The sequence below is a fragment of the Streptomyces sp. NPDC030183 genome (assembly GCF_055573455.1).
This window is the reverse complement of the sequence record NZ_JBVIBK010000001.1, coordinates 65,234-122,904: the sequence shown is the minus strand read 5'-3', so window position 1 is coordinate 122,904 and position 57,671 is coordinate 65,234. Positions and strand designations below refer to the sequence as shown.

The 57,671-nt window shown below is 71.3% G+C and carries 43 protein-coding genes and 2 tRNA genes (1 of these 45 cut by a window edge); 37 read left to right on the top strand and 8 right to left on the bottom strand.

Going from position 1 to position 57,671, the window contains the following annotated elements; all coding sequences use genetic code 11:
- From mrdA to ACZ4Z2_RS00485, 5 genes are all read left to right on the top strand, one after another.
- Positions 1-692, top strand: the final stretch of a protein-coding gene (gene mrdA / locus ACZ4Z2_RS00505) for a penicillin-binding protein 2 (RefSeq protein WP_468070860.1). It extends 1,678 nt beyond the left edge of the window; 692 of the gene's 2,370 nt are visible here — the last part of the coding sequence; its start codon lies off the left edge, out of view; it ends in the stop codon at positions 690-692.
- Complete coding sequence (gene rodA / locus ACZ4Z2_RS00500; RefSeq protein ID WP_468070858.1) at positions 689-1,885, top strand: rod shape-determining protein RodA; 1,197 nt, start codon at positions 689-691, stop codon at positions 1,883-1,885. The genes mrdA and rodA overlap by 4 nt, the downstream gene beginning before the upstream one ends.
- 98 nt (positions 1,886-1,983) lie before the next feature.
- Positions 1,984-3,534: a CYTH and CHAD domain-containing protein gene (locus tag ACZ4Z2_RS00495; RefSeq protein ID WP_468070856.1), complete on the top strand. Its 1,551-nt coding sequence runs from the start codon at positions 1,984-1,986 to the stop codon at positions 3,532-3,534.
- A 96-nt stretch (positions 3,535-3,630) separates the two neighbouring features.
- Positions 3,631-5,589 carry a TIGR03960 family B12-binding radical SAM protein gene (locus tag ACZ4Z2_RS00490; RefSeq protein WP_468070854.1) on the top strand — a complete coding sequence of 653 codons (1,959 nt, stop codon included), beginning with the start codon at positions 3,631-3,633 and terminating at the stop codon, positions 5,587-5,589.
- A gap of 220 nt (positions 5,590-5,809) precedes the next feature.
- On the top strand, positions 5,810-6,628 hold the full coding sequence (locus ACZ4Z2_RS00485) for a S1 RNA-binding domain-containing protein (RefSeq protein WP_468070852.1): 819 nt from the start codon (positions 5,810-5,812) through the stop codon (positions 6,626-6,628).
- A gap of 204 nt (positions 6,629-6,832) precedes the next feature.
- On the opposite strand, the gene ACZ4Z2_RS00480 is transcribed toward ACZ4Z2_RS00485, so the two are convergent.
- On the bottom strand, positions 6,833-7,627 hold the full coding sequence (locus tag ACZ4Z2_RS00480) for a hypothetical protein (RefSeq protein ID WP_468070850.1): 795 nt from the start codon (positions 7,625-7,627) through the stop codon (positions 6,833-6,835).
- 194 nt (positions 7,628-7,821) lie between these two features.
- Between ACZ4Z2_RS00480 and ACZ4Z2_RS00475 the strand changes: the two genes are divergently transcribed.
- The 8 genes from ACZ4Z2_RS00475 to obgE all read left to right on the top strand — a co-directional run bounded on the left by ACZ4Z2_RS00475 (position 7,822) and on the right by obgE (position 19,771).
- Complete coding sequence (locus ACZ4Z2_RS00475; protein WP_468070848.1) at positions 7,822-9,030, top strand: glycosyltransferase; 1,209 nt, start codon at positions 7,822-7,824, stop codon at positions 9,028-9,030.
- 98 nt (positions 9,031-9,128) lie between these two features.
- Positions 9,129-10,412 (top strand): hypothetical protein, encoded by a 1,284-nt coding sequence (locus tag ACZ4Z2_RS00470; RefSeq protein ID WP_468070846.1) that lies wholly within the window; start codon positions 9,129-9,131, stop codon positions 10,410-10,412.
- A 48-nt stretch (positions 10,413-10,460) separates the two neighbouring features.
- A complete protein-coding gene (locus tag ACZ4Z2_RS00465) occupies positions 10,461-11,258 on the top strand; it encodes a TIGR03936 family radical SAM-associated protein (protein WP_468070844.1) in 798 nt (265 codons plus the stop codon).
- A 245-nt stretch (positions 11,259-11,503) separates the two neighbouring features.
- On the top strand, positions 11,504-15,751 hold the full coding sequence (locus tag ACZ4Z2_RS00460; protein WP_468070842.1) for an Rne/Rng family ribonuclease: 4,248 nt from the start codon (positions 11,504-11,506) through the stop codon (positions 15,749-15,751).
- 303 nt (positions 15,752-16,054) lie between these two features.
- Positions 16,055-17,401, top strand: coding sequence for a phospholipase D-like domain-containing protein (locus ACZ4Z2_RS00455; RefSeq protein ID WP_468070840.1), 1,347 nt, complete (start codon positions 16,055-16,057; stop codon positions 17,399-17,401).
- A gap of 203 nt (positions 17,402-17,604) precedes the next feature.
- Positions 17,605-17,925: a 50S ribosomal protein L21 gene (rplU, locus tag ACZ4Z2_RS00450; protein WP_003990208.1), complete on the top strand. Its 321-nt coding sequence runs from the start codon at positions 17,605-17,607 to the stop codon at positions 17,923-17,925.
- 14 nt (positions 17,926-17,939) lie between these two features.
- Positions 17,940-18,194 carry a 50S ribosomal protein L27 gene (gene rpmA / locus ACZ4Z2_RS00445; RefSeq protein WP_055515300.1) on the top strand — a complete coding sequence of 85 codons (255 nt, stop codon included), beginning with the start codon at positions 17,940-17,942 and terminating at the stop codon, positions 18,192-18,194.
- Positions 18,195-18,334: 140 nt separating this feature from the next.
- Positions 18,335-19,771: a GTPase ObgE gene (gene obgE / locus ACZ4Z2_RS00440; RefSeq protein ID WP_468070838.1), complete on the top strand. Its 1,437-nt coding sequence runs from the start codon at positions 18,335-18,337 to the stop codon at positions 19,769-19,771.
- A 331-nt stretch (positions 19,772-20,102) separates the two neighbouring features.
- Here obgE and ACZ4Z2_RS00435 read toward each other — a convergent pair whose 3' ends face one another.
- Complete coding sequence (locus ACZ4Z2_RS00435) at positions 20,103-22,184, bottom strand: hypothetical protein (protein ID WP_468070836.1); 2,082 nt, start codon at positions 22,182-22,184, stop codon at positions 20,103-20,105.
- Between the two features lie 368 nt (positions 22,185-22,552).
- On the opposite strand from ACZ4Z2_RS00435, the gene proB reads away from it, so the two are divergent.
- From proB to ACZ4Z2_RS00410, 5 genes are all read left to right on the top strand, one after another.
- On the top strand, positions 22,553-23,734 hold the full coding sequence (gene proB, locus ACZ4Z2_RS00430) for a glutamate 5-kinase (RefSeq protein WP_468070834.1): 1,182 nt from the start codon (positions 22,553-22,555) through the stop codon (positions 23,732-23,734).
- Positions 23,735-23,895: 161 nt separating this feature from the next.
- Positions 23,896-24,357, top strand: a complete 462-nt coding sequence (locus ACZ4Z2_RS00425; RefSeq protein WP_468071642.1) for a hypothetical protein — start codon at positions 23,896-23,898, stop codon at positions 24,355-24,357.
- Positions 24,358-24,498: 141 nt separating this feature from the next.
- On the top strand, positions 24,499-25,785 hold the full coding sequence (locus ACZ4Z2_RS00420) for a glutamate-5-semialdehyde dehydrogenase (protein WP_468070832.1): 1,287 nt from the start codon (positions 24,499-24,501) through the stop codon (positions 25,783-25,785).
- Between the two features lie 158 nt (positions 25,786-25,943).
- Positions 25,944-26,522 carry an SCO2584 family spore wall biosynthesis protein gene (locus tag ACZ4Z2_RS00415; protein ID WP_468070830.1) on the top strand — a complete coding sequence of 193 codons (579 nt, stop codon included), beginning with the start codon at positions 25,944-25,946 and terminating at the stop codon, positions 26,520-26,522.
- Between the two features lie 101 nt (positions 26,523-26,623).
- Entirely contained in the window at positions 26,624-27,694 is a 1,071-nt protein-coding gene (locus ACZ4Z2_RS00410; protein WP_468070828.1) for an SCO2583 family membrane protein, read from the top strand.
- Positions 27,695-27,784: 90 nt separating this feature from the next.
- Here the strand turns inward: ACZ4Z2_RS00410 and ACZ4Z2_RS00405 are convergent, their stop codons facing one another.
- Positions 27,785-28,927, bottom strand: coding sequence for a M48 family metallopeptidase (locus tag ACZ4Z2_RS00405; RefSeq protein WP_468070826.1), 1,143 nt, complete (start codon positions 28,925-28,927; stop codon positions 27,785-27,787).
- 98 nt (positions 28,928-29,025) lie between these two features.
- Here ACZ4Z2_RS00405 and ACZ4Z2_RS00400 point away from each other — a divergent pair, with 98 nt between their 5' ends.
- The 9 genes from ACZ4Z2_RS00400 (at position 29,026) to ACZ4Z2_RS00360 (ending at position 34,491) form a co-directional block, all read left to right on the top strand.
- On the top strand, positions 29,026-29,196 hold the full coding sequence (locus ACZ4Z2_RS00400) for a hypothetical protein (protein ID WP_468070824.1): 171 nt from the start codon (positions 29,026-29,028) through the stop codon (positions 29,194-29,196).
- Positions 29,197-29,319: 123 nt separating this feature from the next.
- Entirely contained in the window at positions 29,320-29,487 is a 168-nt protein-coding gene (locus ACZ4Z2_RS00395; protein ID WP_099964502.1) for a hypothetical protein, read from the top strand.
- Between the two features lie 58 nt (positions 29,488-29,545).
- Positions 29,546-30,301 carry a nicotinate-nucleotide adenylyltransferase gene (gene nadD, locus ACZ4Z2_RS00390; RefSeq protein WP_468070822.1) on the top strand — a complete coding sequence of 252 codons (756 nt, stop codon included), beginning with the start codon at positions 29,546-29,548 and terminating at the stop codon, positions 30,299-30,301.
- A 16-nt stretch (positions 30,302-30,317) separates the two neighbouring features.
- Complete coding sequence (locus ACZ4Z2_RS00385; protein WP_468070820.1) at positions 30,318-32,144, top strand: LCP family protein; 1,827 nt, start codon at positions 30,318-30,320, stop codon at positions 32,142-32,144.
- 163 nt (positions 32,145-32,307) lie between these two features.
- Positions 32,308-32,754: a ribosome silencing factor gene (gene rsfS / locus ACZ4Z2_RS00380; protein WP_055540605.1), complete on the top strand. Its 447-nt coding sequence runs from the start codon at positions 32,308-32,310 to the stop codon at positions 32,752-32,754.
- Entirely contained in the window at positions 32,751-33,419 is a 669-nt protein-coding gene (locus ACZ4Z2_RS00375) for a histidine phosphatase family protein (protein WP_468070817.1), read from the top strand. Before rsfS ends, ACZ4Z2_RS00375 begins: the two co-directional genes overlap by 4 nt.
- A 131-nt stretch (positions 33,420-33,550) precedes the next feature.
- Positions 33,551-33,623: transfer RNA gene (locus ACZ4Z2_RS00370), tRNA-Ala, on the top strand.
- A gap of 397 nt (positions 33,624-34,020) precedes the next feature.
- Positions 34,021-34,254, top strand: a complete 234-nt coding sequence (locus ACZ4Z2_RS00365; RefSeq protein WP_005479297.1) for a hypothetical protein — start codon at positions 34,021-34,023, stop codon at positions 34,252-34,254.
- A 164-nt stretch (positions 34,255-34,418) separates the two neighbouring features.
- Positions 34,419-34,491: transfer RNA gene (locus tag ACZ4Z2_RS00360), tRNA-Ala, on the top strand.
- A gap of 143 nt (positions 34,492-34,634) precedes the next feature.
- Here the strand turns inward: ACZ4Z2_RS00360 and ACZ4Z2_RS00355 are convergent.
- Positions 34,635-36,251 (bottom strand): NADH-ubiquinone oxidoreductase-F iron-sulfur binding region domain-containing protein, encoded by a 1,617-nt coding sequence (locus ACZ4Z2_RS00355; protein WP_468070815.1) that lies wholly within the window; start codon positions 36,249-36,251, stop codon positions 34,635-34,637.
- Positions 36,248-37,513: a cytochrome b/b6 domain-containing protein gene (locus ACZ4Z2_RS00350; RefSeq protein WP_468071640.1), complete on the bottom strand. Its 1,266-nt coding sequence runs from the start codon at positions 37,511-37,513 to the stop codon at positions 36,248-36,250. Before ACZ4Z2_RS00350 ends, ACZ4Z2_RS00355 begins: the two co-directional genes overlap by 4 nt.
- A gap of 531 nt (positions 37,514-38,044) precedes the next feature.
- On the opposite strand from ACZ4Z2_RS00350, the gene leuS reads away from it, so the two are divergent.
- From leuS to holA, 8 genes are all read left to right on the top strand, one after another.
- Positions 38,045-40,918: a leucine--tRNA ligase gene (gene leuS / locus ACZ4Z2_RS00345; RefSeq protein WP_468070814.1), complete on the top strand. Its 2,874-nt coding sequence runs from the start codon at positions 38,045-38,047 to the stop codon at positions 40,916-40,918.
- Positions 40,919-41,184: 266 nt separating this feature from the next.
- Positions 41,185-41,934, top strand: a complete 750-nt coding sequence (locus ACZ4Z2_RS00340) for a hypothetical protein (protein WP_468070812.1) — start codon at positions 41,185-41,187, stop codon at positions 41,932-41,934.
- 87 nt (positions 41,935-42,021) lie between these two features.
- The gene (locus ACZ4Z2_RS00335; RefSeq protein ID WP_468070810.1) at positions 42,022-42,867 is read left to right on the top strand and encodes a DegV family protein; all 846 of its coding nucleotides are present in this window, start codon (positions 42,022-42,024) and stop codon (positions 42,865-42,867) included.
- Between the two features lie 111 nt (positions 42,868-42,978).
- Positions 42,979-44,208: a ComEA family DNA-binding protein gene (locus ACZ4Z2_RS00330; RefSeq protein ID WP_468070808.1), complete on the top strand. Its 1,230-nt coding sequence runs from the start codon at positions 42,979-42,981 to the stop codon at positions 44,206-44,208.
- 80 nt (positions 44,209-44,288) lie between these two features.
- Positions 44,289-46,937 (top strand): ComEC/Rec2 family competence protein, encoded by a 2,649-nt coding sequence (locus ACZ4Z2_RS00325; protein ID WP_468071638.1) that lies wholly within the window; start codon positions 44,289-44,291, stop codon positions 46,935-46,937.
- A 4-nt stretch (positions 46,938-46,941) separates the two neighbouring features.
- Complete coding sequence (locus ACZ4Z2_RS00320) at positions 46,942-47,751, top strand: arylamine N-acetyltransferase family protein (protein WP_468070806.1); 810 nt, start codon at positions 46,942-46,944, stop codon at positions 47,749-47,751.
- 61 nt (positions 47,752-47,812) lie between these two features.
- On the top strand, positions 47,813-48,058 hold the full coding sequence (locus ACZ4Z2_RS00315) for a hypothetical protein (RefSeq protein WP_468070804.1): 246 nt from the start codon (positions 47,813-47,815) through the stop codon (positions 48,056-48,058).
- Positions 48,059-48,187: 129 nt separating this feature from the next.
- Entirely contained in the window at positions 48,188-49,174 is a 987-nt protein-coding gene (gene holA / locus ACZ4Z2_RS00310) for a DNA polymerase III subunit delta (protein WP_468070802.1), read from the top strand.
- A gap of 211 nt (positions 49,175-49,385) precedes the next feature.
- On the opposite strand, the gene rpsT is transcribed toward holA, so the two are convergent.
- Entirely contained in the window at positions 49,386-49,652 is a 267-nt protein-coding gene (gene rpsT, locus ACZ4Z2_RS00305; protein ID WP_383887445.1) for a 30S ribosomal protein S20, read from the bottom strand.
- A 278-nt stretch (positions 49,653-49,930) separates the two neighbouring features.
- Between rpsT and lepA the strand changes: the two genes are divergently transcribed.
- Together lepA and ACZ4Z2_RS00295 are read left to right on the top strand one after the other, a co-directional pair.
- A complete protein-coding gene (gene lepA / locus ACZ4Z2_RS00300) occupies positions 49,931-51,799 on the top strand; it encodes a translation elongation factor 4 (protein ID WP_468070799.1) in 1,869 nt (622 codons plus the stop codon).
- A 303-nt stretch (positions 51,800-52,102) separates the two neighbouring features.
- A complete protein-coding gene (locus tag ACZ4Z2_RS00295) occupies positions 52,103-53,980 on the top strand; it encodes an AMP-dependent synthetase/ligase (protein WP_468070797.1) in 1,878 nt (625 codons plus the stop codon).
- 5 nt (positions 53,981-53,985) lie between these two features.
- Here the strand turns inward: ACZ4Z2_RS00295 and ACZ4Z2_RS00290 are convergent, their stop codons facing one another.
- Positions 53,986-54,558: a response regulator gene (locus tag ACZ4Z2_RS00290; RefSeq protein WP_468070795.1), complete on the bottom strand. Its 573-nt coding sequence runs from the start codon at positions 54,556-54,558 to the stop codon at positions 53,986-53,988.
- A partial coding sequence (locus ACZ4Z2_RS00285; RefSeq protein WP_468070793.1) for a HAMP domain-containing protein occupies positions 54,555-57,671 on the bottom strand: 3,117 nt, incomplete at its 5' end. The genes ACZ4Z2_RS00285 and ACZ4Z2_RS00290, both read right to left, overlap by 4 nt.

The window sequence follows — 57,671 nt, the reverse complement described above, 5'->3', positions numbered from 1 at the left end:
TGCGGGAGATCGCGCCCAAGTCGCACGGCAAGCTCCCCATGTCGAAGCAGACCCGCGACGAGATAGACGCAGCTCTCGAAGGAGTCGCCACCCGCGGTACGGCGGCCTGGCGCTTCCAGGGCTGGCCGCAGGACAAGATCCCGATGCACGCCAAGACCGGTACCGCCGAGGTCTACGGCAAGCAGACGACCTCGTGGTTCACGACGTACACCAAGGACTACGCGATCGTCATGACGATCTCCCAGGGTGGTACGGGCTCCGGCGCCTCGGCGCCCGCCGTGCGCAAGCTCTACAACGCGCTCTACGGCGTCTCCGAGGACGGCAAGATCGACAAGCGGAAGGCACTGCTGCCGACCCCGCAGAAGAAGCTGCCGAAGATCGAGTCCGACGGCTCGATCGACGCCCCGAAGCTGGACACGTACCCGCCGAAGAAGACCGAGGAGGAGCAGGCCGCCGACGACGCCCAGACGGTGGCCGCGGGGCCGGGCGCCCTCCCGGTCTCCTACACGGCCGGGCCCGTCGGAACCGCCCCGGTCACGGCGGCGGTGGTCACCGAGCCGGGCACCCGGCCGGTGGCGCCCGACGAACCGGCGGCGATCGTCAGCACCCGGGGCGGTGGCAACCGGGCGGCACGACGGCGTACCGGCCCCCGCACCCCCGGCGGAGCGCTCACGCGGAGGACGTCCCGATGACTGGCAACAGCTTCTCCGTCTCCGGGTACGGCCCCGAACGCTCCGGCTGGACCCGGCTGTTCGCCCGTGACTCGCTCGCCCGCCGGCTCGACTGGCCGATACTGCTCTCGGCCATCGCGCTCTCCCTGATCGGCGCGGCCCTCGTCTACTCGGCGACCCGCAACCGCACCGAGCTCAACCAGGGCGACCCGTACTACTTCCTGCTCCGGCACCTGCTCAACACCGGCATCGGCTTCGCCCTGATGATCGGCACGGTCTGGCTCGGCCACCGCACGCTGCGCACGGCCGTACCTATCCTCTACGGCATCTCGGTCCTGCTCATCCTGCTGGTGCTGACCCCGCTCGGCGCCACCATCAACGGCGCCCACGCGTGGATCGTCATCGGCGGCGGCTTCTCGCTCCAGCCCTCCGAGTTCGTGAAGATCACGATCATCCTGGGGATGGCGATGCTGCTGGCGGCGCGGGTCGACGCGGGCGACAAACCGCACCCGGACCACCGCACCGTCCTCCAGGCCCTCGGGCTCGCCGCCGTCCCGATACTGATCGTGCTGCTCATGCCGGACCTCGGCTCGGTCATGGTCATGGTGGTCATCGTGCTCGGGGTGCTGCTCACCTCCGGTGCCTCCAACCGGTGGATCTTCGGTCTCATCGGCACCGGCGCGATCGGCGCGATCGCCGTCTGGCAGCTCGGGGTGCTCGACGAGTACCAGATCAACCGGTTCGCGGCGTTCGCCAACCCCGAGCTGGACCCGGCGGGCGTCGGCTACAACACCAACCAGGCCCGGATCGCCATCGGCTCCGGCGGACTGCTCGGCACGGGGCTGTTCAAGGGGTCGCAGACCACCGGTCAGTTCGTGCCGGAGCAGCAGACCGACTTCGTCTTCACGGTGGCGGGGGAGGAGCTGGGCTTCGTCGGAGCCGGGCTGATCATCCTGCTGCTGGGAGTCGTCCTGTGGCGCGCCTGCCGGATCGCCCGCGAGACGACCGAGCTGTACGGCACGATCGTGGCCGGCGGCATCATCGCCTGGTTCGCCTTCCAGGCGTTCGAGAACATCGGGATGACCCTCGGCATCATGCCGGTCGCCGGTCTGCCCCTGCCGTTCGTGTCGTACGGCGGTTCGTCGATGTTCGCGGTGTGGGTGGCGGTGGGGCTGCTGCAGTCGATCCGAGTGGAGCGCCCCTTGTCGGCGTAGCCACGCGCCGGCGACAACCCTTGTGGACGGCGGCCCACGTGCTCCTTCAGGACGCGTGTGGGCTGCCCTTCTGCCGCAGGTCCGACTAGATTCGGTTCATGGCGGACACCAAGCGCGAGATCGAGCGGAAGTACGAGTCCGACGAGAGCGGCCTGCCGGATCTGACGGGTGTGCCCGGGGTCGCGACGGTCATCGACAAGGGTGTGGCGGAGCTGGATGCCGTCTACTACGACACCCCCGACGAACGTCTCGCCGCCGCCTCGATCACCCTGCGGCGCCGTACCGGGGGCGACGACGCCGGCTGGCATCTGAAGTTCCCCGTCTCCTCGGGGGTGCGGGACGAGATCCGCGCCCCGCTGTCCGAGACACTGCCCCGCGACCTCGCGGGGCTCGTGCGTTCCCGGGTCAGGGACGCGGAGCTGGTACCGCTGGTCCGGCTCCGGTCCACCCGGGACGTCAGCGAGCTGCTCGACGCGGACGGTGCGCTGCTCGCCGAGGTCAGTGTCGACGCCGTGCACGCCGAGCGGCTCACCGGCGGCGACCGCACCGCGCAGTGGTCCGAGATCGAGGTGGAGCTCGCCGACGACGGCGACCCGGCGTTCCTCGACAAGGTCGAGAAGAAGCTGCGCAAGGCGGGCGTACGGCCGTCCGCGTCCCCGTCGAAGCTGGCGAGGGCCCTCCGGGAGACAGCGGCCCCCGAGAAGGGCAAGGCCGAGAAGGGCAAGCAAGGGAAGAAGGCGAAGAAGGGCAAGAAGGGCGGGGGCGGCGCGGGGGAGCCCGGGGGCGCCGCCGGGCACGTCCTCGCGTACGCCCGGACGCAGCGGGACGCGATCGTCGAGCTGGACCCGGCCGTCCGCCGCGGCGTCTTCGACTCCGTGCACAGCATGCGCGTGGCCACCCGCCGGCTGCGGAGCACCTTCAAGTCGTACGGGAAGGTGCTGGACCGCACCGTCACCGATCCGATCGGTGAGGAGCTGAAGTGGCTGGCGGGGGAGCTGGGCATCGGCCGGGACCACGAGGTGCTGGCGGAGCGGGTGACCGACGCCCTCGCCGAACTCCCCGAGGGCCTGGTCGTCGGTCCGGTGCGTACCCGGGTGCGGACCTGGGTGGAGGAGGGCAGCAGCGGCTCCCGGCGCGCGCTGATCGCCGCGCTGGACGGCGAGCGGTATCTGGCGCTCCTGCGGACCCTGGACGCCGTGATCGCCGAGCCACCGCTGCTGGAGGACGCCGGGGGCGATCCGGAGAAGGTGCTCGGCAAGGCGGTGGAACGGGCCTTCGGCAAGGTGTCGGACCTGGTGGAGGAGGCCCTGGCCCAGCCGTCCGGCGCCGAGCGGGACCACACCATGCACGAGGCCCGCAAGAAGGGAAAGCGCGCCCGGTACGCGGCCGAGGCGGCGACCGGGCTCCTCGGCGCCCCCGCCAAGCAGCTCGTGCGGGACATGAAGGCCATCCAGTCCCTCCTCGGTGACCACCAGGACAGCGTGATGGCCCGCAAGGTCCTGCGGGACATGGCGTTCCAGGCCGACCAGGCGGGCGAGAGCTCCTTCACGTACGGAGTGCTGTACGGCAGGGAGGAGCGCAGGGCGGAGCTGGCGGAGGCGGAGCTGCCGGAGGCGTGGCGGGCCGTCACGGCCGACGGGACCTCCTGAGGGCCCGGGCGCGGAGAACGCCGGCGTACGAGGGGTGGCTCCGGGGGCGTTACGCTAGATGGTCACCCCTGTCAGCTCACGAAGGTAATCCCCGCGATGTCTGTCGAGTCGGTCTTCCCACAGCTAGAGGCCCTGCTCCCGCATGTGCAGAAGCCGATCCAGTACGTGGGCGGCGAGCTCAATTCCACCGTCAAGGAGTGGGACGCCTGCGACGTGCGCTGGGCGCTCATGTACCCGGACGCGTACGAGGTCGGTCTGCCCAACCAGGGCGTCATGATCCTTTACGAGGTACTCAACGAGCGCGAGGGCGTCCTGGCCGAGCGCACCTACAGCGTGTGGCCCGACCTCGAACAGCTGATGCGCGACCACGGGGTGCCGCAGTTCACGGTGGACAGCCACCGCCCGGTGAAGGCGTTCGACGTGTTCGGCCTGTCCTTCTCCACAGAGCTGGGCTACACCAACATGCTGACCGCCCTGGACCTCGCCGGGATCCCCCTGGAGTCCAAGGACCGCACCCTCGACGACCCGATCGTCCTGGCCGGCGGCCACGCGGCCTTCAACCCGGAGCCGATCGCGGACTTCATCGACGCCGCGATCATCGGCGACGGCGAGCAGGCCGTCCTCGACATGACCGAGATCATCCGGGCCTGGAAGGCCGAGGGACGCCCCGGCGGCCGCGAGGAGGTCCTGTTCCGCCTCGCACGGACGGGCTCGGTGTACATCCCGGCGTTCTACGACGTCGAGTACCTCCCCGACGGCCGTATCGCCCGCGTGGTGCCGAACCGGTCGGGTGTGCCGTGGCGGGTGTCCAAGCACACGGTCATGGACCTGGACGAGTGGCCGTACCCGAAGCAGCCGCTCGTGCCGCTGGCCGAGACCGTCCACGAGCGCATGTCCGTGGAGATCTTCCGCGGCTGCACCCGCGGCTGCCGCTTCTGCCAGGCCGGCATGATCACCCGCCCGGTGCGTGAGCGTTCCATCACAGGCATCGGCGAGATGGTCGAGAAGGGCCTTAAGGCGACCGGCTTCGAGGAGGTCGGCCTGCTCTCCCTCTCCTCGGCGGACCACAGCGAGATCGGCGACATCGCGAAGGGCCTGGCGGACCGGTACGAGGAGGACAAGATCGGTCTGTCGCTCCCGTCGACCCGCGTGGACGCCTTCAACGTCGACCTCGCGAACGAACTGACGCGCAACGGCCGCAGGTCGGGCCTGACGTTCGCGCCCGAGGGCGGCTCCGAGCGCATGCGCAAGGTCATCAACAAGATGGTCTCGGAAGAGGACCTGATCAGGACCGTCGCCACGGCCTACGGCAACGGCTGGCGCCAGGTGAAGCTGTACTTCATGTGCGGCCTGCCGACGGAGACCGACGAGGACGTCCTCCAGATCGCCGACATGGCGATGAACGTGATCGCCAAGGGCCGCGAGGTCTCGCGGTCGAACGACATCCGCTGCACGGTGTCGATCGGCGGCTTCGTCCCCAAGCCCCACACCCCCTTCCAGTGGGCGCCGCAGCTCTCCGCCGAGGAGACGGACGCCCGTCTGGAGAAGCTCCGCGACAAGATCCGCGGCGACAAGAAGTACGGCCGCTCCATCGGCTTCCGCTACCACGACGGCAAGCCGGGCATCGTCGAGGGCCTGCTCTCGCGCGGTGACCGCCGCGTGGGCGCCGTCATCCGCGCCGTCTACGAGGACGGCGGCCGCTTCGACGGCTGGCGCGAGCACTTCTCCTACGACCGCTGGATGAGCTGCGCCGACAAGGCCCTCGCCGACTTCGGCGTGGACGTCGACTGGTACACCACCCGCGAGCGCACCTACGAGGAGGTCCTGCCCTGGGACCACCTCGACTCCGGTCTCGACAAGGACTGGCTGTGGGAGGACTGGCAGGACGCCCTCGACGAGACCGAGGTCGAGGACTGCCGCTGGACACCGTGCTTCGACTGCGGTGTGTGCCCGCAATTCGATACATGGCCACAACTGAGCGAGAGCGGCAAGAAGCTGCTGCCGTTGACGGTCAAGAAGGATGCTGCGACCAGCGGACACGGGCACGGGCACTGAGGTGAGTGAGGCGCTGCGGCGGATCGCTGAGGCTGTGGCAGATGCCACGGAGGATGAGGTGGCCGCAGTGCTCGGCTCTCTCGGGGTTATGAAGCCGCGGCGGGCTGTTCCGAACCTACCGAGGACGCCTCTGCCGGGGCCTGGAGGCCGTCCGGGTATCCAGTCCGAGGTGGAGTGGGTCTGACCGGTCCCTGTGGCTTCTCGTGAGAACCTGGGCGGCATGGGGGAGGCGGCGACCGATCAGGCTGTCATGAGGTTTCTGGCAGGGCTCCGGGTCGGTGATCTGTGCTCGGGGACGGTCGTGGCTGGCGCTCGGTCAGAGGCGTCGGTGATACTGGACGGCTTCGCAGCGCGCCCGCTCGGCGTGGTGGTGGAGACGTTGGACTTCTCGTGGCGTCGACGCCAGGCCGAAGGAGAGATGGGCGGGCAACGGATCACCGCTGAGGTGATTGCCGTGGATCTGGACCGGGGGCGGGTTCGGCTGTCGATGGCGGCCACTGAGTACCCGGAGCTGTGGACGTTCCTCAGGCGGCTTCGGCGTGGTGAGATCTTGGCCGGCGCGGTGGCGGCGATCGAGCGGTTCGGCGTGTTCGTGGCGCTGGACGAGGGCCCTGACCATCCGGTCTTTCCAGGCGTCGGCTTCATCACGTATCCAGAGCTGTCCTGGCGGCGCTTCGAGGCGGCGTCTGAGGTCGTTGAGGTCGGACAACGCGTGTCGTGCGAGTTCTTGCAGTTCGACACGTGGAACGGGGAGGCGCGGCTGTCCCTGCGAGCGCTGCGACCGGACCCCTTCGCGGTGTTCGCCGCTGACCTCGCGGTCGGCCAGCCCCTGTGTGGGCGGGTGACGAAGCTGGTCCCGTTCGGCGTCTTCGTCGAGGTGGAGGACGGGGTCGAGGGCCTGGTCCCGCTGCCCGAACTCGGTGTGGAGCCTGTGAGCGGCCCGGAAGGCATCGTGGAGATCGGCGACGAGGTCTCGGTCGTCGTCACGGATGTTGATCGAGAGCGACGCAGGCTGAGCCTGTCCCTGCGGCGCGCCTGAGAGCCTTTGCTGCGGGCCGTGCCCCCAGATGGACACCCACATCCAGATCGGCCCCACCGGCAAGAAGCTGTTGCCGCTGACCGTGAAGAAGTCCGTCCCGGCCGGCTGACCGACCCGGGCTGATGGCAGCGCGCGAGACCCCCGGCCGGTGCGGCCGGGGGTCTCGCGTGTGGTGTCGTGTGGTGCGAGGGAGCGGAGGGGCCGTCAGGGGACGACGGTTCCGCCGTTGACGGCGTTGGGAGCCGGACGTCTGTTCATCTCCACCCAGTCGTTGCCCGTCGGTGTGCCGCACTGCAGGATGGCGGGGTTCGGGCCGTTGGCGTCGAACGTGCAGGTGATCTCGTAGACCCGGCCGGTCGTGGTGATGAGGCCGAACTGGATGCCCCCGGACGTCGGATGTTCGCCGACGGAGGCGGCGCACGGAACCCCCGGCGCTCCCCCTGAGGGATAACCGTCGTGGGTGCTGAGGTCGGTCCACAGCATGGGGTTGGCGTCGCTGCCGGTGAGGTCGCGGATGCCGGCGTAGTACCGCCCGTCGGCCGTCAGTGCCGCCCGGTACTCGACGTTGCCCTGGGGGTGGTAGGCGTCGATGTCGATACAGGGGCCGGTGGCGCCGGTGGGCCCTGTGGGACCCGTCGGGCCGGTCGCGCCGCCCGGGTCGCCCTTGGGACCGGTCGCGCCGGTGGGGCCCGTCGGTCCCGTGGGGCCCGTGGCGCCGGTCGCGCCCTTCGGCCCGGTGGGGCCCTTGCAGAGGTCCTTGCCGCGGTCGGTCGGCGCGGCGCGGTGGTGCGGCTTGGGCTTGTGGTGGGGGCGCGTCTTGCACTTGTCACCGGCGTCGATGACGGGGGCCACCTGCGGACGCTCGGCCATGCCGCGGGCCGCGGCGGTCGCGGGGCTCACGACGCCCGCGCCCATGACCAGGGCGAGCGAGGCCACCATCCCGGCCTTCTTGAAACGGTCGCGGGCCAGCGGCCCGAGCGTCCTGGCGTCAGGACTCATCTGCGTGCTCCTCCTCGGCGTCGGTCCGGGAGCCGTCCCGGACTCGGTGCGAGCCTCATGGGAGCGCGGCGGATACGCGGGCGCGGTGAGGCCGAACGCCTCCGTTTATCAATAAATGTGATTAATTCGTGCGTCTGATGGGTCGTCTCGCGTGGGGGCCCGCCGGTCCCGGCGCCGTGTGCCACGTTGACGCCGTGACGAGGACGACCAAACCCGCGAAGGCGACGAAGTCGCCGGGCACGACGAGAGCGGAGCGCGGGCAGAGCCTCTGCCTCTGCATGATCGTCAAGAACGAGGCGCAGGTGATCGAACGGTGCCTGGGCTCCGTCCGCCACCTCATCGACACCTGGGTCATCTCCGACACTGGCTCGACCGACGGCACCCAGGACCTGATCCGCAGCACCCTGGCCGGTATCCCCGGCGAACTCGTCGAGGACACCTGGGTCGACTTCGGCCACAACCGCACCCGCAACATCCAGCACGCCCGGGGCAGGGCCGACTACCTGCTGACCCTCGACGCCGACCACGTACTGCGCCAGGACGCCCCCCTGCCCCGGCTGACGGCGGGGTCGTACATGCTGCGCTACGACACCGCCACCCAGCACCGCTTCAAGCATCTGATGCGGGGGGACTGGCTCTGGCGCTACGAGGGCGTCACCCACGAGTACCCGTGCACCGACGAGGACGACGTCCAGGAGAACCTCGACGCGCTGGTCATCGAGGATCACGCCGACGGCGGGTGCCGCGCCGACAAGTTCGAGCGCGACGCCCGGCTGCTCCGCCGCGAACTCGCGCGCGACCCCGCCAACCCGCGCACCGTCTTCTACCTGGCCAACACCGAACGCGACCTGGGACACGCCCGGGAGGCGATCGAGCTGTACGAGCGGCGCGCCGCGATGGGCGGCTGGCCCGAGGAGGTCTACTGCTCCCTCCTGGAGGCCGGCATCCTCCGCGCCGAGAGGACGGACGACTGGCCGGGAGCCATGGACGCCTTCTCCCGCGCCTGGGAGGTCCGGCCCGCGCGGCTCGAAGCCTGCTACGAACTGGCCTCCCGTCTGCGGGTCCAGGGCCGCCACCGCACGGCCCACGCCCTCCTCGTCGACGTGGTCGGCAGACCCGCCCCGGACGACCTGCTCTTCACCAGGCCCTGGGTGTACCGGTGGGGACTGCTCTTCGAGTTCTCCATCACCGCCCACTGGGTGGGGGAGCACGCCGCCGCGCTGCGGGCGTGCGACAGACTGCTGGCGATGCGGGACCTGCCCGAACACATCCGCCGCCAGGTCGAGTTCAACCGGCAGTTCTCCGTGCAACACGCCGTCGCCCTGCCCCGCCTGGCCGGCGCGACACGCCGCCCCAAGTCCAAGGCGGGCAAGGCGGCGAGGTCCTCCGGGCGGAAACGCTGAGCGCCTCCGCCGGAGTGGGCGGCCGGCGGTCCCGGCCGGTGGCGAAGTCGAGGGGGCGGGGCTGCATCCGGACAGGTCGCTGAGGCGTCTTCGTCGTCATGGACCTGGAGAAACGGCCCGCACCCCGGCCCGCCGAACCGGCGCGCCGGACGACCTCGCAGCGGACGCCCGCGCCTCAGCCGCCCGCGCCTCAGCCGCCCGAGGGCTGCCTCACCGCCGCGATCCGGATTCCTGTACGGATCGTCGTGCTCGTGTTGGTCCTTCCGGTGCGGATGGCGTGGGACGCGCTGGTCGTCGCGGGCCGGTTCCTGAACGACACCGTGCTGCGGCCCGTGGGGCGGGCCCTGCTGTGGGTCGCCGAGGCCGTCCTCGTGTGGCCGTGGGTGGCGCTGTGGCGCTACGTCGTCGTGCCGGTCGCCACGGCCCTCGGCCGGCTCGGACACTGGCTGGTGGTCCTGCCGCTGGTCTGGCTCTACCGGTACGTCCTGTCCCCGACCGGCCGCGCCGTCGCCTGGGCGGCGGCCGGCCTCCGGACCGGGCTCGTGCGGCTGTACGGGTGGTCCCTGGTGCCGCTCGGTCGGGGTCTCGCCTGGCTGGCCAGGGGGCTCTGGCGCGGGATCGCCGCCGCGGGGCTCGGCGGGTTCGCGGTCCTCGCCTGGCTGGCGCGGTACCTCATCGTCGTACCGGCCGTGTGGCTGGCGCGGTACCTCATCGCCGTACCGGCCGTGTGGCTGTACCGGTACCTCGTCGTGGTACCGGCCGTGTGGCTGTACCGGTACCTCGTCGTCGTACCGGCCGTGTGGCTGTACCGGTACCTGCTGACGCCCGTGGGCCACGCGCTCGCGTGGACGGCCCGGGGAGCCGTGTGGCTCATACGGATGATCTTCACCGGGCTCGGGCTCGGCCTCTACTGGACCCTGCGCGTCCTGCTCGTGCTGCCCGCGCTCGCGCTGTGGCGGTGGGTGCTCGCACCGGTCGGGCGGGCCCTCGCCGTCGTCGCACGCGAGGTCGGGGAGGCGCTCGACCATGCCTGGCGCGTCGCCGGCCACCTCTCGCTGGCCGTCGGACGGGCCCTGGCCACCCTCTTCCGCCTGCTCGTCGCCGAGCCGACGCGCTGGGTGTACCGGACCGTCCTCACCCCCGTCGGCCATGTCGTGCGGGACCTGGTCTGGAAGCCCGCCACCGCTGCCGCCCGGGCCGTCGGCCGCACCGCCCGCCAGGCCCTGGACACCGCCCGCGATTCCCTCCGGCAGGCCCGCGCCAGTGTGCGCAGGGCACTCCTCGGACAGCCGGCGGAACCCGCGCCGGTCGCCCGGCGGGAACCGCGAGCCGCCGAGGCACGTACTCTTGGTAGCAGTACGACCGCTCTCACGAAGGAATGAACGACACTGGGCAAGCGACAGCCCGAAGGCCCGCCGCCCGCACCCGCGGTGCAGCGCATCCGACTGCGTTACACCAAGCGCGGCCGCCTCCGGTTCACCAGCCACCGTGACTTCCAGCGCGCCTTCGAGCGTGCGCTGCGCCGTGCCGAGGTGCCCATGGCGTACTCGGCGGGGTTCACGCCGCATCCGAAGGTGTCGTACGCCAATGCCGCACCCACCGGCACGGGCAGTGAGGCGGAGTACCTGGAGATCGCGCTCACCGACGCGCGTGACCCGGAGAAGCTCCGGATCCTCCTCGACGAGTCGCTGCCCACCGGCCTCGACATCGTCGACGCGGTCGAGGCCCGCACCTCCGGCCTCGCCGACCGGCTCACGGCGTCCGTCTGGGAGCTGCGGCTGGACGGCGTGGACCCGGCGGACGCCGCCCGCGCGGTCGCGGCTTTCAACGCGGCCGAAACGGTCGAGGTCCAGCGCATGACCAAGAACGGCGTACGGACGTTCGACGCCCGTGCCGCCGTGGTCGAACTCGACAGTGTCGACGGCGCCGGGACGCGGAGCGTGGAGGCTGATAGGCCGACCGACCAGCCCTGTGCGATACTGCGGCTGGTTGTTCGGCACGTGACGCCTGCCGTACGACCCGACGACGTCCTGTCCGGTCTCCGCGCCGTGGCCGACCTGGCGCCGCCGGTCCCCGCAGCGGTGACCAGGCTGGCGCAGGGGCTGTTCGATGAAGAGACCGGCACGGTGACCGACCCGCTCGCGCCCGACCGCGAGGCAGAGGCGGCCCTCACAACGGCCGCCCCCGCTGCCGCCGCGAAGGCGTCGGAGCCGGAAGGCCCCGCGTAGGACGGACGTCGTAGCGCCGCCCTCGTATCCGGGAGCCACCTGGGTCGGGCAGCGCACCGACCACAAGACTTTCGCCAGGCCGTAAGCAACACGGCGTACGGAACCGGCGAGACAGGACACAGAGAGCTCCCGAGCGGCGCCCGCGCCCCGGACGGCGGCAGTCGCGTACGACGCGAGCCGCGGACGTCACCGGCCACGCCGGACCCGGGTGCGGCGCCCGGGAGCCTGACGGGAGAAACGCCCGCATGCCCGAACAGATCGAGAACACGGAGTCCGCGCAGGGCTCCGAACGCAACACGCCCAGCGACACCCTGCCGCCGCGCCGGCGCCGTCGTGCCGCGTCCCGCCCGGCGGGACCGCCGTCCGCGGCGAACGAGGCGTCCGCCGAGACCGTCGAGCCGACCGTGTCGGCGGCGGATCCCGCGGACCTCGCGGCCGCCGAGCCCGGTGAGGCCGCCGTGACGGACGAGAACGCCGTGGCCGCGGAGACCGCTGACGCCGACGCCACCGCCGACGTCGAAGCCGCTGAGGACGCCGAAGAGGCCCAGGACGCCGACAAGGCCGCCGCCGAGGCGGTCGCCGACGTGGCCGAGGCCGCGCCCGCCGGGCGTACGCGCCGGCGTGCCACCCGCCGTGCCTCCGCGCCCGCCGGTGCCCCCAAGGGCGCCGAGGCCGCCGAGGCCGCCGAGACCGTGGTGCCGGCCACCACCGCCGAGGAGAGCGCCGCCGTCGCCGAGACGCCCGCCGCCGAGGTGCCCGCCCCCGCCGAGGAGGCCGCGCCCGCCGCGCGTCCCCGTCGCCGCGCCACCCGTCGTGCGTCGGCTCCCGCCGGCGCGCCCCAGGCGGCCGGGACCGCGGAGACCGTGGTGACCGCCGAGAGCACCGGGTCGGCCGCGCCCGAGGCCGCTGCCGAGACCGTTGCGGAGGCCCCCGCCGAGGCGGTCGCCGAGGTCGCCGAGGCCGCGCCCGCCGGGCGCACGCGCCGTCGTGCCACGCGGCGCGCCTCCGCGCCCGCCGGTGAGCCGAAGGCGGCCGAGGCCGCGGCGGCTCCCGCCGAGAGCCCCAAGGTGCCGGAGACCGTGGAAGCCGTGGAGGTCGCCCCGGCCGCCGCCGAGGACGCCGCGCCCGTCGAGGCGGCCCCCGAGGAGGCCGCGCCGCGCCGGACGCGCCGTCGTGCCACACGCCGGGTGACCGCTCCCGAGGTGACGCCCGAGGGCGGCACCGCCGCCGACTCCCCGTCCGCCGAGACCCCGGCAGCCACCCCGGCCGAGACGCCCGTGGCCGCCGAGACCACGCCCGCTCAGGCTCCGTCCGCCCCGGCCGCCAAGGCGTCCGGTGAGGGCGAGGACGGCGGGGCGCGGCGTGCGCGCCGCCGGGTCGCCCGGAAGGCGGCCGTCGGGTTCTCCGAGCCGACGGCCTCCGCGGCCGACGACGCGCCCGCGCGGCCCGCCCGGCCCGCCGTCGCCGTGTTCCAGGCGCCGGTGTTCACCGAGCCCATGTTCCAGACGCCGGAGCGGGCGGCCGCGCAGGCCGCCGCCGAGGCGGAGACGGAGGTCGCGGAGAGCGACGAGACCGTCGACCTCGGCGGTCCCGCCGAGGAGGAGACCACCGGCGGGTCGCGCCGCCGTCGCCGCCGCCGCGGCGAGCCCGCCGAGGCGGAGCCCGTGACGGCCAAGACCGACGCCGACGACGCCGAGGACACGGACGAGTCCGAGGAGGAGCCCGAGGGGGCCGCCGAGGACGGTGCCGACGGGGACGAGTACGGCGAGGAGGAGACCACGGGGTCGCGTCGCCGCCGTCGCCGTGGTGGCCGTCGCCGCCGCCGGGGCGAGTCGGCCGAGGGCGAGTCCGGCGAGGGCGACGACCTCGCCGCCGAGCAGGGCGCGCAGGACGCCGAGGACACCGCCGAGCAGGTGGACGAGGACGCCGAGGACGAGGGCGACTCCGACGAGCGCGAGGACGCCTCCGGCTCCAGCAGCAGCCGTCGTCGCCGTCGCCGCCGCCGTCGCGCCGGGGACTCCTCCGGCGAGGCCGAGTCGGCGTCGTCGGACGACCCCGAGCGCACGGTCGTCAAGGTCCGTGAGCCGCGCGAGCGGCGCGCCAAGGAGACCGAGCCGTCGGACGAGGTGCAGTCCATCAAGGGCTCGACCCGTCTGGAGGCGAAGAAGCAGCGCCGTCGCGAAGGCCGTGAGCAGGGGCGCCGTCGCGTCCCGATCATCACCGAGGCCGAGTTCCTCGCCCGCCGCGAGGCCGTCGAGCGCGTCATGGTCGTCCGCCAGAGCGGCGAGCGCACCCAGATCGGCGTCCTGGAAGACAACGTGCTCGTCGAGCACTACGTCAACAAGGAGCAGGCGACCTCGTACGTCGGCAACGTCTACCTCGGCAAGGTGCAGAACGTGCTGCCGTCGATGGAGGCCGCCTTCATCGACATCGGCAAGGGGCGCAACGCGGTCCTCTACGCCGGCGAGGTGAACTTCGAGGCGCTGGGCATGGCCAACGGCCCCCGGCGCATCGAGAGCGCGCTGAAGTCCGGCCAGTCCGTGCTCGTCCAGGTCACCAAGGACCCGATCGGACACAAGGGCGCCCGTCTGACCAGCCAGGTCTCCCTGCCCGGCCGCTATCTGGTGTACGTCCCCGAGGGGTCGATGACCGGTATCAGCCGCAAGCTGCCCGACACCGAGCGGGCCCGGCTGAAGACCATCCTCAAGAAGATCGTCCCCGAGGACGCGGGCGTCATCGTGCGCACCGCCGCCGAGGGCGCGAGCGAGGACGAGCTGCGCCGTGACGTCGAGCGGCTCCAGGCGCAGTGGGAGGACATCCAGAAGAAGGCGAAGAGCGGCAACGCCCCGACCCTGCTGTACGGCGAGCCGGACATGACCGTCCGCGTCGTGCGCGACATCTTCAACGAGGACTTCTCCAAGGTCATCGTCAGCGGCGAGGACGCCTGGGAGACCATCCACGGCTACGTCTCCCATGTCGCGCCCGACCTCGCGGACCGCCTGCAGAAGTGGACCTCCGAGGTCGACGTCTTCGCGACGTACCGCATCGACGAGCAGCTGATGAAGGCGCTGGACCGCAAGGTGTGGCTGCCCAGCGGCGGTTCGCTGGTGATCGACAAGACCGAGGCCATGGTCGTGATCGACGTCAACACCGGCAAGTTCACCGGCCAGGGCGGCAACCTCGAGGAGACGGTCACCAGGAACAACCTGGAGGCGGCCGAGGAGATCGTGCGCCAGCTGCGGCTGCGCGACCTCGGCGGCATCGTCGTCATCGACTTCATCGACATGGTGCTGGAGTCCAACCGGGACCTGGTGCTGCGGCGCCTGCTGGAGTGCCTGGGCCGTGACCGCACGAAGCACCAGGTCGCCGAGGTCACCTCGCTGGGCCTGGTGCAGATGACCCGCAAGCGGGTCGGCCAGGGCCTGCTGGAGTCCTTCTCCGAGACCTGCGTCCACTGCAACGGGCGTGGCGTCATCGTGCACATGGACCAGCCGACGGCCGCCGGTGGCGGTGGCAAGCGCCGCAAGCGCGGGCGGGGCGGCGCTGAGCACGACCACGAGCACGTGGCCGCGCCCGAGGCCGTCGAGCCCGAGGCCGAGCCGGTGGAGCCGGTCGAGGCCGAGGTCGCGGAGGTGACCGCCGAGGTCGCCGAGCCCGTGGCGCTGCCCTCGCCCGAGTTCGAGCCGGACGAGGAGCTGTACAGCAGCGTCGCCGAGGCGGAGGCCGCGGTCGGCCGTGGTCGTTCGCGGCGTCGGGTGACCCGTCGGGCCTCCGCGCCCTCGGGCGCGCCGAAGCGGCGGGAGACCGCGGCGGCCGTGTCGTCCGACGAGGTCGAGGAGCGGGCGCCCAAGTCGCGGGAGGCCGCCGAGGCCGAGCCCGCCGCCGTGGAGGACCCGGTCGTCGAGACGCCGCCCGCGGTGAGCGCCGAGGAGTCCGCGCCCAAGGGCCGTACGCGCCGCCGGGCGACCCGGAAGGTGTCCGCGCCCGCGGGCGCCCCCGCCGGGACGGCCGAGGACGACGCCGTGGTGACGGTGGGCGAGTCCGTCGCGGAGCCCGTCGTCGAGGCCGTGGCCGAGCCGGTCGTGGAAGCGCCGGCCGAGCAGGCCGAGCCGGCCGCGGTCGCCGAGAGCGCGGCTCCGGCCCGCCCGAGGCGGCGTGCCGTGCGCAAGGCGACGGCGCCCACCGCGCCGGAGGAGTCCGCGGTCGTGGTCGTGTCCTCCGCCGCGGCGGAGGACGCCGCCGAGGTCCCGGCCGAGGAGCCCGCCGCGGTCGCGGAGGAGCCCGAGGCGCCCGCCAAGAAGGCGGCGGCGCGCAAGACGGCCAAGAAGACGACGGCGAAGAAGGCCGCCACGAAGAAGACGGCGGCCAAGAAGACGGTCGCGAAGAAGGCCACCGCCAAGAAGGCGACGGCGAAGAAGTCGGCCTCGAAGAAGACCACGGTAGCCGCCGAGCAGGCGTCGAACACGGTCACCGCTTCGACCGACGAGAGCTGAGCCCCACGGGGCGGGCCACGGCCCGCCCCGCACCGAGGCCCCCGTCCGGCGGACCAACTGCCGGGCGGGGGCCTTCGTGTTGCTCGGGCGGGGGCGAGAAACCTCACACAACGCCGCGATGTTTGGGGCGGTTTGGGTAGCACTTTTGGCGCGTAAGCACCTCCTGGCTCTTGGATCACCCGCAGACGCCTGCAAAACTCACGTAGTCGTACGAGCAAGAGCGTGGAAGCACTACCTCGACGCGCGGTCCGCCTGCGGGGGCGAGCACCCGGGGCCGTGAGCGGGGAACGGGGAGGGGATCGCATGGCGCGTGCGCGCCTGACGAGCAAGGGACGGCGCCCCGCTGGGGGGCCGGCCGGGGCGGCGCGCAAGGCGGTGGCGCTGGCCACCGTCCTGTCGGCGGCAGGGGTGCAGGCGGCGGTGTCCGCCGGGACCGCGCAGGCCGCCCCCACCTGGACCGAAGGGCCCGTCTTCAACGACCCGTTGGGCGAGTCGAGCGAGCAACTCGCGATACGCACGCGCCTCATCGACCTGACGGCCGCGGCGCTGCCGGGTTCCACCATCAAGGTCGCCGTCTACCACGTGTGGGAGGCGTCCGTCGTCGACGCGCTCGTCGCCGCCAAGGACCGGGGCGTCAACGTCCAGGTCCTGCTGGACGAGTCGAGTGTCAGCGACCGCCCGGCCAACACCGCCTACAGCAGCCTCGTCGCCGCGCTCGGCACCGACCGCACGAAGGGCTCGTACATAGCGACCTGCCCCGTCGACAAGTCCTGCCTCGGCGATCCGAAGTACGGGCAGTCGATCATGCACAACAAGTTCTGGCTGTTCTCGGCGGTCGAGGGCGCCACCAACGTCGTCGTGCAGACGACCTCCAACTCGACGCCCTCCGCGCACACCAAGTTCTTCAACGACGCGCTGCTGCTGCCCGACAACCCGACGATGTACGACGCCTACGCGGACTACTTCGACACGATGGTGGCCCGGGACTGGGCGGCCTGGGAGTACCGGACCGTCAGCAACGGCCTGTACAAGGCGTACTTCTTCCCGCGGGCGGGGAGCACCCGGGCCACCGACAGCGTGTACTCGGTGCTCAACAACGTGCAGTGCTCCTACAAGGACAGCGGCGGGGTCACCCGGCGGACCTGGGTGCGGGTGGCGATCTTCAAGATCACGCGGATGGCGATCGCGGAGAAGCTGGTCGCGCTGAAGAAGGCCGGCTGCGAGGTGAGCATCGTGTACGCCGAGTCGGACAGTGCGAAGAGCTCGGGCGGCACTCCGGGCACCTGGGAGAAGATGCACACCTCCGGCGGCCCGACCGTGCGCTGCTACAACGACGACCGGGACCCGCTGAACCCCGGGCAGAAGCTGACCACGCCCTACATCATCCACTCCAAGTACATCCTGGTGGACGGCATGTACGACGGGGTCCGCAACAAGATCAGCTTCACCGGCTCCGGCAACTACACCGGGCCCGCGCTGCGCGAGAACGACGAGTCGATCGTCAAGGTCGACGACGACGCCGTGCACGACATGTACAAGGCCCACTTCGACCAGGTGATCAAGGTCGCCTACCCGGGCAAGTCCGACACCACGGACCTCTGCAAGGGTGTGAAGCCGCTGCCGGCGGACGGCGAGAAGCCGACCGGGTGAGCCCCACAGGCGTCGGGCGGGGCTCGGTTTGACCCGTTCGAGCGTCGCCCCGTAACCTTGACCGTCGGCGTGTCCGTAAGCAGACGCGCCACATCCCCGTAAACCTCATCCTTCCGGGCGCCGGGCGCCTCGGGAGAGGCCGTCCGCGTGTCGGGTGGCTGGACTGCGGGGGTGCCGTTCCCGAGCGAGAGAGTGAGATCCGCGTGTACGCCATCGTGCGCAGCGGTGGTCGCCAGCACAAGGTTGCTGTCGGCGACATCGTTGAGGTTGACAAGATTTCCACCGCCAAGGTTGGCGACACGGTCGAGCTCTCGACCCTGCTCGTTGTCGACGGCGACGCTGTGACCAGCGACCCGTGGGTGCTGGCCGGCATCAAGGTCCAGGCCGAGGTCGTGGACCACCACAAGGGCCAGAAGATCGACATTCTGCGCTACAAGAACAAGACCGGCTACCGCCGTCGTCAGGGCCACCGCCAGCAGTACACGGCGATCAAGGTCACTGAGATCCCCACGGCTGCGAAGTAAGGGACTGAGGAGACATGGCACACAAGAAGGGCGCATCGTCCACCCGGAACGGTCGCGACTCGAATGCCCAGCGGCTCGGCGTGAAGCGCTTCGGCGGTCAGGTCGTGAGCGCGGGTGAGATCCTGGTCCGCCAGCGTGGCACGCACTTCCACCCCGGTGCGGGCGTCGGCCGTGGTGGCGACGACACGCTGTTCGCGCTGAACGCCGGTGCGGTGCAGTTCGGCACCAGCCGTGGCCGCAAGGTCGTGAACATCGTTCCGGTCGCCTGAGTCTTCCGACCAGGGCTTCCGTAGAGCGATTTCGTCGAGGCGGACCTCACTTCCCGTACGGGAAGCGGGTCCGCCTTTGACGTGTTACAGCTAAGACAATCCCGTACACCACGCATTGCGCGTAACTGGAGGCACCCACCATGACCACCTTCGTGGACCGCGTCGAACTGCATGTCGCCGCGGGTAACGGAGGCCACGGCTGTGCCTCCGTCCACCGTGAGAAGTTCAAGCCGCTCGGCGGCCCCGACGGGGGCAACGGCGGACGCGGCGGCGATGTGATCCTGACCGTCGACCAGTCCGTCACGACGCTGCTCGAGTACCACCACTCCCCGCACCGCAAGGCCACCAACGGCAAGCCCGGCGAGGGCGGCAACCGCTCCGGCAAGGACGGCCAGGACCTCGTCCTGTCCGTACCGGACGGCACGGTGGTCCTCGACAAGCAGGGCAACGTCCTCGCCGACCTCGTCGGCCACGGCACCTCCTTCGTCGCCGCGCAGGGCGGCCGGGGCGGCCTCGGCAACGCGGCCCTCGCCTCCGCCCGCCGCAAGGCGCCCGGCTTCGCGCTGCTCGGCGAGCCCGGGGACCTGCGGGACATCGTCCTGGAGCTCAAGACCGTCGCCGACGTGGCGCTGGTCGGCTACCCGAGTGCGGGCAAGTCGTCGCTGATCTCGGTGCTGAGCGCCGCCAAGCCGAAGATCGCCGACTACCCGTTCACGACCCTCGTCCCCAACCTGGGCGTGGTGACGGCCGGCTCGACGGTCTACACGATCGCCGACGTGCCGGGCCTGATCCCCGGCGCCAGCCAGGGCAAGGGCCTCGGTCTGGAGTTCCTCCGCCATGTCGAGCGGTGCAGCGTCCTCGTCCATGTCCTGGACACGGCGACCCTGGAGTCCGAGCGCGACCCCGTCTCCGACCTCGACGTCATCGAGGAGGAGCTGAAGCAGTACGGCGGGCTCGACAACCGGCCGCGGATCGTCGTCCTCAACAAGATCGACGTGCCCGACGGCAAGGACCTCGCCGAGATGGTGCGGCCCGACCTGGAGGCCCGCGGCTACCGGGTCTTCGAGGTGTCCGCGGTCGCCCACACCGGTCTGAAGGAGCTGTCCTTCGCGCTCGCGGACCTCGTCGGCAAGGCGCGGGCCGCCAAGCCGAAGGAGGAGGCGACCCGGATCGTCATCCGCCCGAAGGCGGTCGACGACGCGGGCTTCACCGTCACCCGCGAGGAGGACGGTCTCTTCCGGGTGCGCGGCGAGAAGCCGGAGCGCTGGGTACGGCAGACCGACTTCAACAACGACGAGGCGGTGGGCTACCTCGCCGACCGGCTCAACCGGCTCGGCGTCGAGGAGGAGCTGATGAAGGCGGGCGCCCGCTCCGGCGACGGCGTCGCCATCGGCCCCGAGGACAACGCGGTCGTCTTCGACTGGGAGCCGTCCGTCACGGCCGGCGCGGAGATGCTGGGCCGCCGGGGCGAGGACCACCGCTTCGAGGCCCCCCGCCTCGCCGTCCAGCGCCGCCGCGACCGCCAGGCCGAACGCGACGAACTCGACCAGGCGTACGACGACTTCGAGCCCTTCTAGACGACTTCGAGCCCTTCCGAAGGAACAGGCCCGCGCCTCCCGGGGGGAGCGCGGGCCTTGTGCCCTCACGAACGGTCTGCCGCACCGGCGTACGGGCATGTGACCGGAGGACTGTCCCTACGACACCCCTGCACAGCCGGGGCCAGCCCCCACACCCAAGGGGCGCGGGGAACTGCGCGACAAGCCACAACGCACCCGCAGCCGCCGCACAACACGCCCCCGAGTTCTTGGGCGCACCGCCCCCCAGAGCCACAGACGAACCCAACCCCACCGACCGACAACAAAGGGCCCCGGCGGCACAACGCCACCGGGGCCCTCATTCCGGCTGAACCTAGCGGAGCGCCTCCGCGTCCTCGGCCGCGTCGCTGGGCTCCCCCTCGGCCCCCACCTCGTCCCGGGACTCACGGGGGGAGGGGATCTCGTTGGCGAGACGGGACTCCATACGGACCCGTCGTTCGTCGGCCTTGGCGCAGAGCGTCCTGACGGCCGCACCGAACCGCACGAGGGACGGCGGGTCCGACGGCCCGAGCAACTGCTCCTTCAGATCGGCGCGCGCCTTGGTGAAGTGGTCCTTCTCCGGGTTGCGCACGGCCTCCAGCAGCCCCGGCACCTCCCGCGCGTCCGGCGTGATCACGACACCCGCCGACACGGTCGGGAACGCCGCGCGGAACGCCGCCTCGGGCAGTCCGGACGTGTTGCCCACGGCGTACGGCTTCTCGCTGGACAGCCAGTCCGACACCACCGACGAGACATCGCTGATCAGCAGGTCCGCCGCGTTGAAGCAGGCGAAGATCGCGGGCCGGGCCTCGGTGATGATGAGGTGCTCCCACTCGGGGAACGACGCCCAGTACGCCTTCTCCCAGGCCAGCGTGGCCTCGGCGATGGCCGCCTCGCGGTCACCGCTCGGCGTGCCCTGGAGCAGCATCCGCTCCATCTCGTCCGCGCTGGGCCGGAACGACGTCGACGTCAGCCTGTCCAGCTCGGCCGTCCGGCGCGCCAGCTCCGCGGCGGCGTCGGCACCGGGCCGCGCCCCCGACCGCTTCGTGTTGGCCTCGCGGATCATCGCCTTGACGCGCTCGTTCGCGGCGCCCGCGCGCGGGTCGACCGAGCCGGTCATCGGGTGCGGCTTGTACAGCAGCCGCACCTTGTCGTCGGCGAGCAGCGCGCGGACGATGTTCTCGCCGGCCAGGACCACCGAGGTGTTGCCGGGGTTGCCGTCCCAGCCCTCCCAGGTGGGGGCGTACAGGACGGTCGTGTACGGGCCGGCCGGCGGGCCCGCGTACGGGCGGATCGGGGCCAGTTGCGGGCGGCCCACCTCGACGATGTCCTTGTCCTCGACACCGACCTCGGCGAGCGCGTACCGCTCGCGCGCGGCGGGACCGGCGACCCACACCTCGTCGTACGCCTTCGCGTACGGGTTGCAGGAGGACAGCTTGTCGCTCTCGCCGTGGTTGATGAAGGCGTGCTTGATCGTGGGGATGCGCAGCACCTGCGAGGTCTTCGCGGCGTTCGCCGGGTGCAGCATCATCTTCAGGGTGGAGTTCTCCAGGGAGAACATCGTCGCGACCTTCGGGAAGCAGATGATCGGGACGTCCGTCGCGTCGATCTTCTGGACCATGAAGCGCTCACGCAGCACGATCAGCGGCTTGTCCAGCTGGGACAGCGTGGAGAGCCACATGTTCGCCTGGTACGCCGAGGTCGTGCCGCCGGAGAAGTACATGGCGACGGTCGGCTGGTAGCGCTCCAGCCACCTGTCGAGCCACTCCATGACCTGCTGCTCGCTCTTCGCCCGCTTCTTCGGCAGCAGCCAGGACGCCAGGTACGCCGTGCCCCCGACGAGGAGGGTGAGGCCGAAGCCTAGGCCGATGCCGCCCCAGGTGGCGTCCTTCGTGGCCGCCGTGGCCAGCAGACCGGCGGTGATCGGCAGGGAGAAGGTCAGCAGCCGGTGGGCCTGGCGGCGGGCCAGGATGCGCGGCGGTGCGGCGGTCAGGCGCAGCTCGGAGGCGTCGATGTTGCGCGTGACGATCGGCAGCGTACGGCTGCGGCGGACCAGCACGGAGACGCCCTGGCAGGCGAAGTGCACCGCGTAGAAGAGGCACAGGCCGACCAGCAGCGGTGCCTGCTCCCGCAGCGGGTCGATGCCGTCGATGCGCAGCAGGCCCACCAGGAGCAGCATGTCGCGCAGCAGCTGGCGCACCAGCGCGTCGAAGCGGACCTTGCCCAGCAGCGCGAGGAGTCCGGGGTCCCGGTACTGCAGATACGTGTCCAGAAGGAGGCCCGCCGCGCCGGCGGCGACGAACAGGGGAATGTTCGGCAGCAGCGCGGAGACGATCTGGACCGTGAAGAGCGCGAACATCGCGAACAGCGCTGAGAGCTGCACGATGCGGCGGGGTACGAGGCCTGCGGAGGGCACGGGCGGGGCTCCTGCGGAGGGTGCGACGGACGGGAGGGGGGAATGAGAGTAGTGGGGGTGGCCCGCCACGGTGCGCGCGCCCCCGGGCGCCTTCCGACCCAGGAATGCCGCGCGAGATGAGGAAGGCCGATCCTGACCGTATGACCTAGGGCGGTCGAGGAGCAATCTGCCATGAGATCAGTCACCAGTAATCGGACATAACGCTCGGAGTTCCGAGGGGTTTCTCACGCTCCGCCCGGCAAGGGCAGGGCGCCCGACCGGGCGGATCCGGCCCGTCCGCCCCTCGAAATGAGAACGCGCCCGGCCCGGCCGCTCACGTAGATTGCGCACTGCACACACCGGGCTGGTTCGGAACATTGGGGATACAGGTGTCAGCGGCAAGGCAGGGAGTGGCGGAAGCGCACCGGATCGTCGTCAAGGTGGGCTCCTCGTCGCTGACGACGGCCTCCGGCGGCCTCGACGCGGACCGGGTGGACGCCCTGGTGGATGTTCTCGCCAAGGCCCGAACCGCAGGGGCGGCCCGAAGGGCCTCGGTTGAGGGTGGTGGTGGGAGACGGGTGGGCGGGGGAGAGCGGGAGATCGTCCTCGTCTCCTCCGGTGCCATCGCCGCCGGGCTCGCGCCGCTGGGCCTGCGCCGCCGGCCCAAGGACCTCGCGCGGCAGCAGGCCGCCGCCAGCGTCGGCCAGGGGCTCCTGGTGGCCCGTTACACGGCTTCCTGCGCCCGTTACGGCATCCGGGTCGGCCAGGTGCTCCTCACCTCCGACGACATGAGCCGCCGCTCCCACCACCGCAACGCCTCCCGCACCCTCGACAAACTCCTCGCGATGGGCGCCCTGCCCGTCGTCAACGAGAACGACACGGTCGCCACGGACGAGATCCGCTTCGGCGACAACGACCGCCTCGCCGCCCTCGTCGCCCACCTCGTCCGCGCCGACCTGCTGGTCCTGCTCTCCGACGTGGACGGCGTGTACGACGGCGACCCCAGCAGGCCGGGCACCTCGCGGATAGCGGAGGTACGGGGCCCCGAGGACCTCGCGCACGTGGAGATCGGCAGCGCGGGCAAGGCCGGCGTCGGCACCGGCGGCATGGTCACCAAGGTGGAGGCGGCCGGGATCGCCACGGGCGCGGGCATCCCCGTGGTCCTGACCAGCGCCGTCCACGCCGCGGACGCCCTCGCCGGCCGGGACACCGGCACCTACTTCCACCCCACCGGCAGGCGTTCCGCCGACCGGCTGCTGTGGCTCCAGCACGCGTCCACCCCGCAGGGCGCGCTCACCCTGGACGACGGGGCCGTGCGCGCGGTCGTCGAGCGCCGCAAGTCGCTGCTGCCGGCCGGCATCGCGGCCGTCGACGGCGACTTCAGCGCCGGGGACCCGGTGGAACTGCGCGACGGCGCGGGCCGGGCCGTGGCCCGCGGGCTGGTCAACTTCGACGCCAAGGAGATCCCCCAGCTGATCGGCCGCTCGACCCGGGAACTGGCGCGCGAGCTGGGTCCCGCTTACGAACGAGAGGTCGTACACAGGGACGACCTGGTGCTCCTGCGCCCCTGACCAGGCGCCCCGCGAAGGGTGCCGCAGCACGGCCCGCGGCGGTGCGCGTTCCGTAAAACCGCCCCATGGAGCCCCTGAGCCTGCTCAACTTTGTCCCAGGGGCATTCCGCACCACCCCATGCGAAGCCCGCATCGTTGCGAAGGAGGCCGTCGTGAGACGAGTGCGCCCCGGGGCCGCGGCGTCCCGTGGTGGTGGTACCTCCCGTGCGGCAGGGGAGGAGCGGACGCTCACCAGCGTCACCTCCTCCGCCACGTACGAGGCCGCCGAGGAGCCGCAGGACCTGCCCCGGCTGTGGCATGTGACGCTCAGCGTCTCCGGGCCCGAGACCCCGCTGAAGGAGGTGCGGCGCGGCCTGGAACAGCTCGCCCACGACCACCCCTTCCTGCTGACCAGCCGCTACGCCGACGACCACGCCGAGATCCGCTACTGGGAGGAGGCCCGCGACCTCCACGACGCGGCCGCCGTCGCCCTGCGCCTGTGGGGCGAGCACCGCCGCACGGCCGGACTGCCGCCGTGGGAGATCGTCGGCCTGGAGGTCATCGACCGCCAGACCTACCACCAGCGCGTCGCGGAGGGCTGCGGCCCCCCACCGGCGGCCCGCGTCGGCGTCCACCCGTTCTAGGACGTCCATCCGTTTCAGCCGTCCCCTCGTCCCAGGGCCGTCCACGCCGTTCCAGGTCACCGCGTGGGGCGTGTCCGGGGCTCGTCTCGGCTTGTGGGACAGCGACTGGGGCCGTCTCCCGTGGCGCACTACCCTTCCCTTATGACCACGCTCTCGCCGTACGACTCCATGTCCCCGGTCACCCGGGCCGCCTATCGCGCCAAGGCCGCCACCGCCGACCTCGCGCCGCTTCCGCGCGCCGACAAGGACGACGCGCTGCTCGCCATCGCCGACGCGCTGGAAGTCCGTACGAGTGAGATCGTCGAGGCCAACGCCAAGGACATCGAGCGTGCCCGCGAGGCCGGCACCAGCGAGGCGATCATCGACCGGCTCACGCTCACCCCCGAGCGGATCCGCGCGATCGCCGCCGATGTGCGGGACGTCGCCGCGCTGCCCGACCCGGTCGGCGAGGTCGTCCGCGGGTCGACCCTGCCCAACGGCATCGACCTGCGCCAGGTCCGCGTCCCGCTCGGTGTCGTCGGCATCATCTACGAGGCCCGCCCGAACGTCACCGTGGACGCCGCCGCCCTCTGCCTGAAGTCCGGCAACGCGGTCCTGCTGCGCGGTTCGTCCTCCGCCTACGAGTCCAACACCGCGCTCGTCCGCGTCCTGCGGGACGCCGTCGGCGGCGCCGGGCTGCCCGCCGACGCCATCCAGCTCGTCCCCGGCGAGAGCCGCGACTCCGTGCGCGAGCTGATGCGCGCCCGCGGCCTGGTCGACGTGCTCATCCCGCGCGGCGGCGCCTCCCTGATCCGCACGGTCGTCGAGGAGTCCACCGTCCCGGTGATCGAGACCGGCACGGGCAACTGCCACGTCTACGTCGACGCCAACGCCGACCTCGACACGGCGGTCGAGATCCTGGTCAACTCCAAGGCCCAGCGGGTCAGCGTCTGCAACGCCGCCGAGACCCTCCTGGTCCACCAGGACATCGCCCCCGAGTTCCTGCCCCGCGCCCTCGACGCCCTCGCCGAGGCCGGGGTCACCGTCCACGCCGACGAGCGGGTCATGGCGTACGCCAAGGACTCCAAGGCGACCGTCGTCGAGGCCACCACGGAGGACTGGGAGACCGAGTACCTCTCGTACGACATCGCCGCCGCCGTCGTCGACTCGCTCGACCGGGCCGTCGAGCACATCCGGCTGTGGAGCTCCGGGCACACCGAGGCGATCGTGACGACCTCCCAGCAGGCCGCCCGCCGCTTCACCCAGTTGGTGGACTCCACGACCGTCGCCGTCAACGCCTCCACCCGCTTCACCGACGGCGGCCAGTTCGGCTTCGGCGCCGAGATCGGCATCTCCACCCAGAAGCTGCACGCCCGCGGCCCCATGGGCCTGCCCGAGCTGACCAGCACCAAGTACATCGTCACGGGTGACGGGCACGTACGCCGCTGACATCCGGCCGGCACCCGGCGCGTACGGCGCCCGGCGGGGCGCACGCGCCTCGTGGGGCGCCGGTCCGTTCCCGGGGAACGACCGGTGACCCGCTGAGCAGAACGGATGAATTTCCTTACCGTCTGCCCAAATTGACCACCCCGGTCTACTCTGGATCCGTGCCGGAGGACGTGGGGGGCACGCCGTTCCCTGACGGCTGGGAGCCCGACGACGACCGCGACCGCGGAGGTATGGACGAAGAGTTCGCCTCCGTGGTCTTCGACGAGGACTTCGTACGGGCGGCCGTGGTCCATGAGCCGACCGCGGTCGAGCGGCTGCTCGCCGCCGCGGAGGCCCGCGCCGCGGCCCAGGAGGCGGAGGCCCGCCGCACCCACTCCAGAGGCCCCCGCGGCGACGACTACGACGACGGCTTCGCCGACGGCCCGGACTTCGGCCACGACCCCGACCTCGACGATCTCGACGACCCCGAGATCCTGGAGGGCCGCTACGGCCTCGCCGGGCCCTACGGCAGGCAGACCCGCTGGCACCGTCCCGTCGCCTGGGTCCTCGCCCTGGTCATGGGCATCGGCATGGTCGCGCTGGCCTTCACCGCCGTCTACCGCGGCGCCTCCTCCAGCCGTGGCGACCAGATCCCGCCCCCCGCCACCAGCGGGGTCGAACAGGGCACCTCGGCCGGTCCCTCGGCCTCCGCGGACTACTCCCAGCCGGCCGTGCCGGCGGTACCGCGCCAGCCCTGACACACGGTTCGACGAGACGTTCGAAAACCTGGTGAGAACCTGTCAGAAGTTGTCGCGCACCTCGGCGTTTATCGGAGCTCCGGCAGACCTACCCTGAAGGTATGGGCGGGCCCGGCGACCCACCCGAGGGGACACCCGAGGGCACCCCCGGCGGTGGAGGCGAGGACGAATACCGATCCGTCGTGTTCGACGAATCGTTCGTTCGCGCTGCCCGTCTCCAGGAGTTCTCCGCCCAGGAGCGCCTCACCGACCACGCTCCCGCCGTCCGCCGCCGCCCGCCCGTGCGCCGCGGTTTCTCCCGGCAGGCACTGGTCCTCGTCCTGCTGATCGCCGTCGCCTTCGGCACCGCCATCTACATGGGCGTCCGCCATCCGTACCAACCCCGGGCCGCGAGTCCCACCGAGCCGCTGAGGATGACGGTCATCCCACTGGCCCCCCAGGCCCCCGTCCCCGGCGCCGACGACCCCGAGACGCTGTACGAGAACAGCCCCGCCGCCCACTTCCGCACCGGCGCCGACGGCATCACGATGCCCGCCACCCGCCGCACCGAGCACTTCACCGACAGCCAGGTCGTCACCTCGCTGACCGTCGCCAAGGAGTACCTGGTCGCCTCCGCGCTCGACCCGCAGGTGCTGGCCGGTACGACCGTCGAGCCGGTGCGGCGGCTGCTCGACTCCGACCAGCTCGACCAGTTCGACCAGAGCTTCGACCACCCCGCCGCGGACGGACGCCACGCCCCCACCGGCTGGCTGGTCCGCTTCGACCCCTCCCGCGCCCGGCTCGCCGACACCGGCATCCGCGTCCAGGGCACCCTCCAGGCGGCCGAGTTCGACTCCGGCACGCTGGAGGTCGTCGCCGCGCACACCTTCGTGTACGCGCTGCGCCCGGCGCACACCGAGGAGGGCTCCGAGGCGTCCCTGTTCACCGTGCGGCGCGAGCTGCACTTCCGCTTCGACCAGGACGACCTGCGCACCCACCAGGCCGAGGTCGTCGTGTCCTACGTCCAGGCCGGGCCGCTGGCCTGCGCCGACGACGCCACCAACCATCTGCGGCCGCTGCTCGCCGGGCGGCAGGACAAGGCCGGTGGCCCGGCCGGCACCGACCCGTACGCCACCGGCGGCGCCATCGCCCTGTGCGGCTCCCTGGCCCAGAGCGCCCAGCCGAAGGTGTGAGGCCACGGGTGACACCACGACGAAGCGCCCGGTCCGGAGGGGGAACCCTCCGGACCGGGCGCTCTCGGCGCACCAGCGGTGACCGCCGGGTCACTCGTCGTCCGGACGCCTGTCCTCGGCGGTGTCCGTGCTCGTACCGCCACCCGACGCGGAGCCGCCCGGGGCCGTGCCGCCGGACGCCGCTCCGCCGCCGTTGGCGAAGCCGCTGAAGCCGCGCCGCACCCGGCCGCCGAGGTCGCCCGCGCCGCCCGCGAGGTCCGTGACCAGCTTCATCAGCGGGTCCTTGGAGCTCTTCACATGGCTCGTGTAGTGCTCCGCCGACTCACGGAAGGAGTCGGTCACCGAGGTGTCCTTGTCCTCGCTGCGCCGCGGGTAGTGGCCGTCCATGATCCGCTGGAAGTCACGGGACTCCGCCCACTTCTTCAGCTCGGCCGCGCGCACGGTGGTGAAGGGGTGCGAGCGGGGCAGCACGTTGAGGATCTTCAGCACGGAGTCGCGCAGATCGCCCCCGGCCTCGTACTCCTCGGCCTGCGCGAGGAACGCGTCGACGTTCATCTCGTGCAGGTGGTTGCCGCCCGCGATCTTCATCAGACCGCGCATCGAGGCCTTCAGATCCTGGCCGACCAGCAGCCCGGCCCGGTCGGCGGACAGCTCCGACTTGCGGAACCACTCGCGCAGCGCGGTCACGATCGCCATGATTGCGAGGTTGCCGAGCGGGATCCAGGCGACCTTCAGCGCGAGGCTCGTCAGGAACAGCAGGATCGTGCGGTACACCGAGTGGCCGGAGAGCGCGTGGCCCACCTCGTGGCCGATGACGGCCCGCATCTCCTCCTCGTCGAGCAGCTCGACGAGCCCGGTCGTCACGACGATGATCGGCTCGTCCAGGCCGATGCACATCGCGTTCGGCTGCGGGTCCTGGTTGACGTACATCGGCGGGACCTTCTCCAGGTCCAGGATGTAACAGGCGTCCCGCAGCATGTCGTTGAGGTGGGCGAACTGCTGGTCCGAGACCCGTACGGAGTCGGACAGGAACAGCAGCCTGAGGCTGCGCTCGGGCAGCAGGCCGCTGAGTGCCTTGAACACCGTGTCGAAGCCGCTGAGCTTGCGCAGCGCCACCAGCGCCGAGCGGTCCGCGGGGTGTTCGTACGCCCGCGAGGAGATTCCCTCGAAGCGCCTGCGCTGCCTGCTCGGCACGTTCTCGTGCCCGTTCTGCTCGTGGCTGTCGTCCGGCATGTTTCCCCCATGCGTTTGATTGCCCATATTGCCCCCGAAGCGGAGACCAGCCTAGGCGGAGTTACCGTGGCAGGGCATCAACCGTAAGGAGCGATCTCATGCAGCATCTCCCCCAGGTCACGGCGGCCCCCTGGTTCACCGAGGCCGCGGGCGCCGCCGCGAAGGAGCAGGGCGCGGGAAACCTGCTGCGTGTGGTGCTGATCGTGATGGTCCTGGGGTCGGTCCTGACGGCCTGGTTCCTCCTGCGCGGGTACAAGCGGGACGACTGACGGTACGGAGACGGAGCCCCGTCCGTTCATCCCAGGGCGGAGTCGGCGTGATCGCCGCGGCGGCCCCCGCTTACGATGGGCCGAGTCTTTATCCCGATCCCACACGGATAGGTCCTGCCGACGATGAGCTTCCACAGCACCGCTGCCGACTTGGTCACTTTCGCCGCCGAGGGCGGCGGGGAGCACGGCGGCAACCACGAGAGCCTCAGCCCCTACCTGACCGGCGGCGGAGCCCTCTTCGCCCTGCTCCTGCTGCTGTGGATCACCACGCGCTTCAACCGGGACCGCTGATCCGCGCAAAAGGTCATTCGAACAGAGTGTGTCCGCCGGGCCGGTAGTGTCTCGACGCATGGGAGAGCAGGAACCGCCTACCGGTCCGGAGCACGACAAGGCGAAGGACCAGGCGCACGAGACCACCGGCGACCGGGCCGGCGGCACCGGCACGGCACCGGAGACCGCCCCGCCGACGGAGCCCGCCCCACAGGCGACCACCGAACAGACGGCCGAGCCGCAGACTGCGCGCAGGCGCCTCGGCGTCATGGGCGGGACGTTCGACCCGATCCACCACGGGCACCTCGTGGCGGCCCAGGAGGTCGCCGCGCAGTTCGGTCTCGACGAGGTCGTGTTCGTGCCGACCGGCCAGCCCTGGCAGAAGTCCCACCGCACGGTGTCGGCCGCCGAGGACCGGTATCTGATGACGGTCATCGCGACGGCGGAGAACCCCCAGTTCTCCGTGAGCCGCATCGACGTCGACCGCAAGGGCCCCACGTACACCATCGACACCCTGCGCGAGCTGCACGAACTCAACCCGGACACGGACCTGTTCTTCATCACCGGCGCCGACGCGCTCGGCCAGATCCTCACCTGGCGCGACGCCGAGGAACTGTTCTCCCTCGCCCACTTCATCGGGGTCACCCGTCCCGGCCACACTTTGGCCGACCCCGGCCTGCCCGCCGGCGGGGTCACGCTCGTTGAGGTACCGGCGCTGGCCATCTCCTCCACCGACTGCCGTGCGAGGGTCGCGAAGGGCGACCCCGTCTGGTATCTGGTGCCGGACGGAGTGGTGCGCTACATCGACAAGCGGCAGCTGTACCGCGGCGAGTGAGCCGAGAGGGGCACCGGTGAACGACCGATACGACGCCGGCTACGGGGGCGACCAGGGTTACGAACTCGTCGGCTACGACGAGTTCGGACAGCCGGTGTACCGACAGGCGCCCACCCAGCAGGTGCCTCAGCAACAGACGTACGACCCCTACGGCCAGCAGCAGGGCTACGGCCAGGACCAGACTCAGGGCTACGGCCAGGACCACGGTCAGGGCTACGGCTACGACCCGTACGCCACCGGCCATGTCCAGCAGCAGCCCGCCCAGGGCTACGGCACCGCCTACGACACCGGCCGGCCGGCACCGGCGCCCGGGTACGACCCCTACGACCCGTACGGGCAGACCGCGGCCACCGGCCATCAGGCCCAGGCCCAGGCCCAGCCCCAGGCGCAGGCCACCGAGCAGACCGCCTACATCCCGCAGCAGACGGGCCCGCTGGAGCCGGGTCGGCTGGAGACAGGCCCGCAGGAGACCGCCGGGGACGGCGGCCCCCAGGCCGGCGCGGCGGACGGGGACCCGGAGTACCGCACCGAGCAGTTCGCCTTCGTCGACCAGCCCGACGACGACTCCGAGGACGTCATCGACTGGCTGAACTTCACCGAGAACCGCACCGAGCGCCGCGAGGAGGCCAAGCGGCGCGCCAGGAGCCGCATGATCGCCCTCGTGGTCGTGCTGGCCCTGGTCGCGGTCGGCGGCGTCGGCTACCTGTGGTTCGCGGGCATGCTGCCCGGCTCCTCCTCCGACGGCCGGACCGGCACCACCACCGCCGCGGGCGCCCAGAAACGGGACGTGATCGCCGTCCACCTGCACGACACCAAGAAGGGCGGCACCTCCACGGCGCTGCTCGTCGACAACACCACCACCAAGCGGGGCGCGACCGTCCTGCTGCCCAACTCCCTCGCCCTGACCGGCGAGGACGGCACCACGACCACCCTCGCCAAGTCCGTCGAGGACGACGGCTCCGCCGGCACCCGCGAGGAACTCGACACCGTCCTCGGCACCGACATCGAGGGCACCTGGCGCCTGGACACCCCCTTCCTGAGCAACCTCGTCGAACTCGTCGGCAACATCGACCTCGACACCGACGTCTCGGTACCGGACCCGGAGGCGAAGAAGAAGGGCGAGGCACCCCTCGTCACCAAGGGCGAGAACCAGACCCTCAGCGGCAAGATGGCCGTCGCGTACGCCACCTACCGCGCCTCCGGCGAATCCCAGGACGCCCAGCTCAAGCGGTTCGGGCAGGTCATGCAGGGCGTGCTGCGCAAGCTGTCCTCCGACGCGCAGGCGGCCACGGTCACCGTGCAGACCCTGGGCCAGATCCTCGACCCCTCCCTCGGGGAGAAGGACCTCGGCGCGTTCCTCGCCAAGCTCGCCGACCGCGCCAAGGGCGGCGACTACACGACCGAGCTGCTCCCCGTCCAGCAGGACGGCACCCTCAGCGCGGAGGACTCCGACAGCGTGGTCAAGGACCTGCTCGGCGGCGCCGCCAAAAGCCCCGAGGCCGGGGACGCCGTCCGGGTCGGCATCCGCAACGCCACCGGCGACAGGGACGCCACCGAACAGGCCCGCGTGGTCCTGCTCAACGGCGGCTACACCTTCCTGGACGCCGGCACCGTCGCCACCGCCGAGGCCGACTCCCGGGTGCTCTACTCCGACGCGGCCCGCAAGCAGGACGCCGTCGAGGTCGCCAAGACCCTCGGCCTGCCCACGAGTGCCGTCAAGAAGGGCGAGACCACGTCCAACGCCGACGTCACCGTCGTCCTCGGCCGGAACTACGACACGACGGACTCGACAGGCACGAGCGGCACGACAGGAACCACGGGCACGACCGGGACCACCGGCTGACCGTCACCCCCTCGGATCGGCAGCGATCACGATCAGGCCCCGGAGCCGCCCCGACGGCGGTACGCCGGGGCCTGATCGCTTAACCCGTGGGGCTGTGTCGGCGGTCCGTGAGACCCTTGGGGTAGCCCGTGAGGGTTCCTGACCGCCTACGGAAAGCCATGCAGTGACCGCGACCGACCGCTCCCTCGAGCTCATCCACACCGCCGCGCAGGCGGCCGCCGACAAGCTCGCGCACGACATCATCGCGTACGACGTCAGCGATGTGCTGTCCATCACGGACGCCTTCCTGCTCGCCTCCGCGCCCAACGACCGCCAGGTCAAGTCGATCGTCGACGAGATCGAGGAGCGGCTGAACAAGGAGCTCGGCGCCAAGCCGGTCCGCCGCGAGGGCGACCGCGAGGCCCGCTGGGTGCTGCTGGACTACGTCGACATCGTCGTGCACGTCCAGCACAGCGAGGAGCGCGTCTTCTACGCCCTGGAGCGGCTCTGGAAGGACTGCCCCGAGCTGGAGCTGCCCGCCGACGCCCAGGCCACCAAGGGCAAGGCCGCGGAGCACGCCAAGCTGCAGGCCGCCGAGGAGGCCGCCGAGCTGGGCGGGGAACTGCGGTGACCGGGGCCGTCGACGCGGCGGACCGCAAGGGCCGCGGGCGCCGGATCATCCTGTGGCGGCACGGCCAGACCTCGTGGAACGTGGAGCGTCGCTTCCAGGGCACCACCGACGTCGAGCTCACCGAGACCGGCCTCGGCCAGGCCCGCCGGGCCGCCCGGCTGCTCGCCTCCCTCAAGCCCGACGCCATCGTCGCCTCCGACCTTCAGCGCGCGGCGCGGACGGCCGCCGAGCTGGCCGCGCTCACCGGCCTGGAGGTCGCGCACGACGAGGGCCTGCGGGAGACGTACGCGGGCGTCTGGCAGGGCCTCACGCACGACGAGATCATCGCCCGGTACGGCGAGGAGTACGGCGCGTGGAAGCGCGGCGAGGCGGTCCGTCGCGGCGGCGGCGAACTGGAGACCGAGGTCGCCGACCGCGCCGCCCCCGTGGTGCTCCGCCACGCCGACAAGCTCCCGGAGAACGGCACCCTCGTGGTCACCAGCCACGGCGGCACCATCCGCACCACCATCGGGCGCCTCCTCGGCCTGGAGCCCCAGCACTGGGAGAGTTTCGGCGGCCTCTCCAACTGCTGCTGGTCCGTCCTCGGCGAGGGCGCCCGCGGGTGGCGTCTGCTGGAGCACAACGCCGGCACCCTCCCCGAGCCGGTGCTCGGCGACGACGACTGAGCGGCAGCGGCGGCCCCGGCAGCGGGGCCGGGACCCGGATTTCACTTTCCGGCTGGTCGCAGGCTAAAGTTCTTCTTGTTCGCCCCGCCGAGCGGGGCGAAACACCATACGGCTTCGGCCGCATGGGGCAAGGGGCTATAGCTCAGTTGGTAGAGCGCCTGCATGGCATGCAGGAGGTCAGGAGTTCAATTCTCCTTAGCTCCACAGATCGGACAGAAGATCCCGTTCCCGGCAGGGGGCGGGATTTTTCGTGTGAGATCCGTGACCTCCTTGAGCGCGTCGCGCCCCACGGGCGTATACCTCTGCGGACGACCTTCTTTCCCGCCGCGTGTCCGGACTGGTACGAAGGCGTCGCTGACCGTATTGGTCCGGCCGTGGCAGAATCAAACGGCCGGAAGGGGGCGCGGCCCGACGGGAGGGAGAAGCGATGCCTGCGAGCATCCGCGGGAAGGTGCACGACCTTCCCGCCGCTGTGGTGATGCGGAGCAAGACCACCCTCCTGTGCCCTTCCTGCGGCTCGCTCCACGTTGCCCAAGTACTCGGTGACTACGGAGGTATTTCCTACGTGTGCACGGCCTGCGGCCACAGCTGGAGCTGATCGATGGGCGCACACAGGAGGAAATGCGACTGGTGCGGCAGCGGCACCCCGATCGTCCGCGACATGGAACCCGTCAACGCCGACTACCAGTACTGGTGCGAGGAATGCGCTCGGGCGCTGATCATAAAAGGCGACCCCATCGAGACGTACCGTGAGCTGGAGGGCGAGCCGATCTACGGCCGGCTCCTCGAAGAGCACTGCACGCTCAAGCGCTTCTACTCGTTCGTGACCGCCTGAGCGGCGGGGATCCGATCGGCCACCTTCCCGACCGGACACCCCTCCCGGTGGGCGCAACCCGCCGAAAACGCCCATAAGGGGCGCCGGTTGGAAAGGATTTGGTGGTCAGCGCGGGGACCGGTAATGTTGGCGTCGTCGCCGGGGGGACCCGGGGAAAACCGCAAGGGGCTATAGCTCAGTTGGTAGAGCGCCTGCATGGCATGCAGGAGGTCAGGAGTTCAATTCTCCTTAGCTCCACAGTCAAGACCCCGTCCAAGTGGACGGGGTCTTCGCGTTGTTGGGAGTGGCCGTACGGCGGTGGTTGTGGGCCACGCAGAAGGGCGGACCACCCCGACCGGGGTGGCCCGCCCTTCCGTCGCTCCAGAGGGCCTCGGCGAGCCTCAGCGGCCGCTGCCCAGGGCCCGCCGCCCACGGCCCTGGGAGAGGACCGGGAGGTTGCGGGACGGGGCGTTGCCCCGGGTGTCCTCCTCGATGCGCAGGGCCAGCGCGGGACAGCGCCGCACCGCGCGCAGCGCCTTGGCCTCGGCGTACTGGGGGACCTTCGCCTGGGCGACGGTGGGGAAGCCGTCGGCGCCCAGTTGGAAGACCTCCGGGAGGATGTCGGCGCACAGGCCGTGCCCCCGGCACAGCGTCCAGTCGACGAAGATCTTCTGGCGGCTGGCGCCGGACTCCTCCTGGCCCGCTCCGCCCGGGATGCCGGTCGGTGTCCTGCCGCCCTCGAACAGCGGCAGGACACCTTCCACGGGCCGTCCACAGCCGTTGCCGAGGACGTGGGCGGCGAGGTCGTCGGTGAACGCCTTGATGGTCGACTCCAGGAACATCGCGGAGCCGTCGGGGTGCGAGCACGCCCCGCGCCGCTTGACGTTCTTGGCGACCTGCTTCAGGGCCTCCAGGGCGGCCGGTCCGCCGCCGTTGAGGATGTCCTCCATGCCGCGGGCGGCGGCCGGCAGCCCGAGGTAGCAGGGACCGCACTGCCCCGCGCTCTCCTCGGCGAGCCACTTGGCGACCTGGAGCGACTCGCCGAGCGGGCAGGTGTCCTGGCTGATCGGCAGGATCGCGCCCGCGCCGAGCGCGCCGCCCACCGCGTCCAGGGAGTTGCGGGAGACGACGGCCTCGTTGACCGTCGCCGCGTCGATCCACTTGCCGTGGTAGCCGCCGGTCAGCACACCCTGCGGGACCGGCGGCGCGCCGGCGAGCTGGAGGATGTAGCGCAGCGGCACGCCCGTGGGGGCCTCGATCACCATCGGGCGGGCGACCGCGCCGGAGACGGTGAGCATGACGGTGCCCGGCTCGTCGTACAGGCCGGTGTTGCCGTACCGTTCGGCGCCGATGCGGGCGCCGATGGCGAGCTGGGCGAAGGTCTCGGCGTTGGAGAGCAGGGTCGGCGCGCCTCCGACACCGCTCTTGGACGCGCTGGTCTTGCGGCCGGGCGGGATGGCCGGGCCGCCGTCGATGGAGCGGATCAGCGAGGCGGCCGCGCCGGTGACCATGCGCACCGGGTTGCGCTGCACGCTCGCGCGGATGGCCGCGCCGCGCCGGTTGCCGAGGCCCCGCTCGGCGAGGGCGGCCTCCATCGACCGCTGGGTGGATTCACGTGTCACCCCGACGACGAGCTGGCGGGCGCCCAGGGCCTCCGCGACCAGCAGGGCGCCGTCCAGGATGAGGTGCGGGGCACGGTTGATCAGGACCGTGTCCTTGCGGCAGGCGGGCTCGTCCTCGCTGCCGTTGACGACCACGACGGGCCGGATGCCGCGCTTGATCGCCGACTCGGCGACCGAGCGCAGCTTCTTGTGGAACGGGAAGCCCGCGCCGCCCCTGCCCTTCAGGTTGATCCGCTCGGACAGCTGGGCCAACTGCTCTCCGCCCATCGGTTCGAGCGGACCGTGCACCTTCAGGTGCATGGGGAGATCGAGTCTCTCGACGAGGTCGAAGCCCGAGGTGAGCTGGGGGAGCCCCACCACACGGACTTCGGGGACGTCGGGAAGGGCCTCGTTCACTTAAAGCCTCCGGAAGGCGCGTTCCAGGGTTCGCCTGAGCCCGGCTGGTCGTAACCGGGCAGCGTTTCAGTGGCGGGACCGCTGTTGTACGTGTCGTTCGGGTTGTACGTGCCGTAGGGGGCGTTCGTCTCAGCGGTTCCGTAGGAAGTTTCCGGAACCCCCGTGGGGTACGCCTCGCCCTGGTACGTCTGGCCCGGGTACGACTGCCCGCCGAGCGGCTGACCGCCCAGCGGCTGCCCGGCGAAGGTGTCCTGCATCGGGTCGTACGCCGACGGGGGCGCCTCGCCGACCGGCGGCGGGGACGGGGACGGCCAGCGCGTGCCTGTGGCCGGACCGTCGTCCAGGCGGGGCATGGCCTGCGTGGGCTGCATGTCCAGCGGGGGCTGCTGCTGGGTCAGGTAGGGCGCCGTCGGCTCCGGGGAGCGCGGCGTCATCGACACGGCGCGGTAGGCCGCCGCGAAACCGGGGCCGCTGTCGGCCGACGCCGTGCGCGGCGGGGGGACCAGGCTGTCGCCCAGTGCGGGGCTCGGGGCCTGGCCGCCGAAGCCCGGCAGCGGGAACTGCCCCGTGTCCCGCTGCCGGGACTCGCGGGGTCCGTCGTCGCGGCGCCCGCCCTGCTCCTGGCGGGCGGCCCGGGACTTGACGAGTTCCTCGACCTCGGGGGGACGCTGGCCGTCGGTGCCCAGGATGGCCGTGATGCGCTCGACGACCTCGCGCTTGACCGAACGGGGGGCCGCCCGCAGCAGCAGCGCCGCGGCCACCGCGACCAGGCCCAGCGAGTAGAGGGTGACGAAGATCGGCTTGGCTTCGCGACCCGCGTAGAGTCCGTGCACGAGCGCGAAACACCAGGCTCCGTAGGCCAGCATGTGCATCGCCCGCCAGCGCGCCGCGGTCTCCGCCGGGGAGGCGAAGTTGCTGCGCAGCGCGCCGGTGATGGCGACGAAGATCATCAGCGATGCGGCGGTCGCGCCGAAGCCGATGAGCGCGCCCGAACCCGTCACACCGAGGGCGAAGGGGAACAGGGCGATCGCGGAGACGTGGTCCAACGCCAGCTTGACGGAGACGTGCAGCACGAGGAACGCGACCGACGCGATGGCGGTCGTCCGGTGGACGGCCTGGCCGATGATCCGCTGGCGCACGCTGAGGAGGGTCCGGTCCTGGGCGACGAGTCCCCAGAGGACCGACAGGGTCAGTGACACCAGTGACAGGACGCCCGCGCCGAAGTCGAGGAACTCCCGGTACGCGTCACCTCCGACCAGCACACTTACGGGTATCAGCAGCAATGCGGCAGCGGTCGCGATCCCATAGGCCGAACGGCCGGTCTGGGGCAGCGAGCTGTTACTGCGACGAGGGTTCATGGGGGCAACTCCGAACAGTTCGGGAAAGCGGTCCCGTCGTCGAACTGTAAGTGGTGCCAAACCGAGCAGTAGGTGGTTTGAGTTATTGCGCTGTTATCAAGGGTCAATCTCACATCGGTGATGTCCCTTAGTGGTTGTTACGCGAAGTAAGATTTGAACTTTGTTCAACTTTTTTGGCCGGATCCCGTGGCTGACACGCCGATGCTCCCTGTACGACGATGGCCCGGAACCTCGTCGCGACGGCTGTGGGCCCTGGGGTACCCTGAGCCCATGCGTGCCGTACGCCTTCTGCTTAGCGAGCCGCGCTGATCAGTCCCGACCGCCGATGAACGGCGTGGTCGGAATCGGCGCGGCGTCCCCTCCTGTGCGAGGGGATTTTTCGTTTCCGGACGACACATCCCGCTGGCAGAGACGATCGATGGAGCTTTGAGGATCATGAGCGAGACGAACCCCGCTGCCGCAGGTGCGGCGGTGGATGCCGCGCCGCACCGCTACACGGCCGCCGTGGCGGCCGAGATCGAGGCACGCTGGCAGGACTTCTGGGACGCCGAGGGCACGTACGCGGCACCGAACCCCAAGGGCGACCTGGCGGGCGACCGCGAGCTGGCCGCCCGGCCCAAGAAGTTCATCATGGACATGTTCCCGTACCCCTCCGGTGCGGGCCTGCACGTCGGCCACCCCCTGGGGTACATCGCCACCGACGTCTTCGCCCGCTACCAGCGGATGACCGGCCACAACGTCCTGCACACCCTGGGCTTCGACGCCTTCGGCCTGCCCGCCGAGCAGCACGCGGTGGCCACCGGCGAACACCCCCGGGTCACCACCGAAGCCGCCATCAGCAACATGAAGTCCCAGCTGCGCCGGCTGGGCCTGGGCCACGACAAGCGCCGGTCGTTCGCCACGATCGACCCGGACTACTACAAGTGGACCCAGTGGATCTTCCTGCAGATCTTCAACTCCTGGTACGACGACGAGGCGAGGAAGGCCCGCCCCATCGCCGAACTGGTCGCCCAGTTCGAGTCGGGTGAGCGCGCCGTGCCCGGCGGGCGCTCCTGGAACGCCCTGAGCGCCGTCGAACGCGCCGACGTCCTGGGCGAGTACCGCCTGGCCTACGCCTCCGACGCGCCGGTCAACTGGTGCCCCGGCCTGGGCACCGTCCTGGCCAACGAGGAGGTCACCGCCGACGGTCGCTCCGAGCGTGGCAACTTCCCCGTCTTCAAGGCCAAGCTGCGCCAGTGGAACATGCGGATCACGGCCTACGCCGACCGCCTGCTGGAGGACCTGGAGGAGCTGGACTGGCCCGAGGCCATCAAGCTCCAGCAGCGCAACTGGATCGGCCGCTCCGAGGGCGCCCGCGTCGACTTCCCGATCGACGGCGAGAACATCACCGTCTTCACCACGCGCCCCGACACGCTGTTCGGCGCGAGCTACATGGTGCTGGCCCCCGAGCACCCGCTGGTCGACAAGTTCACCCCGGCCGCCTGGCCCGAGGGCACCCACGACGTGTGGACCGGCGGACACGCCACTCCCGCCGAGGCCGTCGCCGCCTACCGCGCCCAGGCCGCCTCGAAGTCCGACGTCGAGCGGCAGGCCGAGGCCAAGGACAAGACCGGCGTCTTCACCGGTTCCTACGCCACCAACCCCGTCAACGGCGAGAAGATCCCCGTCTTCATCGCCGACTACGTCCTGATGGGCTACGGCACCGGCGCCATCATGGCCGTCCCGGCGCACGACGCGCGCGACTTCGCGTTCGCGCGCGCCTTCGAGCTGCCCGTCACCTGCGTCGTCGAGCCGACGGACGACCGGGGCACGGACACGTCCACGTGGGACGAGGCATTCGTGTCGTACGACGCGAAGATCGTCAACTCCACCGGCGAGGGCGTCTCCCTGGACGGCCTGGGCGTCGTCGAGGCCAAGGCGCGCATTACGGAGTGGCTGGAGCGGACCGGCATCGGCGAGGGCACCGTCAACTTCCGCCTGCGCGACTGGCTGTTCAGCCGCCAGCGCTACTGGGGCGAGCCCTTCCCGATCGTCTACGACGAGGACGGCGTCGCCCACGCGCTGCCCGAGTCGATGCTGCCGCTGGAGCTGCCCGAGGTCGAGGACTACTCGCCGCGCACCTTCGACCCGGACGACGCCGACACCCAGCCCGAGACGCCGCTGTCGCGCAACGAGGAGTGGGTCGACGTCACGCTGGACCTGGGCGACGGGCCGAAGAGGTACCGCCGCGAGACCAACACCATGCCCAACTGGGCCGGTTCCTGCTGGTACGAGCTGCGCTACCTGGACCCGCACAACGACCGGCAGATGGTCGACCCGGAGATCGAGCGCTACTGGATGGGCCCGGGCGAGGGCCGGCCGCACGGCGGTGTCGACCTGTACGTCGGCGGCGCCGAGCACGCGGTGCTGCACCTGCTGTACGCGCGCTTCTGGTCCAAGGTCCTGTACGACCTGGGACACGTCTCGTCCGCCGAGCCGTTCCACAAGCTGTTCAACCAGGGCATGATCCAGGCGTTCGTCTACCGCGACAGCCGTGGCTTCGCCGTGCCGGCCGCCGAGGTGGAGGAGCGCGACGGCGCGTTCTACTACCAGGGCGAGCAGGTCAGCCGCCTGCTGGGCAAGATGGGCAAGTCCCTGAAGAACGCGGTCACCCCGGAGTCCATCTGCGAGGAGTACGGCGCCGACACCCTGCGCCTGTACGAGATGGCGATGGGTCCCCTGGACGTCTCCCGGCCGTGGGACACGCGCGCGGTGGTGGGCCAGTTCCGGCTGCTGCAGCGGCTGTGGCGCAACATCGTCGACGAGGCGACGGGTGAGGTCACGGTCGTCGACGGCGAGCCCGGTGAGGAGACCCTGCGGGCGCTGCACAAGGCGATCGACGGGGTGCGCCAGGACCTGGAGGGCCTGCGCTTCAACACGGCGATCGCGAAGGTCACCGAGCTGAACAACCACCTGACCAAGGCGGGCGGCCCGGTCTCGCGGTCCGTCGCCGAGGCCCTGGTGCTGCTGGTCGCGCCGCTGGCCCCGCACATCGCCGAGGAGCTGTGGCGCAAGCTGGGCCACACCGACTCGGTCGTCCACCAGGACTTCCCGGTCGCCGACCCGGCGTACGTCGTGGACGAGTCCGTCACCTGCGTCGTCCAGATCAGGGGCAAGGTCAAGGCCCGTCTGGAGGTGCCGCCGGCCATCTCCGAGGAGGAGCTGGAGAAGGTGGCCCTGGCCGACGAGAAGGTGGTCGCGGCGCTGGCCGGGGCGCCCATCCGCAAGGTGATCGTGCGCGCGCCGAAGCTGGTGAACATCGTCGTGTAGGGCTGGTGGGGCTGGTAAGGCGTGTAGGGCGCGGGGTCCGTGCAGGGCCTCGGCGCCTCCATGCCGTACGGCTGAGGGCGGGCGGCCGGTCGGGCGGTCGGGAGGTGGGGCGGACGGTCGCTCGGGCGGACGATCGCTCGGGCGGACGGTCGCTCGGGGTGATCCCCTACGGGCAGGTTCGGGGTTCTGCTGGAACTGTGGACCTGCCCGTAGCGTTTACCGTGGAAGAGCGCCGTGTGGCGTGCCGGTCGAAGGAGGAGCGCGTCGTGGAAGCCGTGATCGCAGTCGTCGCCCTGCTCTTCGTGCTGTGCGTGGTGCTCGGCGCGTACGCCACGGTGAAGGCGGTCGGCGCGGCCAAGCGCGGCGTGGACCGTACGATCACGCAGGCCAAGCGGACGGTCGAGGACACCACCCTGCGCGCCAGGAGCCTCGCCCAGCCGGGCCCCGTCGGCCAACTGGCCGACCTGCGCCTGAGGTTGCGCACCTCGATGCGGGCCACCCAGGAGGCGCTCCAGGCCGGCGTCGGCGAGGACGAGTCCCTGAAGGAGTCCCTCGCCCTCTTCCAGCAGCTCAGCAAGCACGGCCGCGAGCTGGACGACGAGCTCAAGCGGCTGGAGCCCGAGCCGGACCGCGCGAAACTGGTCCAGCGGCTGCCCGATCTGCGCACCCGCACGGAGAAGATCATCAAGTCGGCCGACGCCCTGCGCTGGGCTGCGCACGACCGGGCCCGCAGGTTCGCCGAGGACGACCTGGAGACGCTCAGCGCCCAGATCGACGTCGAGGCGGGCGCACTGCGGCACTGGACGACGGAGCCGACCGAGCCCGCGCGTGTCTGGCCCGAGGCTCCGAAGCCCGAGCCGACCGCTTCCGGCGGACAGACGTGGCAGGAGACCCCCGAGCCTCGCACCACCACCGGGGACTCGACCGGGGAGCCGCCCCGGCCGGCCATCACCCCGCCGGTGTCGCGCCCGACGTACCCGTGGCAGAAGAAGCCGCGCCCGGAGAGCACGACTTGATACGGCGCGCGGTGACCCGACGGAGTGACGGGGCGGTCGGTGGGGCCGGGCTGCCGCCGAGGGGACTTGACGGGTAACCTCCAGCTCATGTCCCGCCATGTCGCGATCGTCACCGATTCAACGGCCTATCTGCCGCCGCCGACGATGGAGCGTCACGGCATCATCGCGGTGCCGTTGACCGTGGTCCTCGGCGACCAGGCGCTCGAGGAGGGGACCGAGATCTCGGCCCGCTCGCTGGCCCAGGCACTGCAGAAGAGACGGTCCGTCACCACCTCCCGCCCCAGCCCCGAGCTGTTCGCGGAGACCTATCGCAAGGTGGCCGAGGCGGGCGCCACGGGCATCGTCTCGCTCCATCTGTCCGCCGAGTTCTCTGGTACGTACGACGCCGCCGTGGTCGCGGCGCGCGAGGCCCCGGTGCCGGTACGCGTGGTGGACACCGGGATGGTCGCGATGGCCCTCGGCTTCTGCGCCCTGGCCGCGGCTGAGACCGCGGAGGCGGGCGGCACGGTGGACGAGGCCGTCACGGCCGCCGAGAAGCGGGCCGGGGGTACGTCCGCCTTCTTCTACGTCGACACCCTCGACTATCTGCGCCGGGGCGGCCGGATCGGCGCGGCCCAGGCCCTGTTCGGCTCCGCGCTCGCGGTGAAGCCGCTGCTGCAGCTCAACGGCGGCCGCATCGAGATGCTGGAGAAGGTGCGCACGGCCTCCAAGGCGATCGCCCGCCTGGAGGAGATCGTCGCCGAGCGGGCCGGTGGCGCGCCGGTCGACATCGCCGTCCACCATCTCGCCGCGCCCGAGCGGGCGTCGGCCCTCGCGGAGCGGCTCCGGGACAGGGTCCCGGGCCTCGCCGACCTGCATGTGAGCGAGGTCGGCGCGGTCATCGGGGCGCACACCGGGCCGGGGTTGCTGGGGGTGATCGTCTCGCCTCGGTGAGGCTCGCGGGTGGCCTTGTGAGGGGTGACGGAGTTATCCACAACTGGGGAGTAATCCACGGGATTTGAGCAAGATCATCGTGGATGTGCCCACTTGCCCGATCCTCGTGGCATGGCACTTCGATCACGTTCACGTTCACGTACAGCGACAGTCACCAGTGGGCCGGGGCGGGGCCCGTCCTCGGACGGCCGGGCCCGGCACCGTTCTCGACACCCGAGGGGCAGCGCCGGGCGCCACCATGCCTCGGCGGAGACGCTGAGGCTCCGCGCGGAGGCACTGTTCCCGGAGAGGACCACCGAGCCGAGGGAGTTGGGGCACGGGCCGCCAGGTGGACGGAGGAATGGGGCGCTTGTCGGCGCCGGGGAGCCCGGGGGCTCTCGCGGGGCTCCGGAGGATGCCGTGGATGCCGGCGACGGCGTGGACGGGGCCGGCGGGGCCTACGGGGCTTACGGCGCGGAGGACGAGGCGCCGGGCGAGACCGGGGGATTGCCGCGTGTTCCTGCGGACGGTGGCGGGCTTGCCGGCGACGTGAGAGGCGGTCGGCGGGGCCGGGTCGGGCCGGCTGTGCGGGAGCGGCTGCCGCTGTGGTTGCAGGCGCGGTGCGGCATCGAGCGCAAGAGCGTGATCGCGCTGAGCGTCCTGCTGGTCGTCGCCGCGGTGTTCGCGGGGCAGCACTTCTGGGCCGGCCGGACCCAGCCGGTGAGCGCACCCGAGGTCGTGCGGGCAGGGGCCCCGACGGGCGCGGCGGCTCCGGCGGCCTCGTTCGGCGAGGAGGGTGCCGGCCCGGCGGCCGGACCGGGAGGCTCGGTGGGGGCAGGTACCTCCACTGCGGGGCCCTCGATCGTCGTGGACGTCGGTGGGAAGGTCCGCAAGCCGGGCATCCAACGGCTGCCGGCCGGCTCCCGTGTGGCCGACGCGCTGCGGGCGGCGGGCGGAGTGCGGCCGGGCGCGAACACCGACGGTCTCAACCGCGCCCGCCTCCTCGTCGACGGCGAGCAGGTCCTGGTCGGTGTCTCGGCACCGGCGGCAGGGGCGGGTGCGGGAGCCGGCGTCGGGCCGGGCGGTGGCGGCACCGGCGCGGCCGGATCCGGGGCCGGGCCCGGGAGCGGATCCGGCGCCGGTGGAACGGCCGCCGGAGCGGGTCCCGCGACGCCCGTCTCGCTCAACACGGCGACAGCGGAGCAGCTCGACACCCTGCCCGGCGTCGGTCCGGTGCTCGCGCAGCACATCATCGCCTACCGCACCCAGCACGGCGGCTTCCGCTCGGTCGACGAGCTGCGCGAGGTGAACGGCATCGGCGACCGCCGCTTCGCCGACCTGCGGAACCTCGTACGGCCATGAGCGCGCGGGGGACTGGGGTGCCGGTGCCCGCCGAGGGGCGTACCGGGGCGGGAGCGGTGGTGGCTCCCCGCCGTCCGGCCGTGCACGCGGCCTCCGAGCACCGGCTCGGCGTCGCCCATCCGCGACAGGAGGGCCCGACGGATCTGCGTCTCGTGCCCCCGGCGCTGGGGGCGTGGGGGACGGCGGCGCTGATGGTGCACGCCTCGACCGGGTGGGTCGTCGGTGTGGTCGCGGTCGGCCTGGTCGCCGGCGTCGCGCTGCTCGTCGCTCATCGGGGGCGCGGGTGGGCATCGCGGACCGGACGGGAGCCTCGCCGGAGGCCGGAGTCCCGGGTGGGACCGGAGCCTCGGGTGGGACCGGAGCCTCGCCGGAGGCCGGAGCCCCGGGTGGGACCGGAGCCTCGACGTTGGCCGGAGCCTCGGCGTGGGCCAGAGCCTCGGCGTCAGCCGCACCGGCGGCTGTCGACCTCGGCAGGGGCGAAGGTGCCTGCCGCCGCCGTGCTGCTGTGTGTCGCCGCGGCGGCCGCCTCCGCCGGGCTGCACGGGGCGGATCTGCGGCGGGGGCCGGTTCCCCGGCTCGCCGAGCGCTACGCGCCGGTCACCGCGGAGGTGGAGCTGACCTCCGACGCCCGGCTCACCCGGCCGCGGATCAAGGGAAGCCACGCGGCCCCGACAGCCGTGCTCCTCCAGGCCGAGGTCCGCAGGGTGAAGGGGCCGGACGGGGTGGTCGTGGACACGCGGACGCCCGTGCTGGTGATCGTCGACGTGGCCCGGCGGTCGTCCGCGCGAGAAAGGGGCCGTTCGCCCTGGCTCACGCTGCTGCCGTCGACACGGGTGCGGGTCGCCGCGCAGGCCGTGCCGGCGTTGGCCGGGGGAGACCGCGTCGCGGCGGTGCTGCGGGTGCGAGGAGGCAGGCCGCCGGAGGTGGTGGAGGAGGCGAGCGCGGCGCAGCGGTTCGCGGGCCGGTTGCGGGAAGGGCTGCGCCAGGCGACGGACGGGCTGGACGCGGACGCGCGGGCGTTGTTGCCGGGGTTCGTCGTGGGGGACACGTCGCGCATCCCGGCCGAGTTGGACGAGGCCTTCAAGGCGACCGACCTCACGCATCTCCTGGCGGTGAGCGGGGCCAACTTCACCATCCTCCTGGCCCTGTTCATCGGCCCGCCCGGGCTCGCCCAGCGGGTGGAGCGGCGCGGGCTCGCGCCCCGGCTGGGGATTCCGTTGAGGGTGACCGCGCTGGCCGGTGGTGCGCTGACGCTCGGCTTCGTGATCGTGTGCCGACCGGACCCGAGTGTGGTGCGGGCGGCGGCCTGCGGGTCGATCGCGCTGCTGGCCATCGCGACGGGGCGCCGCAGATCGCTGGTTCCCGCGCTGGCGACGGCCGTCCTGTTGCTGGTGCTGTACGACCCGTGGCTCGCCCGGAGTTACGGCTTCCTGCTCTCCGTCCTGGCGACCGGGGCTCTGCTCACGCTCGCCCCGCGGTGGAGCGCGGCGCTCCAGCGGCGTCGGGTGCCGCCGCGACCGGCCGAGGCGCTGGCGGCGGCGGGGGCCGCGCAGGCGGTGTGCGCGCCGGTCGTGGTGGTGCTGTCGGCGAAGGTGAGCCTGGTGGCCGTGCCGTGCAATCTGCTGGCGGAGTTCGCCGTGGCACCGGCGACGGTGCTGGGGTTCGCCACGCTGGCGGCAGCGCCGGTGGCGATGCCTGTGGCCGAGTGGATCGCCTGGTGCGCGAGTTGGCCCGCAGGGTGGATCGCGGACATCGCCCGTACGGGGGCGTCCCTGCCGGGGGCGGGGGTGGACTGGCCGGGCAGCTGGACGGGTGCGGCGTTGCTCGCCCTCGTGACGGTGGTGGCGGTGTTCGTCGGGCGGCGGCTCGTGGGCCGCCCCTGGCTGGTGGGGGCCTGCCTGCTGGTGTTCCTGCTGGCCGTGGTGCAGCCGCCGCCGCTGACCAGGGTGATCACGGGGTGGCCACCGCCCGGCTGGCGGTTCGTGATGTGCGATGTCGGACAGGGTGACGCGACCGTGCTGGCGGCGGGCGACGGCCGAGGGGTGGTGGTGGACGCCGGCCCCGATCCGGTGCTGGTGGACCGTTGTCTGACGGCGCTCGGCATCAGCGAGGTCCCTCTCGTGGTCCTCACCCACTTCCACGCCGACCATGTGGCCGGGCTGCCGGGGGTGCTGCGGGGGCGTGCGGTGGGGGCGATCGAGACGACGGGGTTCCAGGAGCCCGCGGACCAGGCCGAGTTCGTGCACCGGGAGGCGGCGGCCCGGCGGATTCCGGTGACCCGCGCCGTCGCCGGGCAGGAGCGGCGGACCGGCGGTCTCGCGTGGCGGGTGCTGTGGCCGCCGGGCGACGCGGCCGTCCCGGACGGGCCGAACGACGCCAGCGTGACCATGCTCGTCCGCTCGGCCGGGCTGACCCTGCTGCTGCTCGGCGATCTCGAACCGCCCGCGCAGCGGGAGCTGTCCAGATCCCCGGCGGCCGCGGAGCTGGCAGCGGTGGACGTGGTGAAGGTCGCCCACCACGGGTCGGCCTACCAGGACCCGGACCTGATACGGGTGATGGCACCGCGGCTGGCACTCATCTCCGTGGGCGCCGACAATCCGTACGGCCACCCGGCGCCGAGCACGGTCGCCGCGCTGCGGGCCGGGGGCGCCGCGGTGCTGCGGACGGACGAGGACGGCGCGATCGCCGTCGCCGGTACGGCGGGGGAGGTCCTGGTGGCGAGAGACTGAGGTCATGGATACCGCAGAGCTTGACGCCTACCTTCGCCGCATCGGAGCCGAGCACCCGGCCTGGCCCACCGTCGACGTCCTGCGTGAACTGCACCTGCGCCATCTGCGGACGGTGCCGTTCGAGAACCTGTCGATCCACCTCGGTGAGGAGATCGTGCTGGAGGAGAAGCGACTGCTCGACAAGATCGTCGGGGAGCGCAGGGGCGGCTTCTGCTACGAACTGAACGGGCTGTTCGGGGCGATGCTCGCGGCGCTGGGCTTCGACGTGACGCTGCTCGCGGCACGGGTCTACGGCGACGAGAAGCGCCTGGGCATCCCGTACGACCACCTGGCGCTGCGGGTGCGGACGGTGGACGGGGGCGACTGGCTGGCGGATGTGGGGTTCGGGACGAACAGCCACTATCCGCTGGAGTTCGGAGGGAGAGGGGAGCAGGAGGACCCGGCGGGCACGTTCCGGGTGGTGGAGGCGGACCGGCAGAGCGGGGCGCGGGAGTTCGGGGACCTGGACGTGCTGCGGGACGGCAAGCCGCAGTACCGGCTGGAGGTGCGGCCGAGGGCCCTCGGGGACTTCGTGGCCGGGGCCTGGTGGCACAGCACCTCGCCGGCCTCACCGTTCACCAGGTCGCTGGTCTGCTCGCGGGTCACCGACGACGGCGGCCGGATCACGCTCAGCGGCCGCAGCCTCACGGTCACGTCCGCGGAGGGCGAGAAGGAGGTGACCGGGCTGGGGACGGACGAGGAGGTCCTGGCGGTGTACCGGGAGCGGTTCGGGATGGAGTTGGGGCGGGTGCCGGAGGTGCGCGGGGAGGCGTAGGGCGGTCGGGCGGCCGGGCGGCCGGGCGTGGGTGCGGGGACGGGTCGCGGAAAATGGGGGCGTGAGCGATGTGAGACATGTGCTGGTGCTGCCCGATCGTGAGGCCGCGGAAGAGGCGGCGGAGGCGCTCGGGGAGCGGTTCGGGGTGACGGAGGAGCCGCGGCTGGTGCGGGACGCGCTGGCCGGGGAGGACGACGCGGAGGACGCCCAGTGGCTGCTGGTGCTGCGGGACGAGGACGAGCGGCTCGACCCGGCGGCGCTGGACGAGTTCGCGGGGGAGTGGGAGGGGTGGCGGGAGGAGCCGTAGGGGCCTGAGCCGTGCGGGCAGGTGCCGGGGTGGTGCAGCGGCGGTGTCCGGGCCGCCCGGTGGTTCGCGCCGGTGCGGTGGGGCCGCGGCCCGTGCTCGTTGTCGGTGCCCCGTGGGATGCTGTGCGTGATGGCCAAGAAGACCGCTCACGATGACCCCCTCGCTTCTGTCACCCTCGCCGTGGGACAGGAGGAGCTGCTGCTCGACCGGGCCGTGCGGGAGGTGGTGGCCGCCGCCAGGGCCGCCGATGCCGACACGGACGTGCGGGACCTCACCTCGGACCAGTTGCAGCCGGGCACGCTCGCCGAGCTGACGAGTCCGTCGCTGTTCGCCGAGCGGAAGGTCGTGGTCGTGCGCAACGCGCAGGATCTGTCGGCCGACACGATCAAGGACGTGAAGGCGTATCTGGGTGCCCCGGCCGAGGAGATCACCCTCGTGCTGCTGCACGCGGGCGGCGCCAAGGGCAAGGGACTGCTGGACGCGGCGCGCAAGGCGGGGGCGCGGGAGGTGGCCTGCCCGAAGATGACGAAGCCGGCGGAGCGGCTGGCGTTCGTGCGGGGGGAGTTCCGCACGCTCGGGCGTTCGGCGACACCGGAGGCGTGCCAGGCGCTGGTCGACGCGATCGGCAGCGATCTGCGGGAGCTGGCGTCGGCGGCGTCGCAGCTGGTCGCGGACGTCGAGGGCACCATCGACGAGGCCGTGGTCGGGCGGTACTACACCGGGCGGGCCGAGGCGTCGAGCTTCGAGGTGGCCGACCGGGCCGTCGAGGGGCGGGCGGCGGAGGCGCTGGAGGCGCTCAGGTGGTCGCTGTCCACCGGGGTGGCGCCGGTGCTGATCACCAGCGCGCTGGCGCAGGGCGTCCGGGCGATCGGGAAGCTGTCGTCCGCGCGGGGCGGCCGGCCGGCGGACCTGGCGCGGGAGCTGGGCATGCCGCCGTGGAAGATCGACCGGGTGCGGCAGCAGATGCGGGGGTGGACCCCGGAAGGGGTCGCCGTAGCGATGCGGGCCGTCGCGGAGGCCGACGCCGGGGTCAAGGGCGGCGGGGACGATCCCGAGTACGCCCTGGAGAAGGCGGTCGTGACCATCGCCCGCGCGGCACGCTCCCGCCGGGGCTGAGCCCGCGGCGCCGCGCGAGGGCGCGTAGGCAACGCGAAGGCCCCGTCGGTCCACCCTGGGGAAGGGCGGGCGACGGGGCCTTCGGTTCACGATGGTGGACTTGCACCCGCGTGGCGAACGCAGGCCGCGTGCAGGTCCGGGGGTGTCGGGCGGGAGCGGATGAGAGAGGGCCCGCTCGGGGTCCGTCCGGCGATCAGATCAAAGGTGAAGCTCAGCCCTGGAGGGAAGCGACCTTGGAAGCAAGCGCCGACTTCTTGTTGGCGGCCTGGTTCTTGTGGATGACGCCCTTCGAGACGGCCTTGTCGAGCTGACGCGCGGCAGCGCGCTGGTACTCGGTGGCCTTCTCGGCGTCACCCGCGGCAGCGGCCTCGCGGGCCTTGCGGATCGCGGTCTTGAGCGACGACTTGACGGCCTTGTTGCGAAGGCGCGCCTTCTCGTTGGTCTTGTTCCGCTTGATCTGGGACTTGATGTTCGCCACGAATGAGCCTTTTCAGCTACCGGCGACCGAGGACATGCAAGGCATGCGCGCCCCGGGCACCTTTGGTTTTCTTTGGGATGTGCCTCCTGCAGAGAGGGCATGAGACACAGCCACCCAGGCTACCAGTGGCTCCGCGAGTGGCCCAAACCCGCCCCAGCCCCGCGCCCGTGGGACCATGGAGCCTACGCATAGACCCGGTAGACCCCGTTCGTACAGACCCGCTAGATCCGACCCGAGACCGCAGACGGCTGCGGACGCCTCAAGAATCAGGACCCTGCGTGCCCGCGATCCCTAGCCATGTGCCCGAGCCGAGCCGTACCGACCCGGCTCTGATCCGCAATTTCTGCATCATCGCGCACATCGACCACGGCAAGTCCACGCTCGCCGACCGGATGCTCCAGTTGACCGGTGTGGTCGAGCAGCGGCAGATGCGTGCTCAGTACCTCGACCGCATGGACATCGAGCGTGAGCGCGGCATCACGATCAAGTCCCAGGCGGTGCGTCTGCCCTGGGCGCCGACCGGCGCCCCGGGCAACACGCACATCCTCAACATGATCGACACCCCCGGGCACGTCGACTTCACCTACGAGGTGTCACGGTCGCTGGCCGCCTGCGAGGGCACCGTCCTCCTCGTGGACGCCGCGCAGGGCATCGAGGCGCAGACCCTCGCCAACCTGTACCTGGCGATGGAGAACGACCTCACGATCATCCCGGTCCTCAACAAGATCGACCTGCCGGCCGCCCAGCCGGAGAAGTTCGCCGAGGAGCTCGCCAACCTCGTCGGGTGCGACCCCGACGACGTGCTGAGGGTCTCCGCCAAGACCGGTGTCGGGGTCGACGCGCTGCTGGACAGGGTTGTCGCCGATGTCCCCGCCCCGGTCGGCGTCAAGGACGCCCCGGCGCGCGCGATGATCTTCGACTCGGTGTACGACTCGTACCGGGGTGTCGTCACGTACGTCCGGGTCATCGACGGGCAGCTCAACAAGCGCGAGCGCATCAAGATGATGTCGACGGGCGCGACCCACGAACTGCTGGAGATCGGCACGAACTCGCCCGAGATGCTGGGGGCCGACGGCCTCGGCGTCGGTGAGGTGGGCTACCTCATCACCGGTGTGAAGGACGTCCGCCAGTCCAAGGTCGGTGACACCGTCACCAGCCAGCAGAAGGGCGCCACGGAGGCCCTCGGTGGCTACAAGGACCCCAAGCCCATGGTCTTCTCCGGGCTGTATCCGCTGGACGGTTCGGACTACCCCGAGCTGCGCGAGGCCCTCGACAAGCTCCAGCTCAACGACGCCGCGCTCGTCTACGAGCCGGAGACGTCCGCCGCGCTCGGCTTCGGCTTCCGCGTCGGCTTCCTCGGGCTGCTGCACCTCGACGTGATCCGCGAGCGGCTGGAGCGCGAGTTCGGCCTCGACCTGATCGCCACCGCGCCGAACGTGGTCTACCGCGTCGTCATGGAGGACGGCAGCGAGCACACGGTCACCAACCCGAGCGAGTTCCCCGAGGGCAAGATCTCGGAGGTGTACGAGCCGGTCGTGCGCGCCACGATCCTCGCCCCGTCCGAGTTCATCGGCTCGATCATGGAGCTGTGCCAGACCCGGCGCGGTGTCCTGCTCGGCATGGACTACCTCTCGGAGGACCGCGTCGAGATCCGGTACACCCTGCCGCTCGCCGAGATCGTCTTCGACTTCTTCGACCAGCTGAAGTCCAAGACCCGCGGCTACGCCTCGCTCGACTACGAGCCCACCGGCGAGCAGACCTCCTCCCTGGTCAAGGTGGACATCCTGCTGCACGGCGACAAGGTGGACGCCTTCTCGGCGATCACCCACAAGGACGCCGCGTACGCGTACGGGGTGCGGCTCGTTGCCAAGCTGCGCGAGCTGATCCCCCGGCAGGCCTTCGAGGTGCCGATCCAGGCCGCCATCGGCTCCCGGGTGATCGCCCGCGAGACCATCCGCGCCATCCGCAAGGACGTCCTCGCCAAGTGCTACGGCGGTGACATCTCCCGTAAGCGGAAGCTGCTGGAGAAGCAGAAGGAGGGCAAGAAGCGGATGAAGATGGTGGGCTCTGTGGAGGTTCCGCAGGAGGCCTTCATCGCCGTGCTGTCCAGTGACGACAGCGCCGGCGGGGGCAAGGGCAAGAAGTAGCCACCGGCGGCGATCGTCGCAGGTCCCGGCGGTAGTCGTTGTTACCCCCGGAAACTTGGGCAGAATGCGGGCCCGTCGCGTTTCGGCGCGGCGGGCCCGCATGTCTTCGGGGTGTGGCGGCCGCGTGCTCGTACGGTCGTTCTCGGTGGAAAGTGACGGCCCGCCGCCCCTTACGAACCAGCCAACCTCGCTCTACCCTGATCACCACTCGATGGTTACTCGCGAGTTAAACAACAGCCGCTTTGAGCCAGCCGCACAGTCCATGCTGACCCTGCCGCACTGTCGCGGGCCCCGGAGGATGTCGTGAGCGACACACAGACCCTGATCGAGAACCGCCCGCCGTCCATGGCGTCCCTCTTCCTGGAGCGCGTGGCGGCCACGCCCGACGCGGAGGCATTCCGCTACCCGGTGCCGCCGGCCTCAGGCCAGGGACCTTCGGAGTGGAAGCCGCTGACCTGGGCGGAGGCCGCCGCGCGCGTCGATGCCATCGCGGCCGGGCTGGTCGAGCTGGGCGTACAGCCGGAGGAGCGCATCGCGCTGTCCTCCGCCACCAGGATCGAGTGGATCCTGTGCGACCTCGGCATCATGTGCGCCGGTGCCGCCAATACGACGATCTACCCGTCGACCAACGCCGAGGAGTCGGCGTACATCCTGTCCGACTCCGCCAGCAAGGTCCTCATCGCGGAGAACGCCGAGCAGCTTCAGAAGGCGCGGGAGAAGAAGGCCGAGCTGCCCGAGCTGACCCATGTGATCGTCATCGACCCCGAGGGCGCCGACCTCACGGAGGACTGGGTCCTTTCGCTCGCCGAACTGGAGAAGCGCGGGACGGCGTACCTGGAGAAGAAGCCCGACCTGATCAAGGAGAAGGTCGGCGCGATCACCAAGGACCAGCTCGCCACCCTCATCTACACCTCGGGCACCACCGGCCGCCCCAAGGGCGTGCGCCTCCCGCACGACAACTGGTCCTACATGGGCAAGGCCATCGCCGCCACCGGTCTGCTCAGCCCGGAGGACGTGCAGTACCTGTGGCTGCCGCTCGCGCACGTCATGGGCAAGGTGCTGCTGTCCGGGCACATCGAGGTCGGGCACATCACCGCCGTCGACGGCCGCGTCGACAAGATCATCGAGAATCTGCCGGTCGTGCAGCCGACGTACATGGCCGCCGTGCCGCGCATCTTCGAGAAGGTCTACAACGGCGTCGCCGCGAAGGCCCGCGAGGGCGGCGCCGCCAAGTACAAGATCTTCCAGTGGGCGTCCGAGGTCGCCCGCGAGTACGCCAAGGTCAGCCAGGACAACTTCCGCCGCACCGGCACCGCTTCCGTGCCGTTCGGGCTGGGCGCCAAGCACAAGGTCGCCGACGCGCTGGTCTACAAGAAGCTGCGCGAGGCGTTCGGCGGGCGGCTGCGCGCCTGCATCTCCGGCTCCGTGGCCCTGGCGCCCGAGATCGGCTTCTTCTTCGCCGGCGCGGGCATCCCCATCCTGGAGGGCTACGGCCTGACCGAGTCCTCCGCGGCGTCGTTCCTGAACCCCGGGGAGGCGTTCCGCACGGGCACGGTCGGCAAGCCGCTGCCCGGCTGCGAGGTGCGCATCGCGGACGACGGCGAGATCCTGCTGCGCGGCCCCGGCATCATGGAGGGCTACCACGGGCTGCCGGACAAGACCGCCGAGGTCCTGGAGCCGGACGGCTGGTTCCACACCGGTGACATCGGCGAGCTGTCGCCCGACGGGTACCTGCGGATCACCGACCGCAAGAAGGACCTGTTCAAGACCTCCGGCGGCAAGTACGTCGCGCCGACCGAGATCGAGGGCCAGTTCAAGGCCCTGTGCCCCTTCACGTCCAACGTCATGGTCATCGGCGCCGACCGCAACTTCTGCACGGCCCTCATCGCCCTCGACGAACCGGCGCTCCTCGGCTGGGCCAAGGAGAACGGCCTGGAGGGTAAGTCGTACGAGCAGATCATCGCGGCGCCGGCCACGGTGGAGCTGATCGAGGGGTACGTCACCCGGCTCAACCAGGGGCTGCAGCGGTGGCAGACCATCAAGAAGTTCCGGCTGCTGCCGCGGGACCTGGACGTCGAACACGGTGAGCTGACGCCGAGCCTGAAGCTGAAGCGGCCGGTGGTGGAGAAGGAGTACCAGCACCTCATCGACGAGATGTACGCGGGCACCCGGGAGAAGTAGCGAGGTCAGCTGCCCTGGTCCCGGGTCACCAGGGCCCGGAGTTCCTGGACCTGTATGCGGGCCTCCGCCAGGTCCGGGGACTCCTCGGACAGCTGTTTCTCCAATGTGGTCAGGCGGGACAGGAGCTGTTCCGCCTGTTCCTGCTGCCGTGCCCGCAGCGCCTCCAGCTTGCGGGTCTTGCGGTGCAGCTCCAGGAAGACGCTGACCTTCGCCCGCAGGACCCAGGGGTCGAAGGGCTTGGTGAGGTAGTCGGCGGCGCCGGTGGCGTAGCCGCGGAAGGCGTAGCCCATCTCGGCGTCCGTGCCGGTGAGGAAGATGATCGGGACGTCCTTGGTCTGGTCGAGGCGCTTGATGTTGGCCGCGGTCTCGAAACCGTCCATACCAGGCATGCGGATGTCGAGGAGGACGACGGCGAAGCGCTGCCGGAGCAGGGCCTTCATGGCCTCCTCGCCGGAACGGGCCCGGACCAGTGGCTCGTTGAGCGATGCCAGGACGGCCTCCAGCGCGACCAGGTTGTCCTCCATGTCGTCGACGAGGAGGATGCCCGCGCGTCCGTCGGTCCGGCCCTGAGTGGTCATGGTGAGGGTGCCTCGTTCTCTTCGGTGCGTTTCTCGGGCGACGGCTCGACGCCGTCGGGGTCCAGGACGGCGCACACCACGGTGAGCAGCTGGTCGACGTCCACCGGCTTGGGTACGTAGTCGTTGGCGCCCCGGGCGATGGACTTCTCGCGGTCGCCGGGCATCGCCTTCGCGGTCAGCGCGACGATGGGCAGACCGGCCCAGCGGGGCGTGCGACGGATGGCGGAGATCGTCTCGTAGCCGTCCATCTCCGGCATCATGATGTCCATCAGGACCAGCTCGACGTCCGGGTTGCGTTCCAGGGTCTCGATGCCCTCCCGGCCGTTCTCCGCGTACAGGACCGGCATGCCGACGCGGCCCAGGACATGGGTGAGCGCGAAGACGTTGCGGATGTCGTCGTCCACGATCAGCACCCGGCGGCCGGGCAGGATCTGGCCCGCGCGCCCCGCCCGCCACGCCTCCAGCTTGGTGGGCGCCGGCCAGGTGTCGTCCTCGGGGCCGGCAGGGTACGGCTCCGCGGTGAGCTGGTCGGGGACCAGCGCGGCGGGGGCCTCGGTCCCGCCGGTCGCCGCGTGGCCGGGGCTGTGGACAGGCACGTACAGCGTGAAGGTCGAGCCCTTGCCGGGGATGCTCTCGGCGATGATGCGGCCGCCCAGCAGGCCCGCGATCTCCCGGCTGATGGACAGACCGAGGCCGGTGCCGCCGTACTTGCGGTTCGTTGTGCCGTCGGCCTGCTGGAACGCCTCGAAGATCACCGGCAGTTTCTCCGGCGCGATACCGATGCCCGTGTCGGAGACCGTGAACGCGATCACCTCGTCGGTGTCCTCCCGGGCGTAGCGGTGCTCGGTGTCCTTGACGCGGCTGACGGTCAGTTCGACCCGGCCGGAGGCGGTGAACTTGATCGCGTTGGAGAGCAGGTTGCGCAGGATCTGCTGGAGGCGCTGCTCGTCCGAGTACATCTCGCGCGGTACGTCCTCGCCGACCGTGACCTCGAAGGCCAGACCCCGGTCGAGGGTGAGCGGGCGGAACGTGGCGTGGACGTAGTCCAGCAGCTTGATGAGCGGCAGGCGCTTGGGGCGTACGTCCATCCGGCCCGCCTCGATCTTCGACAGGTCCAGGATGTCGTTGATCAGCTGGAGGAGGTCGGAGCCCGAGCGGTGGATCGTCGACGCGAACTGCACCTCCTGGTCGGAGAGATGGCCGTCCGGGTTGTCGGAGAGCAGACGCGCCAGGATGAGCAGTGAGTTGAGCGGCGTGCGCAGCTCGTGCGACATGTTCGCCAGGAACTCCGACTTGTACTGGGAGGAGGTCGCCAGCAGGGCCGCCTTCTCCTCCAGTTCGGCGTTCGAGCGCTGGAGCTCCGCCTGCTGCTTCTGGAGTTCGTCGGAGCGCTCCTGCAACTGCATGGCGAGGCGCTGGGACTCGCCGAGCAGGGACTCGGTGCGGGAGTTGGCGATGATCGTGTTGATCGCGACGCCGATGGTGTTCACGAACTGGTCGAAGAACGCCAGATGGACATCCGAGAAGCGGGAGAACGAGGCGAGTTCGATCACACCGAGGAGCTTGTCCTCGAAGAGGATCGGGATGATGACCACGCTGGACGGGGCCGCCTCCCCGAGACCGCTGTTGATCTTGATGTAGTCCGGCGGCGTCTGCTCGACGAGGATCCGCTTCTTCTCGCGGGCCGCCTGGGCGACGAGACCGTGCACGGGCAGACCGCCGGTCTCGACCGTCGCGTCCTGCGCCGACCCGTAGCCCGCGATGAAGGCGAGACCCTTGCCGGGGGCCACCGTGCGCAGCGCCGCCCCGTCCTGGTCGGGATCGGCCAGGTAGAAGGCGCCGTACTGGGCCTTCACCAGCGGTGTCAGCTCGCGCAGGATCAGATCGGCGACCTCCATCAGGTCGCGGTGGCCCTGCATCAGGGCGGCGAGGCGGGCGAGGTTGGACTCCAGCCAGTCCTTCGCGCGGGTCGTCTCGCGGAGGTTGGCCACCATCAGATTGATGTTGTCCTTCAGCTCGGCGACCTCGCCGCGTGCCTCGACTGTGATCGAGCGGGACATGTCGCCCTGGGCCACGGCCGAGGCCACCTCGGCGATGGCGCGGACCTGGGTGGTCAGGTTCAGCGCCAGTTCGTTCACGTTCGTCGTCAGGCGCTTCCAGGTGCCGTACACGCCCTCGACCCGCGCCTGACCGCCGAGCTGGCCCTCCGAGCCGACCTCGCGGGCGACGCGGGTGACCTCTGAGGAGAACGAGGAGAGGGTGTCGACCATGGTGTTGATGGCGGTCTTCAGTTCGAGGATCTCGCCGCGCGCGTCCACGTCGATCTTCTTGGAGAGGTCGCCGTTGGCGACCGCGGTCGTCACCTGGGCGATATTGCGGACCTGGGACGTCAGGTTGTCGGCCATGGAGTTGACGTTGTCGGTCAGATCCCGCCACACACCGGACACGCCCAGCACCTGGGCGCGCCCGCCGAGCCGGCCGTCGGTGCCGACCTCGCGGGCCACCCTCGTCACCTCGTCGGCGAACGCCCGCAGTTGCTCCACCATCGTGTTGACGGTGTCCTTCAGTTCGAGGATCTCGCCGCGCGCGTCGACGGTGATCTTCTTGGAGAGGTCGCCGTTGGCGACGGCCGTCGTCACCTGGGCGATGTTGCGGACCTGGGAGGTCAGGTTCAGCGCCATGAAGTTGACGTTGTCGGTGAGGTCCTTCCAGACCCCCGAGACGCCTCTGACCTGGGCCTGACCGCCGAGGTTGCCTTCGGTGCCGACTTCGCGGGCGACGCGGGTGACCTCGTCGGCGAAGGCGGAGAGCTGGTCGACCATGGTGTTGATCGTCGACTTCAGCTCCAGGATCTCGCCCTTCGCCTCGACCGTGATCTTCTTGCCGAGATCGCCCTGGGCGACCGCCGTGGAGACGAGGGCGATGTTGCGGACCTGGGAGGTCAGGTTGTCCGCCATGAAGTTGACGTTGTCGGTGAGGTCCTTCCAGACCCCGGACACACCTCTGACCTGGGCCCGGCCGCCGAGGTTGCCTTCGGTGCCGACTTCGCGGGCGACGCGGGTGACCTCGTCGGCGAAGGCGGAGAGCTGGTCGACCATGGTGTTGATCGTCGA

Coding starts and splice junctions, on each gene's coding strand:
- rodA (WP_468070858.1), top strand. CDS start 689: ATGACTGGCAACAGCTTCTCCGTCTCCGGGTACGGCCCCGAACGCTCC.
- ACZ4Z2_RS00495 (WP_468070856.1), top strand. CDS start 1,984: ATGGCGGACACCAAGCGCGAGATCGAGCGGAAGTACGAGTCCGACGAG.
- ACZ4Z2_RS00490 (WP_468070854.1), top strand. CDS start 3,631: ATGTCTGTCGAGTCGGTCTTCCCACAGCTAGAGGCCCTGCTCCCGCAT.
- ACZ4Z2_RS00485 (WP_468070852.1), top strand. CDS start 5,810: ATGGGGGAGGCGGCGACCGATCAGGCTGTCATGAGGTTTCTGGCAGGG.
- ACZ4Z2_RS00480 (WP_468070850.1), bottom strand. CDS start 7,627: ATGAGTCCTGACGCCAGGACGCTCGGGCCGCTGGCCCGCGACCGTTTC.
- ACZ4Z2_RS00470 (WP_468070846.1), top strand. CDS start 9,129: ATGGACCTGGAGAAACGGCCCGCACCCCGGCCCGCCGAACCGGCGCGC.
- ACZ4Z2_RS00460 (WP_468070842.1), top strand. CDS start 11,504: ATGCCCGAACAGATCGAGAACACGGAGTCCGCGCAGGGCTCCGAACGC.
- ACZ4Z2_RS00455 (WP_468070840.1), top strand. CDS start 16,055: ATGGCGCGTGCGCGCCTGACGAGCAAGGGACGGCGCCCCGCTGGGGGG.
- rpmA (WP_055515300.1), top strand. CDS start 17,940: ATGGCACACAAGAAGGGCGCATCGTCCACCCGGAACGGTCGCGACTCG.
- obgE (WP_468070838.1), top strand. CDS start 18,335: ATGACCACCTTCGTGGACCGCGTCGAACTGCATGTCGCCGCGGGTAAC.
- ACZ4Z2_RS00420 (WP_468070832.1), top strand. CDS start 24,499: ATGACCACGCTCTCGCCGTACGACTCCATGTCCCCGGTCACCCGGGCC.
- ACZ4Z2_RS00410 (WP_468070828.1), top strand. CDS start 26,624: ATGGGCGGGCCCGGCGACCCACCCGAGGGGACACCCGAGGGCACCCCC.
- ACZ4Z2_RS00405 (WP_468070826.1), bottom strand. CDS start 28,927: ATGCCGGACGACAGCCACGAGCAGAACGGGCACGAGAACGTGCCGAGC.
- ACZ4Z2_RS00400 (WP_468070824.1), top strand. CDS start 29,026: ATGCAGCATCTCCCCCAGGTCACGGCGGCCCCCTGGTTCACCGAGGCC.
- ACZ4Z2_RS00395 (WP_099964502.1), top strand. CDS start 29,320: ATGAGCTTCCACAGCACCGCTGCCGACTTGGTCACTTTCGCCGCCGAG.
- nadD (WP_468070822.1), top strand. CDS start 29,546: ATGGGAGAGCAGGAACCGCCTACCGGTCCGGAGCACGACAAGGCGAAG.
- ACZ4Z2_RS00365 (WP_005479297.1), top strand. CDS start 34,021: ATGGGCGCACACAGGAGGAAATGCGACTGGTGCGGCAGCGGCACCCCG.
- leuS (WP_468070814.1), top strand. CDS start 38,045: ATGAGCGAGACGAACCCCGCTGCCGCAGGTGCGGCGGTGGATGCCGCG.
- ACZ4Z2_RS00335 (WP_468070810.1), top strand. CDS start 42,022: ATGTCCCGCCATGTCGCGATCGTCACCGATTCAACGGCCTATCTGCCG.
- ACZ4Z2_RS00330 (WP_468070808.1), top strand. CDS start 42,979: ATGGCACTTCGATCACGTTCACGTTCACGTACAGCGACAGTCACCAGT.
- ACZ4Z2_RS00320 (WP_468070806.1), top strand. CDS start 46,942: ATGGATACCGCAGAGCTTGACGCCTACCTTCGCCGCATCGGAGCCGAG.
- holA (WP_468070802.1), top strand. CDS start 48,188: ATGGCCAAGAAGACCGCTCACGATGACCCCCTCGCTTCTGTCACCCTC.
- ACZ4Z2_RS00290 (WP_468070795.1), bottom strand. CDS start 54,558: ATGACCACTCAGGGCCGGACCGACGGACGCGCGGGCATCCTCCTCGTC.